This is a genomic window from Pseudomonas sp. GW822-FHT01E03 (assembly GCF_058802985.1).
On record NZ_JBXAOQ010000001.1, the window covers coordinates 374,550 to 432,220 of the forward strand.

Below are 57,671 nucleotides of genomic sequence, written 5' to 3' on the forward strand. Positions count from 1 at the left end.
AAAGGTGTCGGTGTAGGTGGTACCGGCGGCGAACTCGTTGTGGGCGGAGCTGGCGACGTAGGTCCAGGCACCGCCGGTACCGATGGAGAACTGGCCGTAGCTGCCGGCGATGTCGGTCTGCGGGACGAAGGTCGCGGCGCTGTCGACGTCGCTGATGGTCAGGGTGCCGGCGGTGGAAATGTCGACGGCGGCATTGGTCTCGGTGAGGTTGGCGATCTCGGCGGACAGCACGGCCGCATCATTGGTGCCGAGGATATGCACGGTGACCGAAGTGAGGGTGCCGTCGGCACTGCTCACCGCGAAGGTGTCGGTGTAGGTGGTGCCGGCGGCGAACTCGTTGTGGGCGGAGCTGGCGACGTAGGTCCAGGCACCGCCGGTGCCGATGGAGAACTGGCCGTAGCTGCCGGCGATGTCGGTCTGCGGGACGAAGGTCGCGGCGCTGTCGACGTCGCTGATGGTCAGGGTGCCGGCGGTGGAAATGTCGACGGCGGCATTGGTCTCGGTGAGGTTGGCGATCTCGGCGGACAGCACGGCCGCATCATTGGTGCCGAGGATATGCACCGTGACCGAAGTGAGGGTGCCATCGGCACTGCTCACCGCGAAGGTGTCGGTGTAGGTGGTACCGGCGGCGAACTCGTTGTGGGCGGAGCTGGCGACGTAGGTCCAGGCACCGCCGGTGCCGATGGAGAACTGGCCGTAGCTGCCGGCGGTGTTGGACTGCGCCTGGAAGCTTTCCGGGCTGTCGATATCGCTAATGGTCAGGCTGCCGCCGGTGGTCAGCGGAGCATTGGTTTCGCTCAGCGTAACGCTGGCCGAGGACAGCACGGCGGCGTCGTTGCTACCAGTGACGGTGATAGTCACCAGCTGGGTGTCAACGCCGCCGAGGCCATCGCTGACTTGCACCGTAAACACGTCATCATGACTCTCGCCGGCCTTCAGCGACTGCACCGCACTGGCAACGCCATCGGTGCCGTTGGCCAGGGTGTAGGTCCACTGGCCGCTGTTGTCGACGGCGATCGAGCCGTAGGTGCCGGTATTTGACCCGGAAATACTCCAGGTGGCGGTGGCATCGTGGTCGATGTCGACCGAGCTGAATTGGCCGCTGACGCTGAGCGTGCTGTCTTCCTGCACCGCGCCGGCATCATGGCCGGTCGCGAAGCTGAGCACTGGCGCGTCGTTGCTGCCGGTGACGGTGACGGTCACCAGCTGGGTGTCGACGCCGCCGAGGCCATCGCTGACTTGCACGCTGAACACTTCGTTGTGACTCTCGCCCGCCTTCAGCGACTGCACCGCACTGGCGACACCATCGGTGCCATTGGCCAGGGTGTAGGTCCATTGGCCGGAGTTGTCCACCGCAATCGAGCCATAGGTTCCAGTTGGCGAGCCATTGATGCTCCAGGTCGCCGTGGCATCGTGATCGATGTCGGCCGAACTGAACTGGCCACTGACGCTGAGCGTGCTGTCTTCCTGCACCGTGCCTGCATCATGGCCCGTCGCGAAACTGAGCACCGGTGCGTCGTTGTTGCCGGTGACGGTGATAGTCACCAGCTGGGTGTCGACGCCACCGAGGCCATCGCTGACCTGCACGCTGAACACTTCGTTGTGACTCTCGCCCGCCTTCAGCGACTGCACCGCACTGGCGACACCATTGGCGCCATTGGCCAGGGTGTAGGTCCACTGGCCACTGTTGTCCACGGCGATCGAGCCGTAGGTGCCGGTATTTGACCCGGCAATACTCCAGGTGGCGGTGGCATCGTGATCGATGTCGGCCGAACTGAACTGGCCATTCACGCTGAACGTGGTGTCTTCCTGCACTGCGCCCGCATCATGGCCCGTCGCGAAACTGAGCACTGGCGCGTCGTTGGTGCCGGTCAGGGTGATCGTCACCGTCTGCGCTGCCGAAGCCGCATTGCCCGTACCGCTATCGTCAGTGGCTACCACGGTGTAGGAGAAGCTGATGGTTTCACCGGCGCTCAGGAAGTCCAGGTTCTGGCTGCTGCTGTAGTTCCAGCCGGCCTGATCCACCGAGAAACCGGCGACCAGCGCGGCGGCCTGCGCCGCGCCAAGGGTGCCACCGCTCCACACGAGGTCGTTGTTGGCGGTCTGGCTGACCGTCACGACGTCGTTGCTGTCCAGATCGGCGAAGCTCAGCGTTCCGCTTTCGCTCAGCGTGGCCGCGCCGTTGCCTTCGTTCATCGCCCCGGTCGTGTCGTCGATGGTCAGCGTCGGCTGGTCGTTGGTGCCGGTCAGGGTGATCGTCACATCCTTGGTCACCGTCGCCCCGAAGTCGTCGGTCAGCGTCACCGTGAACACTTCGGTCTTGGTCTGGCCCTCGGCCAGGTACTGCGCCGCGTTGTTGTTCAGCGTATAGGTCCAGCCCACGCTACCCGCAGCGTCGCCTGTGCTCTCGTCGCTGACAATGGCCACCAGCGTACCCAGCGCACCGGACGGCGCGCTCACGCTGGCCACATGTGCGTCATCGGCCAGGTCTACGTCGCCGAAGGCGAAGCTGCCGCTGGCCACCGTGGTGCCGTCTTCGGTCACCGCCCCGCTTTCGATTTCTGCCGCCGTCACCGTCGGCGCGTCGTTGGTGCCGGTGATAGTGATGGTCACATTCTGCGTTACCGACGAACCCTGACCATCGCTGATGGTGACCAGGTAAGTTTCGGTTACTGACTGTCCCTGGGCCAGGTACTGCGCCGCCGCATTGTCCAGGTTGTACGTCCATTGCACCGAACCGTTGGCCGCGTTCGCAGCTTCGCTTACCGGCGAGAGCATGAACGTACCAAGATGAGTAGCGTTGCCCCCCGCCGGCGCGAACGTCGCCATGTGCGTGTCATTGAGGTCGACGTCGTTAAAGACAATCGTGCCGCTGGCCGTCAGCGAGTCGGTCGTGCTCGCAGTGGTGTCGGCGTCTTCGGTTACCGTGCCGGCCTGCTCGCCGAGGCTGATCGTCACACCATCATTCACGCCCGAAAACTGCACCGTCGCGGTGGCCCAACTGAGCGTTCCGTTGCCGAGGCGCATCGCATAGGTAAAGCTGTCCGTCAGGAGCTCGCCAACAGCAAGCGCCTGGAGTTGTGCCTTGAAAGCAGAGGAGAAAGTAGCGGCGTCGTAGCCGACCTTCCCGTCCGAGGTGATCCAGATCTTTGCACCATTCTTACTGGTGTCAGAACTCGTCGCCTCAGCCCTCGCCGTATCCTGGGTCAGGAGGTCGGCCGGAGCATAAGCCTTGGTGGCAGTAGAAAAACTGTCCGCGTTGTCGAGTGACCAGAGTGTCTTCGCGTTGCCGCCAAGGTCATTGGACATGACGTCCCAATACATGACCCCCAGCAGATTTTCAGTGGTGTTAAGGACATCATCCTTCGCCTGCGGCGTGTTGGAAAACGAGGTAACGGTTCCGCCGCTTGTAGTTGTAGTGCTAGCCATGTCTTTCTCCCAAGAATGTCACCCTGAGCAAAAAACCGCTGTGGGCCACCAACAGCCGCAAGCCGATTCTTCCTCAACCCACGAACACTTCACTCCACCGGTACCAGCCGGCTGGCCAGTAGCTTCACGCCCACCCCGGCCCTGCCGCCCAGCGGTTCAATGCGCACGATTTGTCCTTGCGCCTTGAACTTCATGGGGCCGCCGGGCGTGTCGAGTTCGATCTCGAAGTCAATCAAGCTACCCACCTGCTGCTCGCTATCGGTTTCGAAATACAAACCGGAGGCGCTGATGTCACGGATGACACCCTGGCCCCCGCCGATCAGTTGCAGCGACAGGGTGACTTGTTCACGGGGCTCAATTCGGTGTGCGTCTTTCATGACTGCAGTCTAAAAACGGCCGCTGTTTATTACATGAGTGCGCTATCCCTTTTTTCTGGGAGTCAATCACCCATAAAAACAGTGTTTTATGGGGCAAATGTCATGGGAGGGGGGCACTGAAGCGCTATAGAAAAAAGCTACAGGCTGCAACGATTGCTATCATGATCAGCTAACACAACCCGCCTAAAGAGGCAGCGACCCGAATGCCAATTCAAGTCCTGTTAGTCGCTCTACCGCTCGTGGCCTGGGGCCTTGAGCGTCTGGTGGAAAGCGCTCAACCAAGGTTGGCGCTGGCGGGTTCGGTGGCGTCGGTGGCGCAATACCTGCTTTCGCTGCACCAATACGCGCCGGATGTGGTGGTGCTGGACCTGGACAGCGAGGACTGTATCGAGTCACTGGCCGAATTGCACAGACAGACCAAAGCCAGGATTCTGGTCGTGACAGGGTCGAGCGACGTGACGCTGCATGACAGTGCGGTGCTGGCGGGCGCACGTGGCGTGGTGGATAAGCGGGAGTCGGCATCCGCATCGACATTGCTCAAAGCCATAGAAAAAGTGCATGACGGCGAGCTCTGGATTGACCGCAATGCGACCAGCCGTATCTTCCTTGAACTGGCGCGCAAGAAAGTCGAGCGCGATATAGACCCGGAGCAACAAAAAATCGCCAAGCTAACGCGCCGCGAGCAGCAAACCATTGCATCGCTGGCCCGCGACCCCTCTGCCCCTGGCAAGTTGGTGGCCGAGAAACTGCACATCAGCGAACACACGCTGCGCAACCATTTGACATCGATCTACAGCAAGCTGGGCCTGACGAATCGCGTAGATCTGTACGCCTACGCACACAAGCATGGGCTTTCCACAGGCGACTGAGCCGATTCCTTCCAGATTGATCGAAAACCCGATCTACCCCACCCATCTCCTGCGAGACCGGCAAGATTCGCCATCAATCTGCGTGACAGACCACTGCCGCAGTGGATCTTCACGGAACCCAGCCTTTATCCTTGACGCCCCCCGCTGTCCCGAGTCCTGGAGTTTCGCCCATGCCCCATGAAGGCAACCTGCTACAAGCCGCTGTCGTATTTCTGATGGCGGCCGTACTCATCGTTCCATTAGCCAAGCGCCTGCAACTGGGGGCGGTTCTGGGTTATCTGTTTGCCGGGGTGATCATCGGCCCGTCGGTGCTGGGCCTGATCGACAACCCGCAAAGCGTCGCGAACATTTCCGAACTCGGCGTGGTGTTACTGCTGTTCATCATCGGCCTGGAGCTGTCACCGCGACGCTTGTGGGTGATGCGCAAATCAGTGTTCGGCGTAGGCTTGGCCCAAGTGCTGCTGACGGGTTCGGTGATCGGCGTGGTGGCGCTGTGGCTGTTTGGCCAGCCATTGAACACCGCGATCGTCCTGGGCCTGGGTCTGGCGCTGTCGTCCACGGCGTTCGGCCTGCAAAGCCTGGCTGAACGCAAGGAACTGACCAGCCCCCACGGGCGGCTGGCGTTCGCGATCCTGTTGTTTCAGGACATCGCCGCGATCCCCTTGATCGCCATGGTGCCGTTGCTGGCCGGTGGCGATCACAGCACCACCGCCAGCGAAAATCTGAACCACGGCCTGCAAGTGCTGGCCAGCATCGCCGTCGTGGTGATCGGTGGGCGCTATCTGCTGCGACCGGTGTTTCGCGTGGTGACCAAAACCGCGTTGCCAGAGGTCTCCACCGCCACGGCGTTGCTGGTGGTGATTGGCACAGCATGGCTGATGGAACTGGTCGGGATTTCCATGGCCCTGGGCGCCTTCCTCGCCGGCCTGTTGCTGGCGGACTCCGAGTATCGCCATGAACTGGAAGCCCAGATCGAACCGTTCAAGGGCCTGTTACTCGGGCTGTTTTTCATCAGTGTCGGCATGGGGGCGAACCTGAGTCTGCTGCTGAGCATGCCGGTGGCGGTGCTGGGCCTGACCCTGTTGCTGATCGCGATCAAACTGCCGCTGCTGTTTATTGTCGGTCGATTGGCCGGTGGCTTGAAGAACGTCAGCGCGATCCGCCTGGGTATCGTGCTGGCGGCCGGTGGTGAATTTGCCTTTGTGGTGTTCAAGATCGGGCGAGATCACGGGCTGTTCGCGGCAGAACTGTATGACTTGCTGGTGCTGACCATCACCCTGTCCATGGCCGTGACACCCTTGTTGCTGCTGCTCTGCGCACGGTTGGTCAGCCCGAAAGTGCAACCGGTGGAAGTGCCGGAGAAGTTCCGCGAAATCGACGCCGACGCGCCACGGGTGGTGATCGCCGGCATGGGGCGCATGGGCCAGATCGTTGCGCGGATTCTGCGCGCGCAGAACATCAAGTTCGTGGCCCTCGACACCTCGGTGGAAACCATCGAACTGTCCCGCAGTTTTGGTGGCGTGCCGGTGTTCTACGGCGACCCGATGCGCCCGGAAATCCTCAACGCGGCCAAGGTCGGGGAAGCCGAGTACTTCGTGATCGCCACCGACGACCCGGACACCAACATCAAGACCGCCGAGCTGGTGCGCAAGCTCTATCCGCATATGAAAATCATCGCCCGCGCCCGTAACCGTCAGCATGTGCACCGGCTGATGGACGTCGGCGCACACGCCGTGCGCGAAACCTTTTACTCGAGCCTGGAAATGAGCCGGCAAACCCTGATCGGGCTGGGATTGACCCAGGCTCAGGCGGATGCGCGGATCAAGCGCTTCAAGCAGCACGACGAAGTGGTGCTCGAAGCCCAGCATGCGGTGTATGACGACGCGGTGAAAGTGATGCAGACGGCGCAGGAAGCGCGGGCGGAACTGGCCAGGCTATTCGAGTCGGATCACCTGCAAGAGCAAGCGGGCAAGAATTGAGGTGGATTTGAGGGCCCCTTCGTCGGAACGCCGCCCGGAGCAAGCCCGCTCCCACATTGGATCTTGGGTGTTCACAAATATTGAGCCTGACAGAGCCCCCTTGTGGGAGCGGGCTTGCTCGCGAAGAACGATAACGCGGTGTGATGGATCAACAACAATTGCCAAGGAGCCACCATGACTGACCAACCTGCCCCCGCCCTCAAGGAAATCTTCAACAGCGAGCGTCTCCAGCACATCGCCACCGAAATAACGGCGGTGTATCCGGAATTCGAGGCCAGACGTTTCCTGAAGCTGGCCCGATCCGGGCTGGCAGACCTCAGTGTCATGCAGCGCATGGCCCGGGTCAGCGAATGCCTGCACGCGGTGTTGCCGCTGGACTATGAAGCGTCGCTGCAGGTGCTGCGCGCCCTCGCCCCGCGCCTGAACAGCGGCTTCGTCAGCATGTGCCTGCCGCACTTTGTCGCCAGCTACGGCGCCCATGCGTTCGATCAGTCGATGGACGCACTGAAGTACTTCACCGCTTTTGGCTCTTCGGAGTTCGCAATCCGTCACTTTCTGCGCAGTGACCTCGAGCGCTCGCTCAAGCTGATGCATGCCTGGTCGCTGGATGACAACGAGCATGTGCGGCGCCTGGCCAGCGAAGGATGCCGGCCACGCCTGCCCTGGTCATTCCGGCTGGAGCCCATCCAGGCCGATCCGACACTGGCCGCGAACATCCTCGACAACCTCAAGGCCGACACGAGCCTGTACGTACGCAAATCCGTGGCCAACCACCTCAACGACATCACCAAGGATCATCCCGACTGGGTGCTGGACCTGATCGAAGGCTGGTCGCTGGACAACCGGCACACCGCATGGATCACCAAACACGCCTTGCGCAGCCTGATCAAACAGGGCAACCGGCGGGCACTGGCGATCATCGGCGCGGGCGGCAAGCCTGAAGTCGAGATCGTTGATGTAAAAGTCGAACCGCCGGTGATTGGCCTCGGAGAAAAAATCACCCTGTCGTTTGCCGTCAAATCCACCGTTCAAAGCAGCCAGCGCCTGGTGATCGACTACGCCATCGATTACGTCAAGGCCAACGGCAGCACCTCGGCGAAGGTGTTCAAGCTCAAGGCGCTGACGCTGCCGGGCAACGCCGTCGAAGCCGTCAGCCGTGGTCAGCAGATCAAGGAACTCACCACCCGCCGGCATTATGCGGGGCGCCATGCGGTGCACATCATGGTCAATGGTGAACGGCTGGCCAGCACGGCGTTCGAGATTCTTGCTTGAGCCCCAAGATGGATATTGGATGTGCTGCCGCCATCGCGAGCAAGCTCGCTCCCACATTGGTTTAGCTTCGTTCGCAAAATGTGTGACAACACAGCACCCTGTGGGAGCGAACTTGCTCGCGATGGCGTCCGTTCAGGCGCCGTAGGAGGTTGGCCCGAGCAACAACCCTTGCTCCCGCTCACACAACTCCACCACATAATCCCAAAGCACCCGCAGCCGCACCGATTTGTGCAGTTCACGACGAGTGCTGATCCAGTAGCTGCGCTGGATGCTTTCGTCCGGCAACAGCGGCACCAGGTCCGGGTCGGCGCTGGCCATATAGCACGGCAGCACGGCGATCCCCAGGCCTGAGCGCGCCGCCTGTTGCTGGGCGATCACGCTGGTGCTGTGAAACACCACCCGAGGGTTGCGGCAGAAGCTGTTGAGGAACATCAGTTCCTGGCTGAACAGCAAATCATCGACATAGCCAATCCACGCATGACGCCCCAGGTCCTCCCGACTGCGTAACGGCGGCGAACGATCGAGATAGTCCTGGCTGGCATACAACGCCAGGCGATAGTCGGTGAGTTTGCGGGTGACCAGCATGTCGGCGGCCGGGCGTTCGAGGTGGATGCTGATTTCCGCCTCGCGGTTGAGGATGCTGACAAAACGCGGCACCGCCACCAGTTCCACCTCCAGCCCCGGATAGCGTTCGAACAAGCCGTTCATGCGACTGGCCAGGAACATGATGCCCAGCCCCTCCGTCACGCCGACGCGGATCTTGCCCAGCGGCGCGGTGGATTGGGTGATTTCCTCCTGTGCCAGCAGCGCCACGTTCTCCATCGCCTCGGCGTGTTTAAGCAACGCCTCGCCGGCCGGGGTCATCTCGTAACCCTGGGCATGCTGGACGAACAACGCCGTACCGAGGCTTTTTTCGATGGCCTCGATGTGCCGCGCCACGGTGGCATGGGTGGTGTTCAAGCGACGGGCAGCCGTGAGCAAACGCCCGCTGCGCTGCAATTCGAGAAAAAACCGCAGGTCATTCCAGTCGAACATGAATCGTCCTTGTTCGTTGCCGTTCGGAACGCTGTTTAAAAACGCACAGCAGCTGCGCAAAAACTAACATTCTTTTGACGAAAGCTAACAACTAGGATGACAGACAACAAGAACAACAACACGAGGTCAGGGATGCAGGCTTCCCTAGATGAATTCGATTACATCGTGGTCGGGGCCGGGCCGGCCGGGTGTCTGCTGGCCAATCGACTGTCGGCCGATGCGCAACATCGCGTGTTGCTGCTCGAGGCCGGTGGTCGCGACAACTATGCGTGGATTCACATCCCCGTGGGTTACCTGTTCTGCATCGGCAACCCGCGCACCGACTGGTGCTTCAAGATCGAAGCGCAACCGGGCCTGCAAGGTCGCGCCCTGAGCTACCCGCGCGGCAAGGTGCTTGGGGGCTGCTCCTCGATCAACGGCATGATCTACATGCGCGGCCAGGCCGGCGACTACGACGGCTGGGCCGCCGACGGCAATCCCGGCTGGAGCTGGCGAGACGTATTGCCACTGTTCAAGCAGAGTGAAAATCACTTTGCCGGCGCCGCCGAGTTTCACGGCGCCGCGGGCGAATGGCGGGTCGAACGCCAGCGCCTGTCATGGCCGATTCTCGATGCGTTCCGCAGTGCCGCCGAGCAAAGCGGCATCGCCAGCATCGATGACTTCAACCAGGGCGATAACGAAGGTTGCGGTTATTTCCAGGTCAATCAGAAGGCCGGCATCCGCTGGAACGCGTCCAAGGCCTTTCTCAAACCCATTGGCCAACGTCCCAATCTCACCGTGCTGACCGGTGTCGAAGTCGACCGCGTGTTGCTGGACAATGGCCGTGCCTCGGCGGTCAGCGCCCGCTGGCAAGGCCAGACAAAAACCTTCAAGGCGCGCAAGGAGATCGTCCTGTGTGCCGGCTCGATCGGTTCGCCCAGCATCCTGCAACGCTCCGGCATCGGCCCGCGTCCACTGCTTGAGCGGCTGGGCATTGGCGTCGCCCATGAGTTACCCGGCGTCGGTGGCAACCTGCAAGATCACCTGCAACTACGGTTGATCTACAAGCTGGAAAATGCCCGCACCCTGAACCAGATCGCCGGCAGCCTGTGGGGCAAGATGGGCATGGGCCTGCGCTACCTGTATGACCGCAGCGGCCCGCTGTCCATGGCGCCGAGCCAGTTGGGCGCCTTTGCCCGCTCGGGGCCGGAGCAGACTTCAGCCAACCTCGAATACCACGTGCAGCCGCTGTCGCTGGAACGCTTTGGCGAACCGCTGCATGCCTTCCCGGCGTTCACCGCGTCGGTCTGCGATCTACGTCCGCAAAGCCGTGGCCGGGTGGAAATCCGCTCGGCCGATCCGCAAGAAGCCCCACTGATCCAACCCAATTACCTGAGCCACCCGCAAGATCTGCGGGTCGCCGCCGACGCCATTCGCCTGACCCGGCGCATCGTCGCCGCCCCGGCCCTGCGTGCCTTCAATCCGGTGGAGTACCTGCCCGGCGACAGCCTGCAAAGCGAAGAACAGTTGCACGAAGCCGCCGCGCGGATCGGCACCACGATTTTCCATCCGGTGGGCACCTGCCGCATGGGCAATGACGCCGACGCCGTGGTCGATGCGCAACTCAAGGTCCATGGCATCCCCGGCCTGCGCATTGCCGATGCCTCGATCATGCCGCGCATCACCTCCGGCAACACCTGCTCGCCGACGCTGATGATTGCCGAGAAGGCTGCACAATTGATCCTCAACCCTGCCACAAGGAGCATCACACCGACAATGGAACTGATCGCACACCCCTGAATCCCTACGCGCCCCCCTGTAGGAGCGAGCTCGCTCGCGATGAACCTGAGAGCGCACGTGGGTGTCAGGTTTGCAGCGTTATCGTTGACGACCATCGCGAGCAGGCGCGCTCCTACAAGTAGCGGATACACCCGATACATCGCAGTAGCGGCACCCGCCCACAAGGCCGGTGCCGGCAGTGGAACAACAAAAACAATCACTGTGAGGGATACCGGTATGTCAGAGAACGTTCAAACCCTGGAAGCCGTGCGTAGCGCGGGCACCAGTCAGGAAACCCAGAAAGTCATCTTTGCCTCGTCCCTCGGGACAGTCTTCGAGTGGTATGACTTTTTCCTCTATGGCGCCCTCGCGGCGGTGATCAGCAAGCAGTTTTTCGCCGGGGTCAACGACACCACGGCGTTTATCTTTGCGCTGATGGCCTTCGCCGCCGGCTTTATCGTGCGGCCGTTCGGCGCGCTGGTGTTCGGTCGGTTGGGGGACATGATCGGGCGCAAGTACACCTTCCTCGCCACCATCGTCCTCATGGGCCTGGCGACGTTCTGCGTCGGGCTGCTGCCGACCTACGCCAGCATCGGCATCGCCGCGCCGATCATCCTGGTGGTGCTGCGCATGCTCCAGGGCCTGGCCCTGGGTGGTGAATACGGCGGCGCCGCGACCTACGTCGCCGAGCACGCGCCCATCGGCAAGCGCGGCTTCCACACCAGCTGGATTCAATCCACCGCGACCCTGGGCCTGCTGCTGTCGCTGCTGGTGGTGCTGGGCTGCCGTTACTTCACCGGCGATCAGTTCGAAGTCTGGGGCTGGCGCATTCCGTTCCTGTTTTCCATCGTGCTACTGGGCATCTCGACCTGGATTCGCCTGAGCCTGCATGAATCGCCGGCCTTCGTGAAAATGAAAGAAGAAGGCAAGTTGTGCAAACAGCCGATTCGCGACTCCTTCGGCAAGTGGGAAAACCTCAAGGTGGTGTTGATCGCCCTGTTCAGCATCAATGCCGGGCAAGCGGTGACCTTCTACGCCGCGCAATTCTATGTGCTGTTCTTCCTCACCCAGTTCCTGAAAATGGACCCGGCCGTGGCCAACGGTTTGTTGATCGTCAGCGTGACCATCGGCGCCCCCTTCTTCATTTTCTTTGGCTGGCTGTCGGACAAGGTCGGGCGTAAACCGGTACTCATGATCGGCCTGCTGCTGGCCACCGCCCTGTACTTCCCGATCTTCAAGACCCTGGCCCACTACGCCAACCCGGCCATCGACCAGGCCAGCCGCCAGGCACCGATCACCGTGATGGCCGACCCGGCCACCTGCACATTCCAGTTCGACCCGGTGGGCAAGGCGAAATTCGACAGCCCGTGCGACAAGGTCAAGACCTTCCTGGTCAAGCAGGGCCTGCCGTACCAGAGTGCAGTCGCACCGGCCGGCAGTGACGTGCAGGTGAGCGTCGGTGACGTGAAGATCGACGGGTTCGACGAAGCCGCCCTGCGCGGTGCCGTGACCCTCGCCGGTTACCCGCAACAGGCGGACATGCAGCAGATCAACAAGCCGATGATCGTGGCGCTGATCGTCGCGCTGATCATCATCTCCGCGATGTGCTACGGCCCGCTGGCGGCGTTGATGGTCGAACTGTTCCCGACCCGCATCCGCTACACCTCGATGTCCCTGCCCTACCACATCGGCAACGGCTGGTTCGGCGGCTTCCTGCCGACCGTGTCGTTCGCGTTGGTGGTGTACACCGGGGATATCTTCTACGGGCTGTGGTATCCGGTGGTGATCACCGGGGTGAGCCTGGTGGTGGGGATGATTTGCCTGCGTGAGACGCGCAACGTCGATCTCGATAAAAACTGACCTGACCTGTCATTGTAGGAGCGAGCCTGCTCGCGATGGACTCGAAAGCGCCGCGTTTAACCACTAAACACGCGTTTTCGTTAACGACCATCGCGGGCAGGTTCGCTCCTGCAGGGGTTTTGCAGCGTCAGAAACGGGCCTTGACCGATACCATGAAGTTGCGTGGATCACCGTAGTAATTGCCAAACGTCTCGGTACCAATGGTGGCGTAGTAACGCTTGTCGAACAGGTTGTTGCCGTTGAGCGCCACAGACCAGGTGTCGTCGATGCGATAGCCTATGCGACCGTTCCAGACGGCATAACCCGACTGGCTGATCTTTTTTGCACTGTTGGGTGAAACCCGAAAGTTATCGCTCTGCGCGTTGACGCCGGCACCAATGCTGAACCTTTCCAGAGACCCGCTCAGGGTGTAGTCACCCCACATGCGCAATACATGCCGAGGCACATAGCTGTTGAACGCAGCGCCGTTCAGACTCGTGTCGATGTCATCCAGGGTCTTGGTCTGGGTGTAGGTGTAACCCGCCAGCAATTGCAATCGCTCAATGACTTCACCGCTGATTTCCGCCTCGAAGCCCTGGGCCCTGACCTTGCCGGCATTGACGTAGCAATAGCCGTCAGAGGATGGACAAGACGAGTTGTAGTCGGTTTGCGCCTGGTCTTTCTGGATCGTGCGAAACAGATTGAAAGAGCTGTTCAAGCGACCGTCGAACCACGCCCCCTTGATCCCCAGTTCATAACTCTGGCCCACCAGAGGCTTGAGGGTCGAGCCGTCTTCGGCCCGCAAGTTACCCTGGGGCGTGAAGATTTCCGCATAGCTGGTATAGGCCGTGAGGTTTTCATTGAGGTCAAGCAACAGCCCGGCAAAAGGTGTGACCTGCCCCGTTTCCTTGGTGCTGGCGTGTTCGGACGTACCCGAACTGATGAACACCGAATCGGTATCGGAGCTGTACCAGCTGACGCGGCTGCCAACGACGAAGGTCAACGGTTCCGCCAGTTTCAGGCGCAAGGTCGAGTAAGCCCCCTTCTGTTTGGTCACGCTATCGACCGGACCGCCACGGGACGAGTTGTCGATGAAGAAACTGTCGTCCGGCTCCGGAATATGTTTGTCGGGATTGAACACATTTTGCCGTTGCGGCAGAAACGCCACCGAGTAGAAGTCGTCCTTGTTCGAACGACTGGCATTGAAACCCACCACCAGTTCGTGTTGCAGGCCGAACCCATCGAACTTGCCATCCACGTAGGCATCGAGGCCGTAGTCGACTTGATCGTAGTCGTACATGCTGCCCAGCACACCGGTGGTATCCACGCCAGGCGTTACCGCCCCGGAGGCGAACGCGTATTTGATGTCCTGGGTGTTTTTTGTGTAAACGCTGGCGACTTTCAATGCCCAGTCTTCGTTGAACTGGTGTTTGAGATCGCTGAAGACCGTGGTGCGTTTACTGCGCCAGGTGTTCCACGACGGATCGAGGCAGGTTGAACGACTGAGCTTGAGGTCGCTGCCATCCTTGTAGCGCGGCAACCCGCCCCAGCACGGGTTGGCGTCGACATCTTCATAGGCCAGGCCCAGTCCGAGCGTGGTGTCCGGGCTCAAGTCGACATCGAGCGCGCCGTAATACACCTGGTCCTTGCGACTGGCATCGTCGATAAAGTAATGCCGGCTCTGCTCCGCAATCACGGCGCGGCCGCGCAGGGTGCCCGAATCGTTCAGTGGGCCGCCGGTGTCGACCTGTGCGCGATAGTTGTCGTAACTGCCGCCCGACAAGGTGATCTCGGAGTGAGGCGTCGCTTGCCCGCGTTTGCGCACGAAGTTCACCCCGCCCGCCGTGCCGCCCGCGCCTTTCATCATGCCGGCGGCACCGCGCAGGATTTCTACCCGGTCGTAATACGCCATGTCCCCGCTGAAACTGTCGGCCTGAACGTAGAGGTTGCCCATGTCCAGTGGCACGCCGTCGTACTGGTACTGGCCGGACATGCGGAAACCGCGCGAGTAAAAGTATTTGCCGCCCATGGTCGAGTCGTAGACGGTGATACCCGGGGTCTTCTCCATCACTTGATCGATGGTGTTGAGGTTCTGGTCATCGAGCATCTTGCGGGTCATCACCGTCACCGATTGCGGTGTTTCCCGCAGGGAGTGTTCGCCTTTGCCGATAGTGATCGCCCCGGTGGTGTACGACCCGCTGTTCTCGGTCGTCGCGCCCAGCTCCTGCCCATTGATGTTGGTGGCGCCCAGTTCCAGCGCCGAACCGGACACAGGCGCTGCCCGCAGCATGTAAGTACCGTTGCCCTGGGGCTCGGCTTGCAGGCCGCTGCCACCGAGTATGCGTGCAAAGCCTTCACTGACACCGAAAGAGCCTTTCAGCCCGGGGGAACTGAAACCGTCGGTCTGCCGCGCATCGAACGAAATGGCCGCGCCTGCCGCGCTGGCAAAACGACTGAGGACTTCAGTCAGGCTGCCGCCGGCGATATCGAAGGATTGAACCGAACGCTGTTGTTGCGCCGGCACCGGCGCGGCGTACGTTGCAGCAGACCATGAACCGGTTGTCGTAGCCGCCAATAATCCGAACTTCACCGCGGTCGCCAGACGACCAGACTGGTACACCCGAAACATGCTTACCCTCCCCCAAACGATCAATAAAAACTCATTGGGGGATGAGCCGAACGATGCGCATGAATAGTGCAATGGTGCAGAAATTATTTTTATCGGCGTCGCGGATTAGCCCGTAGCACCACCGGAAACATTGACCCAATAGCGGCTGTAGCGGGTGACACGCAACGACAAACCACTCTCCAGCGCTGCCAGCGCCACGTCTGTGTCGTCAATCGGAAAAGAACCGGAAACCTTCAGGTCGGCGATGCTCGAATCGCAGCGCAGAACACCCCTGCGATAGCGCGAAAGATCGGCCAGCAACTCGGCCAAGGGGCGGTTGATCGCGATAATGCTGCCCTGGCGCCACGCCCCGACCGAGGCATCGCTCGATTGCATTGCACCCAACCCGGCAGGACCGAAGGCCATGCGTTGACCAGCCTCCAGCCGTGCCTTCGATGGTGACACGCTCACCTCTACGGCCTTTTCCAGCACCGCCACTTCGCTGCCGCGTCCTTGGGAGCGGACGATAAACCGCGTGCCCAACGCCCGGACCTCGCCATCTCGAGTGACAACCTTGAACGGCCGCTGCGCAGGGTCGACGGCGGTCGAAACGAGAATTTCCCCTGCCAGCAACTCCAGCACCCGCTGCCGGCCATCGAAACGCAAGTTGACCGACGTCTGGGTGTTGAGCAGCAGCGAGCTGCCATCGGCCAGGCGAAATTCCCGACGCTCGCCGACGGCCGTGCGGTAGTCGGCGAAAAGGTCCCGGGTTACCTCACTGCGCCAGCCCAACCACCCGAGGGAGCCCGCCGACGCCAGCACCAGTACGCTGCGCAGCACCTGGCGACGGGACCGATCGGCTCCGCGCAAGGCCGGCGCAGCCAGTGCGCCCGGAACCCGAGCCATCTGCTCACCGACCTCGGTCATGCGCTGCCAGGCCTGGTGATGCCCAGGATCAGCCGCCAGCCAGGCGCGCCAGGCCACCTGATCGGCATCCGTTGCAACACCGGAGTGAAGCCGCGCATACCACTGCGCGGCGCTGCTGATCGCTTTCAGTTCGGCGGGCGACAGGCTCATGCGAGCTGCAACTGGATTTGCATCAGACAGCAATGCTCCATGGCCTTGGCCATGTGGTTGTTTACCGTACGCACGCTGACGCCCAGGCGCTCGGCGATTTGTGGGTAGGTCAGGCCATCGAACTGCGAGAGGATGAAACTCTGCTTGATCTTCGGCCCCAGTCCTTGCAGCAACCGATCAATCTCCATCAGTGCTTGCAGCAAAATCGCCTGTTCCTCCAGCGATGGCTGTTGCCGTTCGGGAGTGGCGGCCAACGCTTCAAGATAGGATTGCTCCAGCGAGCGGCGGCGAAACAGATCAATCAACAACCCCTTGGCGATCATCGACAGATAAGGCCGCGGCTCGCGGATCTCCAGTGCGCTGCGTGCCTTGATCACCCGGACAAAGGTGTCCTGCGCCAGGTCCGCGGCATCGAACGCGTTCCCCAGACGCTTGCGCAGCCAGCCATGGAGCCAACCGTGATGGTCGCAATACAGGTCATTGACGGCGCTGCGCAGGGATAAATCGTTGGCGGACATGAGAGTGGAATAATTCGCGAGTGATAATGACTCGCATTGTCATATTTGTACGAGCTGATTGGCAATAGCCATGGGGGGCAATCCAGAATGTCCAAGTGAGCAGAAGGACATTCCGGAATTTGCCGATCTGGGGGATAACCGTTGAATCGTGACTGTCTTATCGCTTGAAAACGACAATCAAACCTCGGCATCAAGCAGCTCGAACTTCACTTGATCCGGGTAGAACGCCACGTACTCTCGAATCTGTTCGACAGATATCTTGGGGTTTTCGTAACTCCACACCGCGTTGGCGCTTTCATGCCCCGGCACCTGCAGGCTGAAATAGCTGGCATCGCCCTTGTAGGGGCAATAGCTGGTGTGGTCGGTGCGGGCGAAATACTTCTCGTCGATGTCCTCTCGCGGCACGTAGTACACCGGCGGGTAGTTGGCCTCCAGCAACACCAGGGCCCGCGCCGAGGCGGCCACTTGAATGCCGTGAAATTTTACCAACAGACAGCCAGGCTGCTCGGCGATGGTGATGACAGGGCTAGGACCGGAGCTTTTCATGGAAAACGTTCCTCATGACGGTAATGGACCTGCAAATCGATGTGGCAGCGTGGCTTGCCCGCGATGGGCTGCGCAGCAGCCCCAAAACCTGAAACCACGATTTATCAGGTATAACCCAAGTTTTACCCTCGCGACTGCTTCGCAGCCGAACGGGAGCGACACACAAACCTGTACATCCATACAGATAAAGATTGCTCCATCATTCATCAAGCGCCATTCTGTGCATCTCTGGCACATTGATCGACGATGGTGGTTATGCGGCTGTACCTCTGTGAAAAACCTTCCCAGGCCAAAGACATTGCAGCAGTCCTCGGCGCCCGGCGCCGGGGCGATGGCTGTTGGCTGGGAACGGACGTCACGGTGACCTGGTGCATCGGCCACTTGCTGGAAACCGCACCGCCGGATGCCTACGACGCGCGCTACAAGCGCTGGGTGCTGGCCGACCTGCCGATCATTCCCGAAAAATGGAAAATGACCGTCAAGCCGCGCACCGCCAGCCAGTACAAGGCGGTCAAGCGCCTGCTCGGTGAAGCGTCCGAACTGATCATTGCCACGGACGCCGACCGCGAGGGCGAGATGATCGCCCGGGAACTGGTGGAGCATTGCCGCTATCGCGGGCCGATCCGCCGGCTCTGGTTGTCGGCGCTGGACGATGCGTCCATCCGCAAGGCCCTCGCGGCCCTCAAACCGGGGAACGAGACCTTCAGCCTCTATCACTCGGCCCTGGGGCGTTCCCGGGCCGACTGGCTGATCGGCATGAACATGAGTCGGCTGTTCACCCTGCTGGGGCGCCAGTCTGGCTATCAAGGCGTGTTGCCGGTCGGCCGGGTGCAAACGCCGACCTTGCGCCTGGTGGTGGATCGCGATCGCAGCATCGCCGACTTTGTGCCCGTCCCCTATTGGGCCATCGACGTGCAACTGCTGCACAACGGCACCGCGTTCACGGCGCAATGGCGCGCGGCATCCGAGCTTTGCGACGACCAGGACCGCTGTCTGAATCAGGCATTGGCGCAACAAGCTGCGGCCGCCATGAGCGGCGCGGCCAGTGCGCGGGTGATCAAACTGCGCACCGAACGGATGCGCGAAGTGGCCCCACTGCCGTTCGACCTGGGTACCCTGCAGGAGGTCTGCTCAAAGAAACTCGGCCTCGGCGCCCAGGAAACCCTCGACATTGCCCAGGCGCTGTACGAGACCCACAAAGTCATTACCTATCCGCGCAGTGATTGCGGCTACTTGCCCCTGAGTCAGCACAGCGAGGCAACGGCCATTCTGGCGGCGTTGCGCCAGGCCGATCCGGCGTTGAACGCCTTGCACGATCACCTTGATCCGCAGCGGCGCTCACGGGCCTGGAACGATGCCAAGGTCAGCGCGCACCACGGCATCATCCCCACGGCTGCGGCGAAGAACCTCGAACGTCTGGCGGGCAAACAGCGTGCGGTCTACACCCTGATCCGCGCCCGATACCTGGCGCAGTTCCTGCCCAATCACGAATACGACCGCACCCAGGCCGATTTCGACTGCGCCGGCGAGGCCTTGCGCGCTGTCGGAAAGCAGATCATCGAGCCGGGCTGGAAACGCGCCCTGCCCGAAGCACTGGCTCCGGCCAAGGGGCGCGAAGCCCCGGCACCGCAGACTCTGCCCAACCTGGCCGAAGGCATCGACTGCGCAGTGGCCGGCGTGCAATTCAAGGACCTCTGGACGCAACCGCCAAAGCCGTTTACGGAAGGCGACCTGATCAAGGCCATGAAGAATGTCGCCAAACTGGTGCAAGACCCGCTGCTCAAGCAAAAGCTCAAGGACACCACCGGCATCGGCACCGAAGCGACGCGTGCGTCGATCATTCAGGGCCTGCTCGACCGTGGTTATCTGGTCAAGAACGGCAAGGCCCTGGCCGCCACGCCGGCCGCGTTCAGCCTGATCGACGCCGTACCCCGGGCCATCGCCGATCCGGGCACCACGGCGATCTGGGAGCAGGCCCTGGACATGGTGCAAAGCGGGGAAATGAGCCTGGAGGAGTTCGTCACCAAACAGGCGGCGTGGATGAGCAAGCAGGTCAGTCGCTGTGCCGGCCTGAGCCTGACCATCAGCGGTCCACCGCCCGGCGGGCGCGCCGCAACTCCATGGAAGAAAAAGCGCAAGAGCGCCCCGCGCAAACCATCGAGTGGCACCAGGCGCGGGGCAAAGCCGGCAAGCAAAACCTGAACCCGACACCGAACCTTGCGGCCAACCATAATCAAGGGTGTACCTGCCCCGGCGTAACTGGAGCCAACCCGTATGCCTTCGATAGAACTGCACGCCGCCCAACGCGATGAACTGGAAACCATCGAGAACCTGATGCAGTTCTATACCTACGACTTCAGCGAATGGTTACCGCTGAAACTCGGCGAATACGGTTTCTTCAACATCCTGCCCATGCCCGACTACTGGCGAAACCCGGCCACCCGCCCCTTCCTGATCAAGGTCGACGGTGAACTGGCCGGCTTCGTGACCGTGGATAACCAGGTCCATCTATCCGGTGCCGACTACAACATCGGCTATCTGTTTGTCAGTCGACGCTTTCGTGGCCGGGGTGTCGCGCGATTTGTCGTTTCCACCCTCTTGAGTCGGTTCCCCGGTCAATGGCAGATTTTCCACATCGAGGCGAATCAGCCGGCACGCCTGTTCTGGGCCGCCGTGATGCCGGGGCTCAACGTTGCCGGGCTCACCTTGCATCAGCAGGTGGTTGACCGCTATCCCTGCACTTTTTACCGCTTTGAGTGTCCGCCTTTGTCGTCCTGACCGACACACCTTCGACTCCACCCGCTAATTCCCAACAGCTTTGTCCGACAATATGTAGTGACTAAAAATATTCACTACAAAACCGTTGACGCCTCCGATTTGCCCTTGCATGATGCAGACGTCTCCCCGATCGGGAGTACAGGCAACACGTTTGAGCAAGCTCGTCTGACCGCCGAGCTGTTTTTCCCGGATACACGCTGCCCACAAGGCAGATTGAAGAAGCTGACCTGGCCTGAACGTCCAGTACAAGGGCGAGAAGTCTTGGCGAGCAATCCTCATGAAGCTTGTGGCCGACCCTGAAAATGTCGGCAGTGGCCTTAAGGTTTTCGCCGCTTCTCTTCGTTGTGACGCTATTGCGTAGCAGTTATTCAACACGACTACATGCAACAGACGCAGGACCCCGCCCGATAAGGCGGTCGAACGCTGACGTCCTGGTTTCGGTGCCAGGGATCAACTAACCGATGGGCTACCTGTATTAGCGAATCAACTTTGAAAGATCACCAATTGGTCAAGGGGCTTTATGATGAATCTGAACAATCAACCAACTATCGATGAACTGGCTCGTATCTTCGCTGCAAAGAAAGACAGCCACGACAACCATATTCTCTGGATCAGCAAGTGTGGCCAGGTTCATATCGACTGCCTGTCGCCGCACGCCCATGAAGCAGAGTTCGACCAGAACAACCAGAACCTGCTCGCCCGACTGAAGATGTACCGTCGCGGCCAGGGCTATGTCGGCAAGAAGGCCGCGGCCGACAAGGACTTCATCGGTAATGTTCTGCAAACCCTGAAACAGGCCTGGGCCTCGATGCAGAACCAGAACGAAGTTCGGGTGATTGACCGGTTCTACTGATTAAGATGAGTCATTACTGACTTATTGATAAACAAGGCCTGCTCCCGATAAGGAGCAGGCTTTTTTATGTTGGAATAAAAATAAACTGTGGGAGCGGGCTTGCAGCGGTCACAAGTTCCGCCATCTCAGCGTTTGACGCCCAGATCGAACTGGGTCATGCGACTACGAATGGTAAACACTCCATCACCCGAGAGAATCGCACTGCGAGCAAACAGGCGCCCGCTCTCCCAGTTCGAAAGCCCCAGTTCCGGCTTGTTCAACGCGTACTGGCCGTCGACCCAACGGGTGATGCCGTTGCCGACAAAAGGCGCGTTGACCGCGTTGTAGAAACGCTCCTGAGCCTCGGCACTTTCACTGATCAATGACACGGTGAATTGCGGGCTGTAGCGATTGAACAAGGTAATGGCATCGTCCAGGTTGTCGACGATCTTCAAGCTGATTTCCGGGGTTTCTTCCCACTCCCATTCACGGCCCAATTGATCTTCCGGCAACGGCTCGGCCTGCGCCTCGCTCTGATAGCCTTCGGCACGGTATACCTGGACCGTTGCAGCCAGCCAGTCTTGCGGCAGGTGCGACTCGCTGCCTTCAACGATATGCAGCTTGCAGCCCTGGCCCCGTGCGGTGCCGGCCTGCTTGAGTGCGTCGAGGAACAGCGGCACCAGTTCAGCGGCGCGGTCGCGGTGAATCAGGCAGACGTTCAGGGTGTTGCAGACCTTGCGGTCCAGGGAGTTGCGCACCACGGCGGCAAAGCGCGGGGCGTCGGCATCGGTGTTGGCGATCAACCAGGCGCCACCGGTGCCGTGCAGGCTGACCGCCGTGCCAGCCTGCTGCGCGATGCTCCCCAACTGGCTGACGGCGCGACCCGAACCACGGGCCACTGCCAATGACAGGCGCCGGTCAGCGAACATCGCCCAACCGGCGGCGTGGTTGACACTTTCCACCAGCGACACGGCACCGGCCGGCAAACCGGCGTCGCTCAGCGCAGGGTTCAGTGCATGGGTGACGATCGCCTGGGCGGTGCCCAACGCATCACTGCCAATGCGCAGCACGGCGGTGTTGCCGGTGCGCAACACACCGGCCGCGTCGGCAAACACATTCGGCCGGCCTTCGAAGACGAACGCGACGATGCCCAGCGGCGAGACCACTTGCTCGACTTTCCAGCCATCGTGTTTGACGCAACTGATCACCTTGCCACGACTGGCCGGTGCATCGCGCCAGGCGCGCAGGCCGGCGATCATGTCGCGACGCATACGCTCATCGGCCAGCAACCGGGTGGTCGAGCGACCGCGCGCCTTGGCCCGCTCGATGTCGGCCAGGTTGGCAGCTTCGATCAAGGCCCAGCACTGCGCGGTTTCCAGGCGTTGGGCAAACAGGTCGAAGAAGGCGCTGATGGCTTGATCGGACACTGCCGACAGCGCGGTGAATGCCGCCTGGGCGCGCTCGATCGCGACGTTGGCCGCTTGCTGGTCCGCCACGGGGATCAGCAGCAACTCGCCGCTGACCTGCTCCACCAGCAGGTGGTCACCGGGCTGGAAGCGTTGCGCCAGTTCGGGGCTGACGACAGTGACACGATTACTGGCGAAAGGGATTGGCGTGCCAGCGACTAGACGTTCGAGCGCAAGAGACATGAAGCGGTTTCACCATGCAGGGGGCGGCCAGAAAATGTATAGCAATTTCCCTGTGGGAGCGAGCCTGCTCGCTCCCACAGGGGGTAAGCGATGGCCGTTTACGTATCTCAGTGTATACAGCCCCACCCCAGACACACCCCGCACTCAAAACCCCGCCACAACGACACACCGCAGATACACCCCATTGATGAAATACGCCTGTCGATTGGCCAAGCCGATCAAAGCGCTCAACTCTCGGGGGTATGCCGTTGCCCCGCCGCCCTGACCTGAAAGAGAACTACGCCCATGAACACCTCCGTTTCTTCGGCCGTCAAAGGCCTGCACCTGAACCTCGACCGTGCCGGCGACTGGGTTGCCCCCCTCGCGCTGCGGGTGTTTCTCGCCTGGGAATTCTTCGAGTCCGGCCTGGAAAAATTCAACGGCCAGAACTGGTTCGCCGATATCCAGGAGCGCTTCCCGTTTCCGTTCGACCACCTTCCAGCGACGCTGAACTGGGAACTGTCGATGTGGGCCGAACTGATCTTCGCCCTGACCTTGCTGGTGGGCCTGGGCACACGTTTTTCGGCGCTGAGCCTGATGGTGGTGACCCTCGTCGCAACCGCCGCCGTCCATTGGCCCGCCGACTGGCACACTCTCAGTGAACTTGCCCAAGGCTATGCCATCAGCAACAAGGGTTACGGCAACTTCAAGCTGCCTTTGATCTATCTTGTGGCCCTCACGCCGCTGTTGCTGTCGGGTGGCGGTAAGCTCGGCATCGATGCGCTGCTGGCGCGTTGCTTCTGGCGACGCTGAAACGACAGCTGCAACGCCGACAAACAAAAAGGGGACTTCCATGAAGTCCCCTGTTTTTTTCCCCGGAACTAACCCATCACCTCTTCCAGCCCGGTCTGTTCGGTCAGTTTCGGATGCGCGCTGCGCTCATGCACATGGGATTGCGGCGTGCGGTCAATCAGCAGGCTCAGCAGTTCCGGGCGGCTGTAGTGGCCACGGGAATCCATCATGCGCTTGCGCTTGTCGATCAGGCCCATGTCGAGGTCGGCGATCACCTCGCCCTCACCTTCATGCAACGAACCCAGCACCGAGCCATCCGGGCTGATGATCGCGGTGTAGCAACCGCCGGAGATCGGACCGATGGCGCAACCGGTGTCGGCCATGATCTGCGCCTGTTGCTCGGGGTACAGCCACGCCGTGGAGTTGACCACAAAGCACGCGGCCTCCAGAGCATGCTGACGAATGCTGACTTCCATTTGCGAGGCGAACAGCGGACCTGCAAACGACCCCGGGTACATGGCCGCATGGATCTGTTCGCCATCGGCCATCAAGGCATAACGGGCCAGCGGGTTGAAATGCTCCCAGCAGGCCAGTTGCCCGATGCGCCCTACCGCGCTGTCGACGGCCCGCAGGCCTGAGCCGTCGCCCATGCCCCAGATCATGCGCTCGTGGTAGGTCGGGGAAATCTTGCGGCGACGCTGGATCAGCGAGCCGTCGGCATCGAACAGCAACTGCGTGTTGTACAACGTGCCGCCATCGCGCTCGTTGACGCCGATGGACACGACAATCCCCGCTTGCCTGGCCGCAGCGCCGATGGCATCGGTGGCATGCGAAGGCACGGTGACTGCCTGGTCCAGCAGCTTGAGGTGTTCGGCGGCCATTTCGAATGGCGACTGCACGTAGGAAAAGTACGGGTAGTACGGCACCACGGTTTCCGGGAATACGGCGAATTGCACACCCTGCTCGCCGAGTTCGAGAATCTTCTGCACCACTTTGTCGACGGTGCCTTCTCGGCTGTAAAGAACAGGGCTGATTTGTACGGCGGCGGCTTTGACGAGGGTCATGGCGGTGATCTCATTGAGGAAAAGGTTTCAACGAGATAAATATTACGCAAATAATATTAAGACCTGAATGTCGTATACACCACCTTTCAGGACATCACGATTCAGCCCCGACTGGCACGCTGAATCACCTGCGGCGGCTGCCCGAACGCACGAATAAAAGCGCGGCGCATCCGCTCCCGGTCACCAAAGCCGGTGTCCGTCGCTACCGCATCGATAGAGTGCCGTCCGGTTTCCATCATCAACCGGGCCGACTCCACCCTCAGGTTTTCGATGGCCTTGGCCGGAGACTGGCCGGTTTCGGCATGAAACACCCGGCTGAATTGCCGAGGGCTGAGATTGGCAGCACTGGCCAGCTCCTCGACCGACAGCGCGGACTTGAGATTCTGCCTGGCGTAATTCAGCGCGGCCTGTATGCGATCGGTCTTGGGGGCCAGCTCCAGCATCACCGAAAACTGCGACTGCCCGCCGGAACGCCGGTGATACACCACCAATTGCCGCGCTACCTTGCGTGCAACGTCGACGCCCAGATCGCTCTCCACCAGGGCCAGCGCCAGATCGACGCATGCGCTCATGCCGGCAGCCGTCCAGACGTTGCCGTCGTTGATGAAGATCCGGTCTTCCTCGACCTTCACGTTCGGGTACGCCTTGCGAAACGCCGACACATGCGCCCAGTGGGTGGTCGCCCGCCGACCATCAAGCAAACCGGCCTGGGCCAAGGCAATCGCCCCCGTGCAAATCGAACCCAGACGCCGGGTGCCGTGGCTGGCGCGGCGCAGAAACTCCAACATGCCCGGCGTGGTCGGGCGGATCAGATTGTCGCCCAGGACCAGCAGCGTATCGAACGCGCGCTGGTCGAACGCTTCGGTCTGCACTGCAAAACCGGCGGACGTTTGCACCAGGCCACCCGGCTCGGACAGCAATGCAATGCGGTACAACGGCTCGTCGCCGGCGCTATTGGCCAACTCGAAGGCGGCACACATGGCCAGGCCCAGAACCTGGAAGCCGGGGTAAACAATGAGTCCGATCTGGTGCATGGCGATATGACCCTAAACGTGGCATGCCTGATGTTCAGGCCAGAAGACTTGTACTCTAACCCGAACAGCAGGCGCCGGACATCAGGGTGGAGCACCTCGCGCATCGGCCGATAGCGACGGATAATCAGGTGGTTTGCATCTCACCGAGGAATTGCAGGATGTCACTGACTCTTTATTTCCATCCGCTCTCGTCGTTCTGCCACAAAGCGCTGATCGCTCTCTATGAACTGGGAATCGAGTTTGAAAAAAGGGTCATAGACCTGGGTAACGAGGCTGACCGGGCCGAGCTTCAAGCGCTGTGGCCGATCGGCAAGTTTCCGGTGCTGCGCGATCACGCCCGGCAAAAGGATGTGCCGGAGTCGAGTGTGATCATTGAGTACCTGGACCGGCTTCATCCCGGCCAGGTGCATCTGGTTCCGGACGACTGGGAAACCGCGCTGGAGGTGCGTCTGTGGGATCGTTTTTTCGACCTGCACATCCAGGTGCCGATGCAGAAGATCGTCGCTGACAGAATCAATGCCGCAAACGGCGACCTGACCCGCGAACGCGCCGCGCTAATGACGGCGTACGGCATGCTTGAACGTCAGCTGGCGGCAAGAACCTGGGTCGCCAGCCCCGCGTTCAGCATGGCCGACTGTGCCGCCGCCCCGGCACTGTTCTACGCCAGCACCCTCGTACCCTTTCCCGGCGATCATCGCCACTTGAGTGCTTATTTCGACAGGTTGACCCAAAGGTCCTCGGTCAAGCGGGTCATCGACGAGGCAAGGCCGTATTTTTCCTGGTACCCGTTTGCCGAGGCCATCCCGGAGCGCTTTCGGTAGTAGCGCCAGCGCGACCGGGGAACGGGAGGCAAAAACCAACGAATCGACGAGTCGACGAATAATAACCGTCGGTCGAGTGTTATCTGATTATGCAGGAATAAAAAAATGGCAGGGGCGGCTGGATTCGAACCAACGCATGGCAGGATCAAAACCTGCTGCCTTACCGCTTGGCGACGCCCCTGTATCTGTTGCGATGAGTGCCTGGCACTCGCTTTCTTGAGTGGCAACAAGACCTGTTGCCTGCTCTCGCGGCTGGTTCCCTGAGGGCCGCTGCAAGAGTGGGCGCAAATTTACCAACTTTTTCCTCGTCTGGGAAGCCCAAACAAAAAAAATTGTTCATTAAAACAGGCGCTTAGTGTTGAGCCGGATCTCGGGGATTTATCGGCGCACATTCAGCCCGAACAGCTCTGCTACGCTTTTCTTTACTCGAATTGAATCGGGAATCGTTTATGCAACACCCTTCCCTTGCCATTTGAGGGCGCCAAAAGTGAAAGGCAAATTAATGGGGGCCGCTGCAACCCTTCTGGTACTCGGGACCGCGGTTTATGGGTTGAACACCTGGGAACACATCCAGAACCAGCGACAGGAAGCGGTCTGCAAGGCCGCTCGGGAGCACCTGAATGACCTGGAAACCCAAGCGCGAGCCTTGGCCTCCGGGTTGACGGTCGAAGCCTATGCCGAAGCCGAAAAAGCCGAGGCCGGCCAGTTGGTCCTGGCGCTCGATACCGCCAGGAATGAAGCCGAGGTCGATGCCGTCATCGACAAGCACGCCGCTGCCATCGAGGCGCAGATAACGGCCGAGGAGGCTGAGGTCCAGTCCCGAGGCGAACAACCCTTCCTCGGTCAGGAACTGAAAAGGCAACGCATCCCGACCGACGTCAAACAGGAATTCAAACGTGCTGAAAAGGCCGTCGCCGATACCTGTAAATAGTGTCGACCGCCAGCTCCAGGTTTATCGTCAGCGTCTGGACTTCAGCAAAAGAGGTTTCAGGCTGGAACAGGTGAGCGCGCCGTTGCGGCGCACTCACCGGTCACTCAGTGCGGTGCGCGCGGGATGGTCTTGAGCAGGTCTTCGGGGCTGATGTGTCCCACCACGCTGCCCGGTTGCGGCAGGTTGAGGATGTGGCCTTTCATCTTGCCGATGATGTGCATTTCACAAGGCTTGCAGTCGAACTTCAACGTCAGTACTTCATCGCCGTGTATCAGCTGCATCGGTGCAACCTTGGTGCGCACGCCAGTCACGCCCTTGGCCTGTTTCGGGCACAGGTTGAAGGAGAAACGCAGGCAGTGCTTGGTGATCATCACCGGCACCTCGCCGGTTTCCTCGTGGGCCTCGTAGGCCGCGTCGATCAGCTTGACGCCGTGGCGGTGATAGAAGTCGCGGGCCTTCTGGTTGTAGACGTTGGCCAGGAAGGACAGGTGCGACTCCGGGTACACCGGCGGCGGCGTGGTCTCGGCCTTACGGCTGCCACGCGGGTGGGCGACGATCCGCGCTTCGGTCAAGGCGTCGATCACTTCACGGCGCAGGGCCTTGAGCTGCGAGTTGGGGATGAAGTACGCCTGCGGCGCGTCCAGCTTGATGTCGATGGCGTGGTACTGCGTGGTACCCAGTTGGCCGAGCAGATCCTGCAATTGCTCCAGCGCCTGTTCCGGTTTGTTGGCGGCGCCGAACGGGCCGGCCAGGGTGACGCTGGCGCTGATGCCCTCTTCGCTGGTAGCGGTCAGTTCCAACTGCTCTTCACGCAGGCGAGCGACCCAATTCAGGGCAATGCGACGCTCGGCGGAGGTCTTTTGCAGCGCCTGTTGCCAGTTGTGATCAAGGTTGCGATTCAGCGGATGATTGGGGCGCAGCTTGTACATCCCCTCCGGCATCTCGTTGGGCTCGACGCGATAGCGATAACGCTTCTCGCCGTCCTCCTCGAATTCGCCTTTGGGTTCGGCGATGTTGGCGCGGAAACCCACCACTTCCCGCTTGACCAGCACATTGAGGCCGTCGCCGTTGGACAGCGGCTCGTGCGTCACGACCTGCATGTCACGCTTGGCGACTTTTTCGACCACACCCACCGGCAGACCGGTGAAGGTCGGCGAATCAAAGGCGCCAATGTCGATCTTGCGGTCAGTGACGAAGTAATCGGTGCTGCCACGGTGGAAGGTTTTTTCCGGGTCGGGCAGGAAGAAGTGCGCGGTGCGGCCGCTGGAGGCACGGGCCAGGTCCGGACGGTCTTCGAGCACGGCGTCGAGGCGCTGACGATAGTAGGCAGTGATGTTTTTCACATAGCCCATGTCCTTGTAGCGGCCTTCAATCTTGAACGAGCGCACGCCGGCCTCGACCAGGGCGCGGATGTTGGCGCTCTGGTTGTTGTCCTTCATCGACAGCAGGTGCTTTTCGTAGGCGATCACCCCACCTTTTTCGTCCTTGAGGGTGTACGGCAGACGGCAGGCCTGGGAGCAGTCGCCACGGTTGGCGCTGCGCCCGGTTTGCGCGTGGGAAATGTTGCACTGGCCGGAAAACGCCACGCACAACGCACCATGGATAAAGAACTCGATGGCTGCGTCGGTTTCGTCGGCGATGGCGCGGATCTCCTGGAGATTCAGCTCACGGGCCAGCACCAGTTGCGAGAAACCGGCCTGATCGAGGAACTTCGCCCGCTCCAGGGTGCGGATGTCAGTCTGGGTACTGGCGTGCAGCTCGATCGGCGGAATGTCCAGCTCCATCACCCCCAGGTCCTGGACGATCAGTGCATCGACGCCGGCGTCGTACAACTGATGGATCAGCTTGCGGGCCGGTTCCAGTTCGTTGTCGTGCAGGATGGTATTGATGGTGGTGAACACCCGGGCGTGGTAGCGACGGGCGAACTCCACCAATTGGGCGATATCACTCACTTCGTTGCAGGCATTGTGGCGGGCGCCGAAGCTCGGGCCACCGATGTAGATGGCATCGGCGCCATGCAGGATGGCCTCGCGGGCGATGGCGACATCGCGGGCAGGGCTGAGCAATTCCAGGTGATGTTTGGGCAAAGACATAGTTTTTTTAGTCAGGCTTGTCACGGTCGAGGCGTGCATTGTAGCGGCGAAACGCCTGAGCGGCACCCGTGCGCTGCCAGGTGGTGCTTCGAGCAGGCCTCAATCCCTGTAGGAGCGAGCTTGCTCGCGATGGACGTTAACGATGACGCGGGCATTCTGTATGCACGCGTCGCCCTTATGTTCATCGCGAGCAAGCTCGCTCCTACAATCAGGCCTTGGCCGCCATCGCGGTCACTTCCACGCGCATGCCTTCAACCGCCAACGAGGCAACCCCGACAGCAGCGCGCACTGGCCATGGTTTGGCGAAGTAGCGCTTGTAGACCTCGTTGAACGCGGCGCGGTCGGCCATGTCGGTGAGGTAGATGGTCAGGTGCATCACGCGGTCCATGGAACTGCCGGCTCGCTCCAGCGCGACCTTCAGCGCTTGCAGGGTGCACTCGCTTTGCAGGGTGATGTCGCCCAGTTCCAGGCTGCCGTCGGCGCGGGTGGGGATCTGGGTGGAGACCAGCACACCGCCGAAACCGACAACGTCGGAGGAAATCGAATCCGCATCAGGATCAGGGGTGAAGGTCAGGTCGTGGTTTGCCATGAGGACTCTCTTGCTTGAGGTGGTGAGGCAGGCGCCTTTTGCGCGGCCAGTTTACAGGGCCATTGGCGGCGCGTCGCTAATCCAGACCGGACGGCTGCTGATGACCGGTGGCCTGCCGGTACTGGCGCGGGGTGAAACCGGTCAATGCCTTGAACTGCCGGGTGAACGCACTGTGGTCGGTATAGCCGCATTGCAGGGCGACCTCGGTGATCGGCATATCGGTGTGGAGCAGTCGATGCGCGTGTTCCAGGCGAACCTTCTGGATCATCTGCCGTGGCGTCAGGTGAAACACGCGCTTGCAGTAGCGTTCCAGTTGCGCCACGGAAATACCGGCGATGCGCGTCAACTCGCCCAGGGTGACGCGACGGTTGAAATGCGCGCGAATGTGCTCGTCCACTGCCGCCAGGCGCTGGTACGCCGGGTGCGTGTCACTGGCCGATTGCAGGTCGACCGAAATGCCCGCCAGACCGATGATTTCATTGCGGTGGTTATACAACGGTCGTTTATGGGTCAGGCACCAGCCGGGTTCCCGGCTGCCGTACAGATGCAACTCCAACTGGTCTTCCAGCACCAGCCCCTGCTCCAGCACCCGCCGGTCCTGCTCGGTGTAACCAGGCCCCAGTTGCTCCGGGAACACCTCGGCGCTGGTTTTCCCCAGCAGCGGTTTTAGCTGCTTCAAACCACAGCGCTGCACCAGCGTGCGGTTGGCCATGACATAGCGCGCCTGGACATCCTTGATGAAGATCGCCGCATTCGGAATGACATCCAGCATGGGCAGCAGAAGCGCAACGCCCGCCAGCAGTTGCTCGATGGATTCGGGGCGATTCGAGTCGTCGCCCTGGCACAACAGCGCAAACGCACCCTGAGTCATCTACCCGTCTCTCCCAATGATCGGTATCTGCCCATTGTGCTGATTTCGTCATCGACACCCAAGGAAAACATCAATCGCGGGCACGCCGCCAAGTTCACTCTATGGCCACCGCCCTCCTCGGCAAAACCGACCCGGGCGTCTTGAAGTGCACACCTGCCTATCCAATAACTCACAAGAAGGCGATGCCATGTCAGGCCAAGGCAAGTTCAAAAAACAACTTTCGTTGATAGACCTTACGTTTATCGGACTGGGGGCCATCTTCGGTTCCGGCTGGTTGTTCGCAGCCAGTCACGTGTCCGCCATCGCGGGGCCGGCGGGGATCTTTTCCTGGCTGCTGGGCGGTTTTGCGGTGCTGCTGCTGGGCATCGTCTACTGTGAACTCGGCGCAGCGCTGCCCCGTGCCGGCGGTGTGGTTCGCTACCCGGTTTACTCCCACGGCCCGTTGCTGGGTTACCTGATGGGCTTCATCACGCTGATCGCGTTTTCCAGCCTGGTGGCCATCGAGGTGGTCGCCGCGCGCCAGTATGCCGCTGCGTGGTTTCCCGCATTGACCCAGGCCGGTTCCAGCAATCCAACGGCGATTGGCTGGCTGGTTCAGTTCGGCCTGCTGTGCCTGTTCTTCATGCTCAACTACTACAGCGTGAAAACGTTCGCCAAGGCCAACAACTTGATCAGCATGTTCAAGTTCATCGTGCCGCTGCTGGTGATCGGCGTGCTGTTCACCTTCTTCAAACCAGAGAACTTCCAGTCCCAGGGCTTCATGCCGTTCGGGCTGTCAGGTGTCGAGATGGCTGTGTCCGCCGGCGGCATTATCTTCGCCTACCTGGGGCTGACACCGATCATCTCGGTAGCCAGCGAAGTGAAGAATCCACAACGCACCATCCCGATTGCACTGATCCTCTCCGTACTGCTGTCCACCGCCATCTACGTATTGTTGCAAGTGGCGTTCCTCGGCGGCGTGCCCACCGAAATGCTCGCCAACGGTTGGGCCGGCGTGGCCAAGGAACTGGCCCTGCCCTACCGCGACATCGCCCTGGCATTGGGTGTGGGCTGGTTGGCTTATCTGGTGGTGGCCGACGCGGTGATCTCTCCCAGCGGTTGCGGCAACATCTACATGAACGCGACACCGCGAGTGATCTACGGCTGGGCGCAGACCGGCACCTTCTTCAAGGTCTTCACCCGCATTGACGAAAAGTCCGGCATCCCGCGTCCGGCGCTATGGCTGACCTTCGCCCTGTCGGTGTTCTGGACCCTGCCCTTCCCCTCCTGGGAAGCGCTGATCAATGTGGTCTCCGCCGCGCTGGTGTTGAGCTACGCCGTGGCCCCGGTGTCGGTGGCTGCCCTGCGCCGCAATGCGCCGGACATGCCGCGGCCGTTCAAGGTCAAGCGCATGGGCGTCCTGGGCCCGGTGTCATTCATCATCGCCGCGCTGATCGTCTACTGGTCCGGCTGGAGCACCGTGTCCTGGTTGCTCGGCCTGCAAATCCTGATGTTCGTGGTGTACCTGCTGTGCGGACGTTTCGTGCCGACCCAACACCTGAGCCTGGCCCAACAAGTGCGCTCTTCGGCATGGCTGATCGGCTTCTACGCCGTGACTATCGTGCTGTCCTGGCTCGGCAGCTTCGGCGGCATGGGCGTACTCACCCATCCCTTCGACACAGTGGTCGTGGCGGCCTGCGCGATGGGCATCTACTACTGGGGCGCGGCCACCGGCGTGCCGGCGCATCTGGTTCGCCTGGAAGACGAGGACGGTGAAAGCCAAGCCGATCCTGTTCACACCGGCACGACCGCAGGCCAGCGTCCGATCGGTGTATCCGCCCAGACCTCTCGCTGAAATTCAGGCCAGCAAAGCCTGCGTGTTCCTCAAATGGAAAGGTTTATGAAAAAAGTACATGTCATTGATTCCCACACCGGCGGCGAGCCGACTCGCCTGGTGATGTCGGGCCTGCCCCAGTTGCCCGGCCGGACCATGGCCGAGAAGCGCGATGCCCTGCGCGAGCAACATGACCAATGGCGTCGCGCCTGCCTGCTGGAGCCCCGTGGCAACGATGTGCTGGTGGGGGCGCTGTATTGCGAACCGGTGTCGCCGGATGCCACTTGCGGCGTGATCTTCTTCAACAACGCCGGCTACCTCGGCATGTGCGGTCACGGCACCATCGGCCTGGTCAACTCGCTGCATTACCTGGGGCATATCCAGCCCGGCGAGCACAAGATCGATACGCCGGTCGGCCCGGTCAGCGCCACGCTGCATGAGGACGGCAACGTCACCCTGCGCAACGTGCCCGCCTACCGCTACCGCCAACAGGTGCCGGTCGAAGTACCAGGACATGGCCGCGTGTACGGCGACATCGCCTGGGGCGGCAACTGGTTTTTCCTGGTGTCCGACCACGACCAGTCCTTGCAGATGGACAACGTCGAGTTCCTCACCGAGTACACCTGGGCAATGCTCAAGGCCCTCGAGGCCCAGGGCATCCACGGTGAAGACGGCGCGCTGATCGACCACATCGAACTGTTTGCCGACGACGATCACGCCGACAGCCGCAACTTCGTCATGTGCCCGGGCAAGGCCTACGACCGCTCGCCCTGCGGGACCGGTACCAGCGCAAAACTGGCGTGCCTGGCGGCTGACGGAAAACTGGCCGCCGGTGAACGCTGGGTCCAGGCCAGCATCACCGCCAGCCAATTTGTCGGCAGCTACGAATGGGAAGGCGAACACATCATCCCTTTCATCACCGGCCGCGCCTACATGACCGCCGACAGCACCTTGCTGATCGACGAACAGGATCCCTTTGCGTGGGGCATTTGAGCCCCACGCCTTTTCCCTGACCAAATCTGAATGAACGCCTCAAGGAGTGACAACAAAATGAGCGACAACATTTTCACTGGCTGCATCCCTGCACTGATGACCCCATGCACCGCCGAGCGCAAGCCGGACTTCGACGCGCTGGTGGCCAAGGGTCGCGAGCTGATCGACATTGGCATGAGCGCAGTGGTGTATTGCGGTTCCATGGGCGACTGGCCGCTGCTGACCGAAGCCGAGCGTCAGGAAGGCGTGGCGCGCCTGGTGGCCGCCGGTGTTCCGACCATCGTCGGCACCGGTGCCGTCAACAGCCGCGAAGCGGTGTCCCATGCGGCACACGCGGCCAAAGTCGGTGCCCATGGCTTGATGGTCATCCCTCGCGTGCTGTCTCGCGGCGCTTCGGCCACCGCGCAAAAAGCCCACTTCGCCGCGATCCTCAAAGCTGCTCCAGGCCTGCCGGCGGTGATCTACAACAGCCCTTACTATGGCTTCGCCACCCGCGCCGACCTGTTCTTCGAACTGCGCCGCGAGTACCCGAACCTGATCGGCTTCAAGGAGTTCGGCGGTGCCGCCGACCTGCGCTACGCCGCCGAACACATCACCTCCAAGGACGATGACGTGACCCTGATGGTCGGTGTCGACACCCAGGTGGTCCATGGCTTCGTCAACTGCAACGCCACCGGCGCCATCACCGGCATCGGCAACGCGCTGCCACGCGAAGTGTTGCGCCTGGTGGCCTTGAGCAAACAAGCGGCCAAGGGCGATGCCAAGGCGCGTCGTCAGGCGCGGGAACTGGAATCGGCACTGGCGGTGCTGTCGTCCTTCGATGAGGGTTGCGACCTGGTGCTCTACTACAAGCACCTGATGGTGCTCAATGGCGACAAGGAATACACCCTGCACTTCAACGAGACCGATGCGCTCAGCGATGCCCAGCGTCGTTATGCCGAGAACCAGTACGCGCTGTTCCGCCAGTGGTACGAGCAGTGGTCGGCCGAGCAGGACTTCGCCTGATATTCAGCCTGTACAGCGGCGTGCCAAGGTGCGCCGCCTTTATTTTCGCCCACGGCGGTACGGCGTTTTTTTCGCAACGCCCCCCTCTTTGTTTCAGGAAAGACCATGACTCTGACAGGCAACATGTTGATCGGCCAGCAGGCCATCGCCGGCAACCGCGAAGCGATCCGCGGCATCGATCCCACCACGGATCTACCTCTTGAACCGGCCTATCACGGTGGCAGCAGCGAACACGTCGAACAAGCCTGCGCCCTGGCGTGGAATGCCCTGGACAGCTATCGCGCGACATCCCTGGACGCCCGCGCCGAACTCCTCGAAACCATCGCCAGCGAAATCGAAGCCCTGGGCGATGAATTGATCGACCGCGCCGTGGCCGAGACCGGCCTGCCACGCCCGCGCATCCAGGGTGAACGGGGCCGCACTTGCCAGCAGTTGCGAACCTTTGCCCGCACCGTGCGTGCCGGTGAGTGGCTGGATGTACGGGTCGACAACGCGCTGCCGGAGCGTCAGCCCCTGCCCCGCCCGGACCTGCGTCAGCGTCAGGTGCCGCTCGGCCCGGTGGCGGTGTTCGGCGCCAGCAACTTTCCCCTGGCCTTCTCCGTCGCCGGCGGTGACACCGCGTCGGCGCTGGCCGCCGGTTGCCCGGTAATCGTCAAGGCCCATGGCGCGCACCCCGGCACCAGCGAGCTGGTGGGCCGAGCCCTGGCCCGTGCGGTCAAACTGTGCGGGCTGCACGAAGGCGTGTTTTCGCTGTTGTTCGGCTCCGGCCGCGAAGTAGGCATCGCTCTGGTCACCGATCCGCGCATCAAGGCCGTGGGCTTCACCGGCTCGCGCAGCGGTGGCATCGCCTTGTGCAGCGCGGCCCAGGCGCGTCCCGAGCCGATCCCGGTGTATGCGGAAATGAGCTCGATCAACCCGGTCTTGCTGTTCCCGGCAGCCCTGAAATCGCGAGCCGAAGCACTGGCGCAAGGCTTCGTCGCGTCCCTCACCCAAGGCGCCGGCCAGTTCTGCACCAACCCAGGTCTGGTGATTGCCCGCCAGGGCCCGGACCTTGAGCGTTTCATCCAGTCGGCCGCGCAACTGCTACAGCGCAGCCCGGCGCAGACCATGCTCACCCCCGGCATTTTCAAGGCCTACGAGGCCGGTATCGGTGCGCTGGCCGAGCATGCCCACACGAAAACAGTGGCCGTCGGCCTGAAGGGCGAAACCCCGAACCAGTGCCAGGCCCACCTGTTCGTCACCCGGGCCAATGAGTTTCTCGCCGACCCGGCGTTGCAGGCAGAAATGTTCGGCGCCGCCTCGCTGATCGTGCAATGCGCCAACGACGAGCAAATCCGCCAGGTCATCGAACACCTGGAAGGCCAGTTGACCGCCACCCTGCACCTGGACGATGCCGACGTGGAGAGCGCCAGGGCGTTGCTGCCGATCCTCGAGCGCAAGGCCGGACGCCTGTTGGTCAATGGCTGGCCGACCGGGGTCGAGGTGTGCGATGCCATGGTCCATGGCGGCCCGTTCCCGGCGACTTCCGATGCGCGCAGCACTTCGGTCGGCACCGCCGCCATCCTGCGGTTCCTGCGCCCGGTCTGCTATCAGGACTTCCCCGACGCCTTGTTGCCGGCAGCGCTCAAGCACGGCAACCCATTGCAGTTGCGTCGCCTGCTCGACGGCCAGAGAGAAGCCTAGGCCATGTCCAACGACTCCCTTTTCAACAGCCCCAATGCAGTGTCGGACGTTGCCGTGATCGGCGCCGGGATCATCGGCGTCGCCTGCGCCCTGCGCCTGGCGCGCCAGGGCCGGCGGGTGGTGGTCATCGATCAGCAGGAGCCCGGTCGTGGCGCCTCGTTCGGCAATGCCGGGCACCTGGCCACCGAGCAGGTGTTCCCCATCGCCGACCTGTCGATCCTCAAGCGCCTGCCCGCCATGCTCATGGACCCGATGGGCCCGCTGCGCCTGGATTGGAAATACATGCCCCGGGCCCTGCCCTGGTTCGCACGCCTGTTGCTCAACCTGCGACCGGCGCAGTTCCAGCGCACCGTGGCCGGCATCCGCGCGCTCAATGAAAGCAGCCTGGGGGCCTGGCACCGGTTGCTGGAGACCATCGAACGTCCCCAGTTGCTGAAGGAAGACGGCTCGTTGCTGGTGTTCGAGCGCGCCGACTCGCAACAGGCCATCGAAGCGCTACAGGCGCGCATGCGCCAGCAACAAGTGCCGGTGGATTTCTGGCGGGCCAAGGCGGTACGCGATGCGGCGCCGCAACTCAGCGAGCAGCTCCGGGGCGGATTGTTCTTCCCGCGCACCGGGCATTTTCTCGATCCCTTCCAGGTGGTTGGCGAACTGGTGCACGCGGCCAAAAGCAGCGGCGTGCAGTTCCTCAAGCAGCGGGTCGAGGGCGGGCAATTGAATGAAAGCGGCGTGTCGTTGATCACCAATCAAGGACGCGTCAGCAGTCGACACGTGCTGGTTGCCTGTGGCGCCCATTCCGCCAAGCTCACCGCTGCATTGACCGGCAAGAAGGTGCCGCTGGACACCGAGCGCGGCTATCACCTGATGCTGCCCCACGAACACGGGCGCTTGCCGTTCGCCGTCACCTCGCTGGAGCGCAAGTTCATCATGACGCCGATGGCTGACGGGCTGCGCCTGGCCGGCACCGTCGAGTTCGCCGGTCTCGACTGCCCACCGACCATGGAACGCGCCTGGCAGTTGCACCGCCTGAGCAAAGGCCTGTTCAAACGCGACCTGAGTGCTGAAGCCGCCACGCCGTGGATGGGTTTCCGGCCGTCCTTGCCCGACTCCCTGCCGATCATCGACCGGGTGTGCGACGGCAGGGTCCTGCTCGCCTTCGGTCATCAGCATCTGGGGTTGACCCAGGCGGCGGTCACGGCGGAAATGATCGCGCAAATGGCCTCGCCCTTGACTGGAGCCCTGCCCTACAGCCTGCCGGCGACTGCGCCGTACAGGCTGGATCGTTTCTGAGGGCCCCGGTCGCGCCGAGCCCGGGTCATTGCAAGGGCGAGAACTTCGCGGGCAGGTAGATCGTCGAGCGCATGTCACGCAGTTGCGGGCCGGAGTTTTCCGGCGGCCAGACGCCGTCGGCAACCGCTTGGGTGCGTACTTGCAGGCGCTGTTCCAAAGTGGTCCACGGCCAGATGTGCAGATAGCGCGGCAGCGAACCGTCAGTGGCATAAAACGCCGCGTACACCGGCGAATACTGTTCGGCAGTTCGCGCTTCGATGGCTTTGCTCCAGCCGTCGAGGGTGGGTTGCAATCCGCTGCTGACCAGGTCGTAGACGCGCAGTTCATAGAACGGACCGTGCTGGCCTGCGCTCAAGGGTTCGAGGAAGGGAAACAGCGTGTAGTTTTCGATGCGCAGATCGCAGATGAATTCGTTGATGCCAAACGCCCCACCCCCCAGCAGGAAACGCTCGCGCTCGGCTTGCCGCAGGTTTTCGTCGGCGTAGCCACGCAACACGGCGATCTGGTTCAACTGGCCGATCTCCGAAGCCCAGCAGCCCATTAACACCCCGCCGACTTCCGGCTTCGCCAACTCAGCCTCGATGCGTACCAGCGCATCGACCATCGTGCGCACTCGCACGGTAAAAGTGATCAGTTCAAACAAACGCATAACAACTCCGCCCACCGGTTTGCCAAAACCACACAGCCTAGGGCAGCCCCCACCAGCGGGATATTGAGACGAACCCCATCGGTAACGGCATTTGCCGCAGTGTTCTAGGTAGTTTCTTTACGTTGAGCAGCGCCCGGTAATTCACAGATCGTGTTCAATGCCTTCACTTAATGGCGCTTGATGCAGGAATGGCGACGAATATGCTGTGGGTACATTTCCGTGATCTCGCATGACAACAAGAGCCCACTCCATGCACAGCCCCAGAACGCTCTACCAAAAACACATCGACAGCCACACCGTATGCGCCCTCGACGATCAGGGCCACGTGCTTTTGTACATCGACCGCCAGGTCGCCAACGAATACACCAGCCCGCAAGCCTTCAGTGGCATGCGCGAAGCCGGTCGCAAAGCCTGGCGCCCGGGCGCGACCCTGGCGGTCGTCGACCACGTCAATCCCACGGCACCGACACGCACTGCCGCCATGCCGGACGCTGGCGGCGCTCGTCAGGTGTCTTACTTCGAAGAAAACTGCCGCGACTTCGGTATCGAACTGTTCGACGTGCTGGACAAGCGGCAGGGCATCGAGCACGTCGTGGCCCCCGAACAAGGCTTTATCCTGCCCGGCATGGTCGTTGCCGCCGGCGACAGCCACACCACCACCTACGGTGCCCTCGGTGCCTTCGGTTTCGGCATTGGCACTTCGGAAATCGAACACCTGCTGGCCTCGCAAACCTTGGTCTACAAGCGCCTGAAGACAATGCGCGTGACGGTTAACGGTGTACTCGGTACGGGCGTGACGTCCAAGGACATCATCATGGCCCTGATCGAAAAAATCGGCGCTTCCGGTGCCACCGGCTATGCCATCGAGTTCGCCGGCCCGGCGATCAGCGACCTCAGCGTCGAAGCGCGCATGACCATCTGCAACATGGCCGTCGAAGCGGGCGCCCGAGGCGCGTTCATGGCCCCGAATGACAAGGTCTTTGCTTATCTGCAACACAAACCCCGTGCCCCCCAAGGCCAACTGTGGGAACAGGCCGTCGCAAAATGGCGCGGCCTGCACAGCGACGAAGGTGCGGTGTTCGATCGCGAAGTCACCCTGGATGTCGCGGCGCTCGAACCCATGGTCACCTGGGGCACCAGCCCCGATCAGGCCGCATCGGTGGGCGGGCATGTGCCGGACCCGGCCGCGCAACCTGACTTGATCCTGCGTCAGGGCATGCAACGCGCCCTGAACTACATGGGCCTGACACCGGGCATGCCGCTCAGCGACGTGGTGATCAGCCACGCCTTCATCGGCTCATGCACCAACGCGCGCATCGAAGACCTGCGCGACGTCGCCCGCGTCGTGCGCGGCAAACGGGTGGCGTCGCACGTGCGGGCGATGATCGTGCCCGGTTCGACACTGGTACGTGATCAGGCCGAAGACGAAGGACTGGCGCAGATCTTCCTCGACGCCGGGTTTGAATGGCGCCAGTCGGGTTGCTCGATGTGCCTGGCCATGAATGACGATGTGCTAGCCCCCGGTGATCGCTGCGCCTCAAGCACCAACCGCAACTTCGAAGGCCGCCAAGGCGCCGGTGCGCGCACCCATTTGATGAGCCCGGCCATGGTCGCCGCCGCAGCGATTACCGGGCACCTGACCGACGTGCGCACCTTCGCGCTGGAGGCTTGAACCATGCAACCTTTCGATTTCGTCAGCGGCAGCGCCGCCCCGCTCCTGGCCTCCAACATCGACACCGACGTGATCATGCCCAAGCAGTTCCTCAAAGGGATTGATCGCAAGGGGCTGGACAAGGGGCTGTTCTTTGACTTGAGGTTCCTTGAGTCCGGCGAACCCGATCCCGGGTTCATCCTCAACCAGCCGGCCTGGAACGATGCTGCGTTCCTGGTGGTGGGTCCCAATTTCGGCTGTGGTTCGAGCCGTGAACATGCGGTCTGGGGGCTGAAACAGGTCGGCATACGCGCCCTGATCGGCACCAGCTTCGCCGGTATTTTCTACGACAATTGCCAACGCAATGGCGTGTTGGCGATCCAGCTGACCGAGGTTCAACTCAATCAGATTGCCGCGTTGACCAGCAACCCGGCAACGGCTCGAATCAGCGTCAATCTGCCGGAACAAACCATCGAACTGGCAGACGGCAACGTGATCCCGTTCGAGATCGATGAACTGCGCAAGCAATCATTGCTGCTGGGGCTGGATGCCATTGGCACCACGTTGCAACGCGCCGAACAGATTCGCAGCTTCGAGGCCCGGCATCTGGCGGAAAATCCCTGGTTGGGCTGATGAGGACTTTGTAGGAGCGAGCTTGCTCGCGATGGACTCAACGGCACCGCGTTTAACCAGTAAACACGCGTTATCGTTAACGACCATCGCGAGCGAGCTCGCTCCTACAAAAATGCAGATGCCGGTGGTTCATTCAACCGAAAGATGACGAAAGTATTCCTCGAGAAACTCGACGCAAACCCGCAGCTTGGCCGACTGGCTCAACCGCGTCGGGTACACCGCCCAGACGTTGGCGCTCTGGGTGTAATCGTGCAGCACCTGCACCAGTCGCCCCTGCTCCAGCATCGGCTTCACATCCCACATCGAGCGCAACAGGATCCCGCCGCCACTCAGGGCCCACTGCAACACGATCTCACCGTTGTTGGACGATAACGGCCCGCTGACGCGTACCGATTCTTCCTGCCCGTCCTTCGTCAGGCTCCACACGCCGAACGCGTTGTTGCGTTCCTTGAGCACCAGGCAATCGTGGTCTTTCAAGTCCGCCAGCGATTGCGGCACACCGCGCCGTTCCAGATACTCGGGCGTCGCACACAGCACCCGCCGGTTGCTCACCAGTTTGCGCCCCAGGTGCTGGCCCGGCAGGTCATCCCCCACGCGAATTTCCAGATCGAAGCCCTCGCCGACGATATCGACCACACGATCGAACACGTCCAGCCGCAGCTCGAGTTTTGGATAGGTTTGCGACAGTTCGCAGATGGCCGGCGCCACATGATTACGCCCGAAACCGAAGCTGCTGCAAATGTGCAGCGAGCCCATCGGCTGTTGCCGCGCCTGGGATATTTCGCCGACAAAGTCGTCGAAGTCACCGAGCAACTTCTCCGCCCACACCCGTACCCGCTCGCCGTCGTCAGTCAGCGCGATGCGCCTTGTCGTGCGGTGCAGCAGGCGCGTCGAGAGCGTGGTTTCCAGCACGGAAATACGCTTGCTGATGTAGGCCGGTGAATACCCCAGCTCCTCGGCGGCGCTGGCGAAGCCGTTTTTGCGCACGACGGTGAGGAACACCTTGAGGTCTTCCGGCAACGGAAATTGATCACGATTCGTGTTCATACGCCTCATACTTTCGCTGTTTATTGCGTTATTAGCGAAGGATACCATCGATCTACCGAGTGGCAATCCATCCCCGGCCAACCGTGGTTTCTGAATCCTCGATAAAAACAACATGAGGAAAGCGCGACATGAACAAGCCCTATGAACAATCCCTGAAAATCGAAACCGCCTCCGACGGCGGATTTGTGCAACGCCTGCGCAGCCTGTGCGCCTACGAAATCGGCGTCATCCCGCTGCCGATCTTTCTCGGCATCGCGGTCATCGTTTATCTCTCGGCCCATCTGGGCTTCCTGCCCAAGAACATAATCGGCGGGCTCGCCGTCATCATGACCATGGGCGTGTTTTTCGGCCAAATGGGCTCGCGCCTGCCGATCCTCAAGGAAATCGGCGGCGGTGCCATCCTGTGCCTGATGCTGCCATCGATCCTGGTGTTCTACGGCTTCTTCGGACCGGCGACGATCGACGCCACCAAAATGCTGATGAAAGAAGCCAACTTCCTTTACTTCGTGATCGCCAGCCTGGTGGTCGGCAGCATTCTGGGCATGAGCCGTTTCATTCTGGTCCAGGGCATGCTGCGGATGTTCATTCCCTTGCTCGTCGGCACCCTGGCCGCCGTTGCCAGCGGGTTGATCGTTGGCAAGTTGGTCGGCTACAGCTTCCACCACACGTTCTTTTTCATCATCGTGCCGATCATTGGCGGCGGGATCGGCGAAGGGATACTGCCCCTGTCGCTGGCCTACTCGGCAATCCTCGGCGGCACGCCGGATATCTACGTGGCTCAACTGGCGCCCGCCGCCGTGGTCGGCAACATCGTGGCGATCATCTGTGCCGGTTACCTGGCGCGCCTGGCCCTCAAGCGCCCGACCATCAATGGCGAAGGCTCGCTGATTCGCGCCAAGGACGAGAATGACCAATTCCTGGTCAAGGAAGACACAGGCACTATTGTCGACTTCCGCGTCATGGGTGCAGGGGTGCTGGTAATCTGCGCGTTCTTCGTCCTCGGCGGCCTGCTGGAAAAAGTCGTGGGCATTCCCGGCCCGGTGATGATGATCCTCGCGGCGGTGCTGTTTAAGTACCTTCGGGTGCTGCCGGAAAAACTCGAGAAAGGCGCCAACAGCTTTTACAAACTGGTGTCATCGGCGTTCATCTGGCCGGTGATGATCGGCCTGGGCATGCTCTACGTGCCGCTGGACAGTGTGGTGAAAGTGTTCTCGGTCGGCTACGTGCTGGTATGCATCTCGGTGGTGGTGTCTATGACCGTAGCCGGCTTCTTCATCGGCAACCTGATGAAGATGTACCCCATCGAGTCGGCCATCGTGACCTGCTGCCACAGCGGCCTGGGCGGCACCGGAGACGTGGCGATCCTCTCGGCTTCCAACCGCATGTCGCTGATGCCGTTCGCGCAAATCTCCACGCGCATTGGCGGGGCTTCGACGGTGATTCTGGCGACGATATTGTTGCGGCTTTTTGTTTGACGCGGTGCCGGTGACCCAAGGGTGTTCTCTTGTGCAAGAGAACACCCTTTCCATCACTTGAAAAAATCGCTCGGCGTCTTGCCGAACTGCTTCTTGAACATGGTCGTGAATGCGCTTGGGCTGTCGTATCCCAGCTCCCCGGCGATGTCGATGATCTTCTCCCCGACGGCTATCCGTTCCAGCGCCAACAGCAGTCGCGCTTGCTGGCGCCATTGGCCGAAAGTCATGCCGGTTTCCTTGCGAAACCTGCGCTGGATGGTTTTGGCGTCGAGGCTCAACCGGGCACTCCAATCCGACAACGTCGAGCCATCCCCAGGGTCACGCTGCAACGCACTACAAATCAGGTTGATACGTTGGTCGGCGGGCTGCGGCAGGTTCAACGGCAAGGTCGGCAGGATCGTCAGTTCATCCAGGATCAGCCGCAGCACCCGGGCCTCCCGCGAGTCCGGATTGCAGGCGAAGTCGAAATCGACCGAGACCTTGATCAGCTCGCTCAGCAACGCGGAAACACTCACCGCCCGGGTTTCGGCGGGCAGATCCAGGCTCGGGTCTGGGCGCACGAAAACACTGCGCATCTTGATCGCCCCCACACAGCGAATCGAATGCACTTCACCGCTCGGCATCCAGATGCCACGGCTCGGCGGCACCGTCCATTGGCTGGTGGCGGCGTGCACCACCATCACGCCTTCGATGGCATAGATCAGTTGATGCTTTTCATGGGAGTGCGGCGGGATGAACCAGTTTTCCGGGTAGTCGGTCGCACTGCTGCGTACGCTCCAGCCGCCCTGGTCGATCTCCGCGAGAAATGTCTGCAATGGTTTGATCATGACGCCCTTTTTGCGATGGTCCATGCCCGAGTTGCGCGAGACGGGCGCCGTTGAGGCCCCTAGGATAACGCCGAACCCTGAAATTGGCTGCGCCTTGCGTTCGCAGTTCGCGTTTTTATCCGGAAACTCGCCTATGTCGACCACTACCCTGAGCTCTCCCCCACCCACCGCTTCGGTGGCCAGCCAGGCCAGCCCCCTGGTCATGCGCGTCATCGGCGCCTGTGCGCTGGCGCACCTGATCAACGACCTGATCCAGGCCGTGCTGCCGTCGATCTACCCGATGCTCAAGGCCAGTTATGGCCTGAGTTTCACCCAGGTCGGCCTGATCACCCTGACCTTCCAGCTCACCGCCTCGCTGCTGCAACCGTGGATCGGTTTCTACACCGACCGTCATCCCAAACCGTGGCTGTTGCCGGCCGGCATGGTCTGCACCCTGATCGGTATTCTCATGCTGTCGATGGTCGGCAGCTTCCCGGCCATTCTCGTGGCCTCGGCACTGGTGGGGGTTGGTTCGTCGACCTTTCACCCGGAGACCTCGCGGGTGGCGCGCCTGGCCTCGGGCGGTCGCTACGGCCTGGCGCAGTCGACCTTCCAGGTTGGTGGCAACGCCGGTAGCGCCTTCGGTCCGCTGTTGGCCGCCGCGATCATCATTCCCTATGGCCAGGGCAACGTCGCCTGGTTCGGCCTGTTCGCAGTGTTTGCCATCCTCGTGCAGTACGGCCTGAGCCGTTGGTATCGCAATCACCTGAACCTGTTCAAGCTCAAGCAAGGCAGCAAGGCCACCCACGGCCTGTCGAAACGGCGGGTGACATTCGCCCTGGTGGTGTTGGCGCTGCTGGTGTTTTCCAAATACTTCTACATGGCCAGCTTCACCAGTTACTTCACCTTCTACCTGATCGAGAAGTTCGACCTGTCGGTGGCCAGTTCGCAGCTGTACCTGTTCCTGTTTCTTGGCGCCGTCGCGGCGGGCACGTTCTTTGGTGGCCCGATCGGCGACCGGATCGGCCGCAAGCAGGTGATCTGGTTTTCCATCCTCGGCGCCGCGCCCTTCACCCTCGCCCTGCCCTACGTCGACCTGTTCTGGACGGGTGTGCTGAGTATGATCATCGGCTTCATCCTCGCCTCGGCGTTCTCGGCCATCGTGGTCTTCGCCCAGGAACTGGTGCCCGGTAACGTCGGCATGATCGCCGGGGTGTTCTTCGGCCTGATGTTCGGTTTCGGCGGGATCGGTGCCGCGCTGCTGGGGCACCTGGCGGATATCCATGGCATCGAGTACGTGTACACGCTGTGTTCGTTCCTGCCTTTGCTGGGGATTCTGACGATCCTGTTGCCTTCGACCCGGAGTGCTCGTTAAAGGATTCAGCCGATCATTTTTGATACCTGCCCTGTAGCACTCGGTAACACCAAGCCCTGTTGCGGTGCGTCTTTGCCACGACGCACCGCCAACCGCCGCGCTTCACACGGGCAATACCGCCATGGCGTACTTTGTGCATCCAAAGGCCATCCTCTTCTGCCTGTAGCCGCCATGCGCCCCAAGGAACTGAAACTCTGGACCACCGGTGTCGCCCACCTGCTCGACCTGCCTGCCGGGCATGGGCGGTTGTCGGGGCTGAGCCATTGGCTTCGGCAAATCTGCCCGGTCGATCATTTCGTGTTGTTTGTCTACGAAGGCAATCACCGGCCACTGGCGTTGTTCGATACGTTCTCGGCGGACAAGCGGGCGGTGTATGTCGACGACTATCAGTGCGGGCCTTACCTGCTCGATCCCTTCTACCTGGCCTGTACACGCGGGCAGGCGCCGGGGCTATGGCGTCTGCGCCAGTTCGCCCCCGACCACTTCTACCTCGGCGAGTACTTCCTGACCTATTACCAGCAAACCGGACTGGCCGAGGAAGTGGCGTTCTTCGTTGATCTCGGTGGTGGCGCCATGGCGGTGCTGTCGTTGATGCGCTCCAGCGCCAGCTGTGCATTCAGCCGGGACGAAATGCAACTGGTCGAGTGCGCGCAAGCGGTGGTCGAGCAGGTCATCAATGAGGCTTGGCGCTTGCGTCAGGCTCAGGAACCGCGACCGGCGCAGGACCTGGACTTCAAGATCCGCGAAGCCTTCGACCAGTTCGGTGCGCACATCCTTACCGGGCGCGAGCAGGAAATCGTTCAACTGTTGCTGCGCGGCCACTCCAGCGCCTCGGTGGCCGAACAACTGAACATCAGCCCCGGCACGGTAAAGATTCACCGCAAGAACATCTACGCCAAGCTGGGCATCGGCAGCCAGTCGGAGTTGCTGGGGTTGTTTATTCGAGAGCTGACGGAGGATCCGTTGCAGGCCCCCGGCCTCAAGCTGCAAGCCTGATCCCTGTCGGCTAGCAGCCCCCCCTGTGGGAGCGAGCTTGCTCGCGATTGCGGCCTTACATTCAACATCCATGTGTCTGACACACCGCCATCGCGAGCAAGCTCGCTCCCACAATGGTCGGCGGTGTAAACAAAATTTGTATTCACCTCAAATCCCTGTAGGAGCGAGCCCGCTCGCGATGGTCGTTAACGATTACGCGTGATGACTGGCTCAACACAGTGCTCTTGGGTCCATCGCGAGCGAGCTCGCTCCTACGACAATCCGCTTCTATCCCCCAAGGGATATATACACCGCAAAACCCCGATTGCTAGTTTGGCCCCCGACGCACTGATTCATCACTGCAAGGGAGCCCGTCTCGTGAACAACACCCCGCCAAGCGATATCGAATTCTGCAATGTGGTCAAACGCTATGGCGAGGTGCAGGCCGTCGGCGGTCTGAATTTCGCGGTGCGCCGTGGCTCGTTTCATTCCTTCCTCGGCGGCTCGGGCTGCGGCAAGACCACCACCCTGCGCATGATCGCCGGCTTCGAACAGCCCACCAGCGGCGAGGTTCGTCTGGCCGGCAAGAGCGTTGCCGGCGTGCCGGCCTTCGAGCGGCCGGTGAACATGGTGTTCCAGCATTACGCGCTGTTTCCGCACCTGACCGTGGCACAGAACATTGCCTATGGCCTGCGCTATCGCACCCCGCGCCCTGACAAAAAACAGCAACTGCGCATGGCCGACGAAGCCCTGGAGATGGTACGCCTGAGCGGCTTCGGTCAGCGCAAGCCGAGCGAACTGTCTGGCGGTCAGCAACAGCGTGTCGCCCTCGCCCGTGCGCTGGTGAACAAGCCGACGGTGTTGCTGCTCGACGAACCACTGGCTGCGCTGGACCGCAAGCTGCGCAAGGAGATGCAATCGGAATTGCTGCGTTTGCAGCGCGAGGTCGGCATCACCTTCGTGCTGGTCACCCACGACCAGGAAGAAGCCCTGTCGATGAGTGACAGCATCAGCGTGATGCACAACGGTTCGATCATCCAGACCGCCACTCCGGAACAACTCTATGAAGCCCCGGCCAGCCGCTATGTGGCCGACTTTATCGGTGAGTCCAATCTGTTCGACGGCACCGTGCGCCAGCTCAACGGCAACTCCGTGGTGCTGCGCACCGAGCAAGGGCTGGAACTGACCAGCCCCCTCACCCCCACCGGCAAAGCCCTGAGCGCCAACGCCGCCGGTTGCATTGCGGTGCGGCCTGAGCTGATCAGCATCGCCGGGGCCAACGCCGAGATGACCCGGGAAGTGAAGCTGCCGGGCTGCGTCGAAGATCGCATTTATCTGGGCAATTCCACCGAGTACCGCGTGCGCACCCAGGCCTTTGGCGTGGTTTGCGTGCGGGTGCCGCGCCAGCAGGATCACGGCGCCAATGCATTCGAACACGGCGCGGCAGTGCGCGTCGGCTGGGATCACGCCAATGGCCTGGCCATGGCGTTGTAAATCATCGATTCGTTTCATCAACCGGATGTGGAGCGTGCTATGGACCAGAAGACTTTTATAAAAACCCTGCGCAGCTGGCAGAATGGCTCGATCAGTCGCCGTGAGTTCCTTGGCCGCACGGGCCTTGGGATCGCCGCCGCCGTGGTCGCGACCAACATGCCCGGCCTGCTGACCTCCACCGCAGAAGCCGCCGAGCAAACCAGACTCGGTGATCGCCTGTCGCTGGCGACCTGGCCGAACTACCACAGCCAGGAAAACCTCGACGCCTTCGGCAAGACCACAGGCGCCCGGGTGTCGATGAGCGTGTTTGGTTCCAACGAGGAAATGCTCGCCAAATTGCAGGCCGGCGGCAGTGGCTGGGACGTGCTGGTGCCGACCAACTACACCATCAGCACCTACGTCGGCCTGGGGCTGATCGAGCCGCTGGACCTGTCGCGCATCCCCAACTTCGACGCCTCGGCGTTCCAGCAAAAGTTCATGGCCCAGGGCACGGTGGACGGCAAGGTCTACGCGGTACCGAAAAACTGGGGCACCACCGGCATGCTCTACGACGCCGGCAAACTGAAAAACGGCCCAGCCAGCTGGAAGGAATTCTGGGCCGCCGCCCAAGGCCCGGCCAGTGGCCGGACAATGGTCCACGACTACCAGTTGACCGCCATCGGCAACGCGCTGAAAAGCTTTGGCTACAGCTTCAACTCCCTGGACCCGAAAGAACTGGCCGATGCCGAAAAGCTGCTGATCGAGGTCAAGCCACACCTGTTCGCGATCAACTCCGACATCCAGCCGTCGATGCGCAGCGGCGATGCCTGGCTGGCCATGTCGTGGACCGGCGACGCCTCGCAACTGCACCGCGACAACGCGCAAATGCAGTTCGAACTAGGTAAGGAAGGTGGCGAACTGTGGAGCGACTTCTTCGCGATTCCGAAAAGTTCGGAACACAAGGACGCCGCCTATGCCTTCATCAACTACCTGCTCGACCCGCAGCACAACAAGCTGGAAGTGCTGAGCCACGGCTACCCGAGCGGCGACAAGCGTGTCGACGCGCTGCTGCCTGTGGCGATGCTCGACGATCCGATCATGTACCCGGCCGCCGAGGCCCTGAGCCCGCTGGAGTTCGGTGCCGCCGCGACGCTGACCAGCCCGGCGCGCGCCGAACTGATGGCGCGTTTCAAGTCCGCCTGATCGCTTGACCATGGCCAATGAGGAGTCACCCATGAATGCCGCCGCCCACCCGCAAACGGTGCAGCCGGGCCATGCCCTGTCGGTCGAGGTTCGCCAACGGCGCAGCCTCGGCCGGCGCATTACCCTGCTGATGCTCTTGCCTTCGACCCTGTGGTTCCTGCTGCTGTTGTTGATGCCGCTGGTGATCATCCTGGTCTTCAGTTTCGGCGAGCGCAGCGCCGTGGGCGGTTACGCCGGTGGCTTCACACTGGCCAACTACCTGAACCTCGGTTCTCGCGGCGCGGCCTTCAGCAACACGCTGATGTTGGCGCCGCTGGGCACTCTGGTGTGCCTGGTGGCGGCTTATCCATTGGCGTACTTCCTTGCGGTCAAGGTCACAAGGAACCGCTCGCTGTTGCTGACCCTGGTGATCGTGCCGTTCTGGACCAGTTTCCTGATCCGCACCTACGCGTGGATTTTCATCCTCAGCGGCAAGGGCATCCCGGCGCTGTTGGCCAGCCTGGGTCTTGAGGATGTACGGCTGATCAACACGCCGTGGGCGGTGCTGATCGGCATCGTCTACGGCTACCTGCCGCTGATGGTGTTCCCGATCTACGTCAGCCTGGAAAAACTCGACAAACGCCTGCTCGAAGCCTCGGCGGACCTCGGTGCCAGCGCCTTCGAAAGCTTCCGCCGGATCACTCTGCCGCTGTCCGCGCCGGGGATCATCACCGGGGTGATGCTGGTGTTCATCCTGTTGATGGGCGAGTTCCTGATCCCGGCCATTCTCGGCGGTGGCAAAGTGTTCTTTGTCGGCAACGCGCTGGTCGACCTGTTCCTGCAATCGCGCAACTGGCCGTTCGGCAGTGCGCTGGCCATGACGTTGGTGGCGATGATGCTGCTGATCATCGGCGTGTATCTGAAACTGGTGGCGCGCTACGGCGGCCGCCCTGCCGACGGAGGCCTGTGACATGTGGCTGCGCAGCTATTCAACCTCGCTGTACCTGTTTCTCTACGCGCCGATTGCCTTGATCGTCCTGTTCAGCTTCAACGCCGGGCGCAGTGGCCTGGCGTTCCAGTGCTGCTCGGTGCAATGGTTCGGCACCGCGTTCGGCAACCCGTTCATCATGGAAGCTCTGGGCAACAGCGCGCTGATCGCCTTCAGTTCGGCGGTGATCGCCACGCTGTTCGGCACCCTGGCGGTGTTCGGCCTGCAGCGTTGCGGCGCCAAGGTGCGGATGCTGTTCGATGCCCTGACCTATTGCGCGATCATCGTGCCGGGCATCGTCATCGGCATCTCGACGCTGATTGCCTTCATCAGCCTGTTCGACCTGATCAACCCGTTGCTGGCGAGCTGGTTGCCGACGGTACCGAAGTTGAACATGGGGTTCTTCACCGTGATCGCCGCGCATTCGTTGTTCACCATGGCACTGGTGATGGTGATCGTGCGCAGCCGCGTCGATTCCCTGGACAAGGCCTTGCTGGAAGCCTCGGCGGACCTGTACGCGCCACCGATGGACACCTTCTGGCGGGTGACCCTGCCGCAGATCAGCCCCGCGATCATGGCCGGGTTCCTGTTGGCGTTCACCTTCAGCTTCGACGATTTCATCATCGCGTTCTTCGTTGCCGGTTCCGAAACGACGTTGCCGATCTACATCTTTTCCTCCATCCGCCGTGGCGTGACGCCGGAGATCAACGCAATTTCCACGGTAATCATCTGCGTGTCGCTGGCCCTGCTGTTCACTTCCCGCCATCTGCAAAACCGCCGCACCGGCGTCCAGGAGTCGCACCATGCGTGATCAGCTCTATATCAACGGCGAATGGGTCAGCCCGGACCTGGGCGGCTATCTGGACGTGATTGATCCGGCTACCGAACAGGCCTTCCACCGCGTGGCGGCGGGCACCGAAGAAGACGTCGATCATGCCGTGCGTGCGGCCCGGCGTGCCTTCGACAATGGCTGGGGCCAGACCAGCGGCGCCGAGCGCGGGCAATGGCTGGAGGCGCTGGCCGATGAACTGGAAAGTGGCCAGCAGGCGCTGGCGGAACTGGAAGTGCGCGACAACGGCAAACCCTTGCCCGAAGCGCAGTGGGACATTGGTGACGCCATCGCCTGTTTTCGCTACTACGCCGGGTTGGCCCGCGAACTGGATCAGCAACAGGATCAGCCGCTGGCCTTGCCGGACGCGCGTTTCTGCTGCCGCATCCGCCACGAGCCGATTGGCGTGGCCGGGCAGATCATTCCCTGGAACTACCCGCTGCTGATGGCCGCGTGGAAGGTTGCGCCGGCTTTGGCAGCCGGGGCCACTGTGGTGTTGAAGCCGTCGGAACTGACGCCGCTGACCGCCCTGGAACTGGCCGCTGCCGCCGATCGTATCGGCTTGCCCGCCGGGGTCTTGAACCTGGTCACCGGCCTAGGCGCCGATGCCGGCAGCCCGCTCACCGAGCATCCGGGGGTGGACAAACTGGCCTTCACCGGCAGCGTGCCCACCGGCGCGAAAATCATGTCGGCGGCGGCCCGCGACATCAAGAACATCAGCCTGGAACTGGGCGGCAAGTCTGCCTTTATCGTGTTCGATGACGCCGATGTCGAAGCCGCCGTGGAGTGGATTTTGTTCGGGATTTTCTGGAACCAGGGCCAGGTGTGCAGCGCCACGTCTCGTCTGCTGGTGCAGGAAACCATCGCTGCGCGCCTGATCGAACGGCTGGTGGAGGAAACCCGCAAGATCAGCATTGGCCCAGGCATGCAGCCCGGCGTGCTGCTCGGTCCGCTGGTCAGCCAGGGCCAGTACGACAAGGTGCTCGGCTTCATCGACCAGGGACTGGCCAGTGGCGCCCGTTTGCTCACGGGCGGACGGCGACCGGCGCACTTGCGCGAAGGTTACTTCGTCGAGCCAGCGATTTTCGACGAGCCTGGCCACAGCAGCATTTTGTGGCGCGAAGAAGTGTTCGGCCCGGTGCTGTGCATCAAGCGCTTCAAGACCGAAGAGCAAGCGCTGCAAATGGCCAACGCCAGTCGTTTCGGCCTGGCCGCCGCCGTGATGAGCACGGACTTGCAGCGCACCGCCCGGGTCGCCAACCAGTTGCGTGCAGGGATCGTCTGGGTCAACTGCTCGCAACCGACCTTCGTCGAAGCCCCCTGGGGCGGCATGAAACACAGCGGCATCGGCCGCGAACTGGGCCAATGGGGGCTACACAATTACCTGGAGGTCAAACAGGTGACCGAGTACGTCAGCGACCAGCCTTGGGGGTGGTACTTGAAGTAATCAGGTCAAACTGTGGGAGCGAGCTTGCTCGCGATAGCGGTGGGTCAGCCAGTATCTCTGTTGAATAATGTGCCGGCCTCTTCGCGGGCAAGCCCGCTCCCACAGGGATGGTGGCCAACCGCAGGATTGGCGTTCACTGAAGATCAAAACTGCGGAAGCGAGCTTGCTCGCGATAGCGGTGGGTCAGCCAGTATCTCTGTTGAATGTGCCGGCCTCTTCGCGGGCAAGCCCGCGCCCACAGGGATGGTGGCCAACCGCAGGATTGGCGTTCACTGAAGATCAAAACTGTGGGAGCGAGCTTGCTCGCGATAGCGGTGGGTCAGCCAGTATCTCTGTTGGATGTGCCGGCCTCTTCGCGGGCAAGCCCGCTCCCACAGTGTCCCGGGATTAGCTGACTGGCATTAGCCTCTGGAGAGCCGCTTTTTTTTCAGGACTGTCCCGCCCTAAACACCTTTATCAAAGCGGAATGAGGCGCCGTAAGCAGAATCCGGTAAATGGCTGGCGCCATCGTCCCGTAACCGCGAACGGAAAGTACCGCTCTGTGGCTGGGTACGATACAAGCCGCGTTTTTGCAGTTCAGGAATGATCAGTTCAACGAAGTCCTCAAGGCTGCCCGGGCTGATCAGCGGGTTGAGCATGTAGCCGCTGGTGCCGGAAATACGGGCGTGCTCTTCGATCCGATCGGCCACTTGTTGCGGCGTTCCCACCAGAATCAGATCACTGCCCCGGGTGACATTGGCAAAGCGCTGTTTGACATCGCCGGCGGTCAAGGGCTTGCCACTGCCATCAGGACGCATCACATAGGAAGTCATGCCTTCGGTGTGAGTGGACAACGCGTCGCTGTCCGCGTAGCGGCTGATGTCGATACCGGTATCACCGGCATAACTCACCAGTTGCGCCTGCAAGTGATAGTTGCTTTGCAGTTCGTCATATTTGCGTTGGGCTTCGATCTCGGTCCTGGCCGTGACGATGCGAAGTACCGTCAGTGATTTGACATCCCCGGCGTGACGCCCCCATGCCCTGGCCTGCGTCCATATATCTTCCAATCCCTGGCGAATCTCCAGCGGGTTGGACTTGGCGATGAAAATCAGTTCGGCGTGCTTGGCTGCAAACTCGCGGCCACGGCCTGACCAACCGGCCTGGATCAGCAAGGGTGTGCGTTGCGGTGACGGGGACGTCAAATGCGGCCCGGCCACCCGATAATGCTCGCCAACATGATTGATCGGTCGCACGCGATCGCCCTTGGCATAGACCTGGCGAGACTTGTCGGCAACCACGGCATCGTTTGCCCAGCTGCCTTCCCAGAGTTTGTAGACCACATCGAGAAATTCGTCTGCGCGTTCATAGCGATCATCGTGCTTGATCATCTGCTCCAGGCCGAAGTTGCGAGCGGCGCTGGTCAGGTAGGAGGTGACGATGTTCCAGCCGACCCGGCCATTGGTCAGGTGGTCCAGCGTGCTGAAGCGCCGGGCGTGGGTGAAAGGATGCTCGTAACTGGTGGTGACAGTGACGCCGAAGGCGAGGTTTTCCGTCACGGCGGCCAATGCCGGGATGATCATCAACGGGTCGTTGGCCGGTGCTTCCACCGCCCACTTCATGGCCGCGTCGGCATTACCGCCAAACACATCGTAGAAACCCAGCACATCACCAAAAAACAGCATGTCGAGATGAGCCTGGTCGGCGATGCGTGCCAGGTTCGACCAGTAGCCCAGCGAGTTGATGGTCAGTCGCTCGTCGGCCGGGTGCGTCCAGAGGCTCGGCGCGCCGCCACAGCCAACGCTGGCTTGCTCGTATAACGCAAACAACAGAGGTTTTGGATCGGACATCGTAGTACCTGTAAAAAGTCATTAAACGGACGGGTCAGCGCTGATGCTTGAAACCTTTGCCGTAGTGGCGTTCAAGACGGTTCTGTATCAACTCCAGTCCAATGGACAGGAGCCAATAGATAACGGCTGCGGTGGTGAGCATTTCGATGTAGCGGTAAGACGAGCGACCGTACGACTGCGCCAGGAACATCACTTCCCAGACCCCCATCACCGATATCAACGATGAGTCCTTGAGCATTGAAATGAACTGACTGGTTGTCGGGGGAATGATCGTGCGCATGGCTTGCGGCAGGACGATGTGCAGGAACGTTGCCGCCGGCCCCAGTCCCAGAGCCATCGCCGCTTCGCGCTGTCCGGGTGCTACAGCCATGATGCCGGCACGAAAAATCTCGCTGAGGTAGGCACCGTAATTGAGCGACAGCGCAATGATTCCCGCGCTGATGGCGCCCGGCACGACACCCAACTGCGGCAGCCCCAGGTAGATCAGCAGGATCTGGATCAACAGTGGAGTACCGCGGAAGAAAGACGCATAGAAACTGGCAACGCCGAAGGCCACTGCACTGCGAGACAGGCGCGCCAGTGCCGTCACGAAGCCAAGGAGCAACGAAAGCCAGATCGAACACAAGCACAGGAACAGTGTCAGCGCGGCGCCTTGCAAGAAACCGTCAGGCCCCAAATGCAGGCCGACCAGATTGGGCAGCTTCTGCACAATGATCGAGAACTTCAGATCGAAGCTCATGAAAAACATGACGCACAGGCCAAACAGCACTGCCCAGGTCATATACAGGCGAGTGCGAAAACCAGGTAGCGGGCTGAAACGACGCGTCTCGGTTTCGGGGGCGACAGCCGTCTTGGCCGGGTGTGGATTGAGGGCTGTCATTGGCTGATATCGGCACCGATCCACTTCTGTGAAATCTTGCTTAATGTGCCGTCGGCCTTGAGCTGGGTCACGACCTCAGTGACTTTGGCATTCCATTGCGGATCACCCTTTTCGATCGCTACCACGTTGGGCTCTGCATACAGCGTGTCGCCGGCAATTTTAAAACGAGGATCCTGGGCGATGCGTTCGCGAGCGGTGATGAGGTTAGTGACCATGGCATCCAGGCGCACGCCCGTGCCCAAGGCCAGATCCTGGAAAGCTACCGTTTCGTTGTCGTATGGCGCGATCTGGACGCTTTCGAATGGATAGCTCAACGGCTTGTCCTCGGCGCCCTCGATCACCAGATCCTTGTTCAAATAGGCTTCATAGGTCGACGCACTGATCACACCGACTTTTTTACCTGACAGATCCTTGCCCGTGACAATGTTCTTGTCTTTGGCATTGACCACGATCACCGCCGGTGACTGGTAATACTCCACCGGAAAGTCGAACACTTCGGCCCGTGCCTTGCTCGGGGTCATCGAGCAGACGCAGATGTCATATCGTCCGTTCCAGCGGCCGGCAGCGATGACATCCCAAGACGGAGTCTGCAGCTTCAGCTTCACCCCTAGCCGTTGCGCAACGGCCTTGGCGACATCGACGTCAAACCCGTCCAGTTGGTTCTGTTCATTGAGAAAGGAGAATGGCGGATAGCTTTCCATCAGAACGCCGGTCAGCTCCCCGCTCCTGGTTACGCGATCCAGGGTGGCGCCCGCGAAAGCCGTCGAGCAGGTAGCCAGTAATGCCAAGCCAAAAGGTAAAAGTGCCTTAGTTTTCACAGACAAGTGCTCCAATCGATTCAAAATACTGAATAGATTAAAACGCACTATAAAAATAGTTTGTACTAGCTTTATGGAATATAAGACTGTATTCAAGCTATATTGGATCAAGCGGTTCAGGTGCTTGAACCGCTGACTCTTGGTGGCAAGCAACACCCCGACAGATCCGGTCCGGGCGTTGCCCTTTGCTCAGCGATAGCAATCGAGCAGGCGTGCGGCGACTTCCTTCAATTGCGCTTCGGCCAGATGGTTGATCCCGGCAGCACGCTTGCGCCCGCCCCCCGTGGGAAACTGCCGGCAGAAGGCATCCGCCGCCAGCCCGGCCTCTTCCGGTACCCGCAGGCTGAACGCCCAGTCACCGTCCGCCCTGGCGCTGAGCAAGCCGATCGCCTTGCGCGGCGCACCGGCCGCCAGTTGGTTGGCCAGCACACCGCTGACCCGCCGCGCCCAGGGTTGCGCGGGCAGGCGGTACAGCTGCGCGCCCCGTCCCTCGTGCCAGGGTTCAAGGCCTGCGGCTGCAGCCATGTCGGCGGCGTGGCCGGTGCGCAGGGTGGTGAAGCTTGTGCTGTGGCGGATGAAGTCCAGCGGGTCGTGGTAAGGCAGCAGCTCGGCGGCCAGCGCCAGCGGCTCGAAGTGCAGGTCCGACAGGCTGTCGCCATAGGCGTTGTAGTTGAGCAGCAGGCCCAGTTCCTCCAGGGCGTGCACCTCGTTGCTGGCCAGGCCATGCTGCGCCGCCAGCACCCGGGCCGGGCCGGCCAGGCCGTCACCAAAGGCAGCCGCCACCGCCCAGCGGTGATGACGCCCGTCCAGGTAGGTGTTGACCAGCAGGCTGGTACACACCTGGGCGGCCGTGTCGATGAAGGACTCGAATGCCGGATGCTGCGGCAGTTCACCGGCAAAGTGGTGGTCGAAGTAGCGTACCCGGGTGCCGGCGTCGAGCAGGCGCCGGGTGGCCTCGCGGTTCTGCTCGTGGGCCACGTCCAGCACGGTGACCCGCTCGCCGGGCCCGGCCTGGACCCGGCGCAACAACTCGATGTCGCGCTTGACCCCGCTGACCAGGCGCACCTGCGAACCCAGTTCACCCGCCAGGCGCAACTGCTGCAGGGCGCACAGACCGTCGGCATCGCCATTGAAGGCGCAGTGATCGATTGTGTTCATCTGCCCTGCTCCTCAGTACATGACTTCGCCGCCGTTGGCATCGAGTTGCGCGCCATTGATCGCACTGGCGTAGTCCGATGCCAGAAACAACGCAGCGCGGGCGCACTCCTCGTCGCTGCGCATGCGCCCGCCAGGGATGCCGGCACTGAACTCGGCGCGCACCTGTTCTTCGCTGACACCCCGGGCGGCAGCGCTCTGGCGTACCAGGGCCTGCACCGGCTCGCCCCACATCCAGCCACAGGCCAGAGCGTTGACCCGCAAACCGTGGGCCGCCTGCTCGCTGGCCAGGTAGCGCACGCTGGCTGCCAGGGCGCTTTTCGACGCGGCATAGGCCGCTCCACCCTGATACGGTTTGCGCACGCCCAGGGTGTTGATCATGACGATCGCCCCCGCGCCCTGCGCGCGCATTGGCGCCAGCACCGCGCGGCTCATGTTCAGCGAGCCCAGCAGGTTGACCTCCAGGGCCTCGCGCAGCGGGTCGTTGTCCGCCTCGTCCACCGCCTGGAAACCGCCATGGGAAAAGGCGCTGTTGATCAGCGCATCGATACGGCCGAATTGCTCGAGGGTGGCTTCGGCGAAACGATTGCACGCCTGCACATCGGTGATGTCGGTGGCCACGCACAGCACTTCGCAATGCCCGGCGACCGCCTTGATGCGCTGTTGCGCCTCAAGCAGTCGGCCCTTGTCGCGGGCGCCGATGGCCACGGCCCGCGCCCCTTCGCGCGCGGCCTCCAGGGCCAGTTTGATACCCAGCCCGGGGCCGACGCCCGAGACCATCACGACTTTGTCTTTAAGCAGCATGGGATGAATCCTCTTATTGTTATGGGGCAGGCTCAGGCGCTCAGATGCCGGGCGCGGTACTCGGCGTAGTCACGCTGCAGCAGCGCGTCGCTGAGGCCGAACTGGTCAGGGCTGTAGTGATGGGCAGCGCGTTT

General features: G+C 61.5%; 48 protein-coding genes and 1 tRNA gene (1 of these 49 only partly in view). 26 read left to right on the top strand and 23 right to left on the bottom strand.

Features of this window, described 5'->3' with window-relative positions; genetic code table 11:
- Positions 1-3,429 (bottom strand): beta strand repeat-containing protein (locus AC1RP7_RS01610; protein WP_493183929.1); only part of this gene is annotated, 3,429 nt, incomplete at its 3' end.
- Positions 3,430-3,518: 89 nt separating this feature from the next.
- Positions 3,519-3,806: a PilZ domain-containing protein gene (locus tag AC1RP7_RS01615; RefSeq protein ID WP_218498270.1), complete on the bottom strand. Its 288-nt coding sequence runs from the start codon at positions 3,804-3,806 to the stop codon at positions 3,519-3,521.
- A gap of 203 nt (positions 3,807-4,009) precedes the next feature.
- Between AC1RP7_RS01615 and AC1RP7_RS01620 the strand changes: the two genes are divergently transcribed.
- From AC1RP7_RS01620 to AC1RP7_RS01630, 3 genes are all read left to right on the top strand, one after another.
- A complete protein-coding gene (locus AC1RP7_RS01620; RefSeq protein WP_218498271.1) occupies positions 4,010-4,675 on the top strand; it encodes a LuxR C-terminal-related transcriptional regulator in 666 nt (221 codons plus the stop codon).
- Between the two features lie 170 nt (positions 4,676-4,845).
- The gene (locus tag AC1RP7_RS01625; RefSeq protein ID WP_493182296.1) at positions 4,846-6,654 is read left to right on the top strand and encodes a monovalent cation:proton antiporter-2 (CPA2) family protein; all 1,809 of its coding nucleotides are present in this window, start codon (positions 4,846-4,848) and stop codon (positions 6,652-6,654) included.
- A 174-nt stretch (positions 6,655-6,828) separates the two neighbouring features.
- Entirely contained in the window at positions 6,829-7,926 is a 1,098-nt protein-coding gene (locus AC1RP7_RS01630; RefSeq protein WP_493182297.1) for a DNA alkylation repair protein, read from the top strand.
- A 132-nt stretch (positions 7,927-8,058) separates the two neighbouring features.
- On the opposite strand, the gene AC1RP7_RS01635 is transcribed toward AC1RP7_RS01630, so the two are convergent.
- Positions 8,059-8,961, bottom strand: coding sequence for a LysR family transcriptional regulator (locus AC1RP7_RS01635; protein WP_057715230.1), 903 nt, complete (start codon positions 8,959-8,961; stop codon positions 8,059-8,061).
- A gap of 132 nt (positions 8,962-9,093) precedes the next feature.
- Here AC1RP7_RS01635 and AC1RP7_RS01640 point away from each other — a divergent pair, with 132 nt between their 5' ends.
- Positions 9,094-10,740, top strand: coding sequence for a GMC family oxidoreductase (locus AC1RP7_RS01640; protein ID WP_493182299.1), 1,647 nt, complete (start codon positions 9,094-9,096; stop codon positions 10,738-10,740).
- A 216-nt stretch (positions 10,741-10,956) separates the two neighbouring features.
- A complete protein-coding gene (locus AC1RP7_RS01645) occupies positions 10,957-12,579 on the top strand; it encodes an MFS transporter (RefSeq protein WP_057715232.1) in 1,623 nt (540 codons plus the stop codon).
- Between the two features lie 127 nt (positions 12,580-12,706).
- Here the strand turns inward: AC1RP7_RS01645 and AC1RP7_RS01650 are convergent, their stop codons facing one another.
- The 4 genes from AC1RP7_RS01650 to AC1RP7_RS01665 form a co-directional block, all read right to left on the bottom strand.
- Positions 12,707-15,187 carry a TonB-dependent siderophore receptor gene (locus tag AC1RP7_RS01650; protein WP_493182301.1) on the bottom strand — a complete coding sequence of 827 codons (2,481 nt, stop codon included), beginning with the start codon at positions 15,185-15,187 and terminating at the stop codon, positions 12,707-12,709.
- A 105-nt stretch (positions 15,188-15,292) separates the two neighbouring features.
- Entirely contained in the window at positions 15,293-16,243 is a 951-nt protein-coding gene (locus AC1RP7_RS01655) for a FecR domain-containing protein (protein WP_493182302.1), read from the bottom strand.
- A complete protein-coding gene (locus AC1RP7_RS01660) occupies positions 16,240-16,761 on the bottom strand; it encodes a sigma-70 family RNA polymerase sigma factor (RefSeq protein WP_057715235.1) in 522 nt (173 codons plus the stop codon). Before AC1RP7_RS01660 ends, AC1RP7_RS01655 begins: the two co-directional genes overlap by 4 nt.
- A 177-nt stretch (positions 16,762-16,938) precedes the next feature.
- Positions 16,939-17,307 carry a DUF427 domain-containing protein gene (locus AC1RP7_RS01665; RefSeq protein ID WP_090454941.1) on the bottom strand — a complete coding sequence of 123 codons (369 nt, stop codon included), beginning with the start codon at positions 17,305-17,307 and terminating at the stop codon, positions 16,939-16,941.
- Positions 17,308-17,562: 255 nt separating this feature from the next.
- Between AC1RP7_RS01665 and AC1RP7_RS01670 the strand changes: the two genes are divergently transcribed.
- The 3 genes from AC1RP7_RS01670 to AC1RP7_RS01680 all read left to right on the top strand — a co-directional run bounded on the left by AC1RP7_RS01670 (position 17,563) and on the right by AC1RP7_RS01680 (position 20,938).
- The gene (locus AC1RP7_RS01670; protein WP_057716625.1) at positions 17,563-19,509 is read left to right on the top strand and encodes a DNA topoisomerase III; all 1,947 of its coding nucleotides are present in this window, start codon (positions 17,563-17,565) and stop codon (positions 19,507-19,509) included.
- A gap of 72 nt (positions 19,510-19,581) precedes the next feature.
- Positions 19,582-20,085, top strand: coding sequence for a GNAT family N-acetyltransferase (locus tag AC1RP7_RS01675; protein WP_218498278.1), 504 nt, complete (start codon positions 19,582-19,584; stop codon positions 20,083-20,085).
- Positions 20,086-20,608: 523 nt separating this feature from the next.
- Positions 20,609-20,938 carry a hypothetical protein gene (locus AC1RP7_RS01680; protein ID WP_032829393.1) on the top strand — a complete coding sequence of 110 codons (330 nt, stop codon included), beginning with the start codon at positions 20,609-20,611 and terminating at the stop codon, positions 20,936-20,938.
- Between the two features lie 125 nt (positions 20,939-21,063).
- Here the strand turns inward: AC1RP7_RS01680 and AC1RP7_RS01685 are convergent, their stop codons facing one another.
- Entirely contained in the window at positions 21,064-22,566 is a 1,503-nt protein-coding gene (locus AC1RP7_RS01685) for an aldehyde dehydrogenase family protein (RefSeq protein WP_493182304.1), read from the bottom strand.
- A 285-nt stretch (positions 22,567-22,851) separates the two neighbouring features.
- On the opposite strand from AC1RP7_RS01685, the gene AC1RP7_RS01690 reads away from it, so the two are divergent.
- On the top strand, positions 22,852-23,358 hold the full coding sequence (locus tag AC1RP7_RS01690) for an HvfX family Cu-binding RiPP maturation protein (RefSeq protein ID WP_218498280.1): 507 nt from the start codon (positions 22,852-22,854) through the stop codon (positions 23,356-23,358).
- Positions 23,359-23,426: 68 nt separating this feature from the next.
- Here the strand turns inward: AC1RP7_RS01690 and AC1RP7_RS01695 are convergent, their stop codons facing one another.
- Together AC1RP7_RS01695 and AC1RP7_RS01700 are read right to left on the bottom strand one after the other, a co-directional pair.
- Positions 23,427-24,401 (bottom strand): nitrilase-related carbon-nitrogen hydrolase, encoded by a 975-nt coding sequence (locus AC1RP7_RS01695; RefSeq protein ID WP_493182305.1) that lies wholly within the window; start codon positions 24,399-24,401, stop codon positions 23,427-23,429.
- A gap of 101 nt (positions 24,402-24,502) precedes the next feature.
- Entirely contained in the window at positions 24,503-25,435 is a 933-nt protein-coding gene (locus AC1RP7_RS01700; protein WP_223502108.1) for a GlxA family transcriptional regulator, read from the bottom strand.
- 158 nt (positions 25,436-25,593) lie between these two features.
- Between AC1RP7_RS01700 and AC1RP7_RS01705 the strand changes: the two genes are divergently transcribed.
- Positions 25,594-26,256 carry a glutathione S-transferase family protein gene (locus tag AC1RP7_RS01705; protein ID WP_218498282.1) on the top strand — a complete coding sequence of 221 codons (663 nt, stop codon included), beginning with the start codon at positions 25,594-25,596 and terminating at the stop codon, positions 26,254-26,256.
- 106 nt (positions 26,257-26,362) lie between these two features.
- On the opposite strand, the gene AC1RP7_RS01710 is transcribed toward AC1RP7_RS01705, so the two are convergent.
- Positions 26,363-26,437 (bottom strand) — tRNA-Gln (locus AC1RP7_RS01710).
- Between the two features lie 321 nt (positions 26,438-26,758).
- On the opposite strand from AC1RP7_RS01710, the gene AC1RP7_RS01715 reads away from it, so the two are divergent.
- Complete coding sequence (locus AC1RP7_RS01715) at positions 26,759-27,187, top strand: hypothetical protein (protein WP_057715243.1); 429 nt, start codon at positions 26,759-26,761, stop codon at positions 27,185-27,187.
- Positions 27,188-27,291: 104 nt separating this feature from the next.
- Here the strand turns inward: AC1RP7_RS01715 and AC1RP7_RS01720 are convergent, their stop codons facing one another.
- From AC1RP7_RS01720 to AC1RP7_RS01730, 3 genes are all read right to left on the bottom strand, one after another.
- Entirely contained in the window at positions 27,292-29,280 is a 1,989-nt protein-coding gene (locus tag AC1RP7_RS01720; RefSeq protein WP_493182306.1) for a peptidase U32 family protein, read from the bottom strand.
- A gap of 208 nt (positions 29,281-29,488) precedes the next feature.
- Complete coding sequence (locus AC1RP7_RS01725; protein WP_008021538.1) at positions 29,489-29,869, bottom strand: RidA family protein; 381 nt, start codon at positions 29,867-29,869, stop codon at positions 29,489-29,491.
- Positions 29,870-29,945: 76 nt separating this feature from the next.
- Positions 29,946-30,740, bottom strand: coding sequence for a PAS domain-containing protein (locus AC1RP7_RS01730; protein WP_493182308.1), 795 nt, complete (start codon positions 30,738-30,740; stop codon positions 29,946-29,948).
- A gap of 187 nt (positions 30,741-30,927) precedes the next feature.
- On the opposite strand from AC1RP7_RS01730, the gene AC1RP7_RS01735 reads away from it, so the two are divergent.
- The 5 genes from AC1RP7_RS01735 (at position 30,928) to AC1RP7_RS01755 (ending at position 37,524) form a co-directional block, all read left to right on the top strand.
- The gene (locus tag AC1RP7_RS01735; RefSeq protein WP_057715246.1) at positions 30,928-32,574 is read left to right on the top strand and encodes an APC family permease; all 1,647 of its coding nucleotides are present in this window, start codon (positions 30,928-30,930) and stop codon (positions 32,572-32,574) included.
- A gap of 45 nt (positions 32,575-32,619) precedes the next feature.
- Positions 32,620-33,546: a 4-hydroxyproline epimerase gene (locus AC1RP7_RS01740; protein ID WP_492625532.1), complete on the top strand. Its 927-nt coding sequence runs from the start codon at positions 32,620-32,622 to the stop codon at positions 33,544-33,546.
- Positions 33,547-33,603: 57 nt separating this feature from the next.
- Positions 33,604-34,551 carry a dihydrodipicolinate synthase family protein gene (locus tag AC1RP7_RS01745; protein ID WP_340317648.1) on the top strand — a complete coding sequence of 316 codons (948 nt, stop codon included), beginning with the start codon at positions 33,604-33,606 and terminating at the stop codon, positions 34,549-34,551.
- A gap of 105 nt (positions 34,552-34,656) precedes the next feature.
- Positions 34,657-36,234 carry an aldehyde dehydrogenase (NADP(+)) gene (locus tag AC1RP7_RS01750; protein WP_493182311.1) on the top strand — a complete coding sequence of 526 codons (1,578 nt, stop codon included), beginning with the start codon at positions 34,657-34,659 and terminating at the stop codon, positions 36,232-36,234.
- Positions 36,235-36,237: 3 nt separating this feature from the next.
- Complete coding sequence (locus AC1RP7_RS01755) at positions 36,238-37,524, top strand: NAD(P)/FAD-dependent oxidoreductase (protein ID WP_493182313.1); 1,287 nt, start codon at positions 36,238-36,240, stop codon at positions 37,522-37,524.
- A 25-nt stretch (positions 37,525-37,549) separates the two neighbouring features.
- On the opposite strand, the gene AC1RP7_RS01760 is transcribed toward AC1RP7_RS01755, so the two are convergent.
- A complete protein-coding gene (locus AC1RP7_RS01760) occupies positions 37,550-38,173 on the bottom strand; it encodes an NIPSNAP family protein (protein ID WP_493182314.1) in 624 nt (207 codons plus the stop codon).
- A gap of 250 nt (positions 38,174-38,423) precedes the next feature.
- On the opposite strand from AC1RP7_RS01760, the gene leuC reads away from it, so the two are divergent.
- Complete coding sequence (gene leuC, locus AC1RP7_RS01765) at positions 38,424-39,845, top strand: 3-isopropylmalate dehydratase large subunit (RefSeq protein ID WP_493182315.1); 1,422 nt, start codon at positions 38,424-38,426, stop codon at positions 39,843-39,845.
- Positions 39,846-39,848: 3 nt separating this feature from the next.
- Positions 39,849-40,457 carry a 3-isopropylmalate dehydratase small subunit gene (gene leuD / locus AC1RP7_RS01770; RefSeq protein WP_493182317.1) on the top strand — a complete coding sequence of 203 codons (609 nt, stop codon included), beginning with the start codon at positions 39,849-39,851 and terminating at the stop codon, positions 40,455-40,457.
- Between the two features lie 129 nt (positions 40,458-40,586).
- Here the strand turns inward: leuD and AC1RP7_RS01775 are convergent, their stop codons facing one another.
- Positions 40,587-41,504: a LysR substrate-binding domain-containing protein gene (locus AC1RP7_RS01775; RefSeq protein ID WP_103393758.1), complete on the bottom strand. Its 918-nt coding sequence runs from the start codon at positions 41,502-41,504 to the stop codon at positions 40,587-40,589.
- A 128-nt stretch (positions 41,505-41,632) separates the two neighbouring features.
- Between AC1RP7_RS01775 and AC1RP7_RS01780 the strand changes: the two genes are divergently transcribed.
- The gene (locus AC1RP7_RS01780) at positions 41,633-42,979 is read left to right on the top strand and encodes a 2-hydroxycarboxylate transporter family protein (RefSeq protein ID WP_493182319.1); all 1,347 of its coding nucleotides are present in this window, start codon (positions 41,633-41,635) and stop codon (positions 42,977-42,979) included.
- A 53-nt stretch (positions 42,980-43,032) separates the two neighbouring features.
- Here the strand turns inward: AC1RP7_RS01780 and AC1RP7_RS01785 are convergent, their stop codons facing one another.
- Positions 43,033-43,806: an AraC family transcriptional regulator gene (locus AC1RP7_RS01785; RefSeq protein ID WP_150814501.1), complete on the bottom strand. Its 774-nt coding sequence runs from the start codon at positions 43,804-43,806 to the stop codon at positions 43,033-43,035.
- A gap of 133 nt (positions 43,807-43,939) precedes the next feature.
- On the opposite strand from AC1RP7_RS01785, the gene AC1RP7_RS01790 reads away from it, so the two are divergent.
- The 7 genes from AC1RP7_RS01790 to AC1RP7_RS01820 all read left to right on the top strand — a co-directional run bounded on the left by AC1RP7_RS01790 (position 43,940) and on the right by AC1RP7_RS01820 (position 52,054).
- The gene (locus tag AC1RP7_RS01790) at positions 43,940-45,160 is read left to right on the top strand and encodes an MFS transporter (protein WP_493182321.1); all 1,221 of its coding nucleotides are present in this window, start codon (positions 43,940-43,942) and stop codon (positions 45,158-45,160) included.
- A 171-nt stretch (positions 45,161-45,331) separates the two neighbouring features.
- A complete protein-coding gene (locus AC1RP7_RS01795; RefSeq protein WP_057715261.1) occupies positions 45,332-46,156 on the top strand; it encodes a response regulator transcription factor in 825 nt (274 codons plus the stop codon).
- A gap of 357 nt (positions 46,157-46,513) precedes the next feature.
- A complete protein-coding gene (locus AC1RP7_RS01800) occupies positions 46,514-47,629 on the top strand; it encodes an ABC transporter ATP-binding protein (protein WP_090454925.1) in 1,116 nt (371 codons plus the stop codon).
- Positions 47,630-47,668: 39 nt separating this feature from the next.
- On the top strand, positions 47,669-48,811 hold the full coding sequence (locus AC1RP7_RS01805; RefSeq protein WP_057715263.1) for an ABC transporter substrate-binding protein: 1,143 nt from the start codon (positions 47,669-47,671) through the stop codon (positions 48,809-48,811).
- A gap of 31 nt (positions 48,812-48,842) precedes the next feature.
- Positions 48,843-49,760 (top strand): ABC transporter permease, encoded by a 918-nt coding sequence (locus AC1RP7_RS01810; RefSeq protein ID WP_057715264.1) that lies wholly within the window; start codon positions 48,843-48,845, stop codon positions 49,758-49,760.
- Between the two features lies 1 nt (position 49,761).
- On the top strand, positions 49,762-50,589 hold the full coding sequence (locus AC1RP7_RS01815; RefSeq protein WP_057715265.1) for an ABC transporter permease: 828 nt from the start codon (positions 49,762-49,764) through the stop codon (positions 50,587-50,589).
- On the top strand, positions 50,582-52,054 hold the full coding sequence (locus AC1RP7_RS01820) for an aldehyde dehydrogenase family protein (protein ID WP_493182322.1): 1,473 nt from the start codon (positions 50,582-50,584) through the stop codon (positions 52,052-52,054). The genes AC1RP7_RS01815 and AC1RP7_RS01820 overlap by 8 nt, the downstream gene beginning before the upstream one ends.
- Before the next feature lie 443 nt (positions 52,055-52,497).
- On the opposite strand, the gene AC1RP7_RS01825 is transcribed toward AC1RP7_RS01820, so the two are convergent.
- The 6 genes from AC1RP7_RS01825 to AC1RP7_RS01850 all read right to left on the bottom strand — a co-directional run.
- Positions 52,498-53,880 (bottom strand): LLM class flavin-dependent oxidoreductase, encoded by a 1,383-nt coding sequence (locus AC1RP7_RS01825; protein WP_493182323.1) that lies wholly within the window; start codon positions 53,878-53,880, stop codon positions 52,498-52,500.
- Between the two features lie 34 nt (positions 53,881-53,914).
- Positions 53,915-54,760 (bottom strand): amino acid ABC transporter permease, encoded by an 846-nt coding sequence (locus AC1RP7_RS01830; RefSeq protein WP_493182325.1) that lies wholly within the window; start codon positions 54,758-54,760, stop codon positions 53,915-53,917.
- Entirely contained in the window at positions 54,757-55,578 is an 822-nt protein-coding gene (locus AC1RP7_RS01835) for an ABC transporter substrate-binding protein (protein ID WP_218498313.1), read from the bottom strand. Before AC1RP7_RS01835 ends, AC1RP7_RS01830 begins: the two co-directional genes overlap by 4 nt.
- Before the next feature lie 189 nt (positions 55,579-55,767).
- A complete protein-coding gene (locus tag AC1RP7_RS01840) occupies positions 55,768-56,736 on the bottom strand; it encodes a DHH family phosphoesterase (protein WP_493182327.1) in 969 nt (322 codons plus the stop codon).
- A gap of 12 nt (positions 56,737-56,748) precedes the next feature.
- Positions 56,749-57,537 carry an SDR family oxidoreductase gene (locus AC1RP7_RS01845; RefSeq protein ID WP_223502086.1) on the bottom strand — a complete coding sequence of 263 codons (789 nt, stop codon included), beginning with the start codon at positions 57,535-57,537 and terminating at the stop codon, positions 56,749-56,751.
- Between the two features lie 32 nt (positions 57,538-57,569).
- A protein-coding gene (locus AC1RP7_RS01850) for a sulfotransferase family protein (protein ID WP_493182329.1) crosses the window boundary here: on the bottom strand, positions 57,570-57,671 show its final stretch. 1,068 nt of this gene lie beyond the right edge of the window; only the last 102 of its 1,170 coding nucleotides appear in the window; its start codon lies beyond the right edge, outside the window; it ends in the stop codon at positions 57,570-57,572.

Excerpts from the sequence above, each read along its gene's own strand:
- AC1RP7_RS01615 (WP_218498270.1), bottom strand. The coding sequence starts at position 3,806 with ATGAAAGACGCACACCGAATTGAGCCCCGTGAACAAGTCACCCTGTCG.
- AC1RP7_RS01620 (WP_218498271.1), top strand. The coding sequence starts at position 4,010 with ATGCCAATTCAAGTCCTGTTAGTCGCTCTACCGCTCGTGGCCTGGGGC.
- AC1RP7_RS01625 (WP_493182296.1), top strand. The coding sequence starts at position 4,846 with ATGCCCCATGAAGGCAACCTGCTACAAGCCGCTGTCGTATTTCTGATG.
- AC1RP7_RS01630 (WP_493182297.1), top strand. The coding sequence starts at position 6,829 with ATGACTGACCAACCTGCCCCCGCCCTCAAGGAAATCTTCAACAGCGAG.
- AC1RP7_RS01635 (WP_057715230.1), bottom strand. The coding sequence starts at position 8,961 with ATGTTCGACTGGAATGACCTGCGGTTTTTTCTCGAATTGCAGCGCAGC.
- AC1RP7_RS01640 (WP_493182299.1), top strand. The coding sequence starts at position 9,094 with ATGCAGGCTTCCCTAGATGAATTCGATTACATCGTGGTCGGGGCCGGG.
- AC1RP7_RS01645 (WP_057715232.1), top strand. The coding sequence starts at position 10,957 with ATGTCAGAGAACGTTCAAACCCTGGAAGCCGTGCGTAGCGCGGGCACC.
- AC1RP7_RS01650 (WP_493182301.1), bottom strand. The coding sequence starts at position 15,187 with ATGTTTCGGGTGTACCAGTCTGGTCGTCTGGCGACCGCGGTGAAGTTC.
- AC1RP7_RS01655 (WP_493182302.1), bottom strand. The coding sequence starts at position 16,243 with ATGAGCCTGTCGCCCGCCGAACTGAAAGCGATCAGCAGCGCCGCGCAG.
- AC1RP7_RS01660 (WP_057715235.1), bottom strand. The coding sequence starts at position 16,761 with ATGTCCGCCAACGATTTATCCCTGCGCAGCGCCGTCAATGACCTGTAT.
- AC1RP7_RS01665 (WP_090454941.1), bottom strand. The coding sequence starts at position 17,307 with ATGAAAAGCTCCGGTCCTAGCCCTGTCATCACCATCGCCGAGCAGCCT.
- AC1RP7_RS01670 (WP_057716625.1), top strand. The coding sequence starts at position 17,563 with ATGCGGCTGTACCTCTGTGAAAAACCTTCCCAGGCCAAAGACATTGCA.
- AC1RP7_RS01675 (WP_218498278.1), top strand. The coding sequence starts at position 19,582 with ATGCCTTCGATAGAACTGCACGCCGCCCAACGCGATGAACTGGAAACC.
- AC1RP7_RS01680 (WP_032829393.1), top strand. The coding sequence starts at position 20,609 with ATGAATCTGAACAATCAACCAACTATCGATGAACTGGCTCGTATCTTC.
- AC1RP7_RS01685 (WP_493182304.1), bottom strand. The coding sequence starts at position 22,566 with ATGTCTCTTGCGCTCGAACGTCTAGTCGCTGGCACGCCAATCCCTTTC.
- AC1RP7_RS01690 (WP_218498280.1), top strand. The coding sequence starts at position 22,852 with ATGAACACCTCCGTTTCTTCGGCCGTCAAAGGCCTGCACCTGAACCTC.
- AC1RP7_RS01695 (WP_493182305.1), bottom strand. The coding sequence starts at position 24,401 with ATGACCCTCGTCAAAGCCGCCGCCGTACAAATCAGCCCTGTTCTTTAC.
- AC1RP7_RS01700 (WP_223502108.1), bottom strand. The coding sequence starts at position 25,435 with ATGCACCAGATCGGACTCATTGTTTACCCCGGCTTCCAGGTTCTGGGC.
- AC1RP7_RS01705 (WP_218498282.1), top strand. The coding sequence starts at position 25,594 with ATGTCACTGACTCTTTATTTCCATCCGCTCTCGTCGTTCTGCCACAAA.
- AC1RP7_RS01715 (WP_057715243.1), top strand. The coding sequence starts at position 26,759 with ATGGGGGCCGCTGCAACCCTTCTGGTACTCGGGACCGCGGTTTATGGG.
- AC1RP7_RS01720 (WP_493182306.1), bottom strand. The coding sequence starts at position 29,280 with ATGTCTTTGCCCAAACATCACCTGGAATTGCTCAGCCCTGCCCGCGAT.
- AC1RP7_RS01725 (WP_008021538.1), bottom strand. The coding sequence starts at position 29,869 with ATGGCAAACCACGACCTGACCTTCACCCCTGATCCTGATGCGGATTCG.
- AC1RP7_RS01730 (WP_493182308.1), bottom strand. The coding sequence starts at position 30,740 with ATGACTCAGGGTGCGTTTGCGCTGTTGTGCCAGGGCGACGACTCGAAT.
- AC1RP7_RS01735 (WP_057715246.1), top strand. The coding sequence starts at position 30,928 with ATGTCAGGCCAAGGCAAGTTCAAAAAACAACTTTCGTTGATAGACCTT.
- AC1RP7_RS01740 (WP_492625532.1), top strand. The coding sequence starts at position 32,620 with ATGAAAAAAGTACATGTCATTGATTCCCACACCGGCGGCGAGCCGACT.
- AC1RP7_RS01745 (WP_340317648.1), top strand. The coding sequence starts at position 33,604 with ATGAGCGACAACATTTTCACTGGCTGCATCCCTGCACTGATGACCCCA.
- AC1RP7_RS01750 (WP_493182311.1), top strand. The coding sequence starts at position 34,657 with ATGACTCTGACAGGCAACATGTTGATCGGCCAGCAGGCCATCGCCGGC.
- AC1RP7_RS01755 (WP_493182313.1), top strand. The coding sequence starts at position 36,238 with ATGTCCAACGACTCCCTTTTCAACAGCCCCAATGCAGTGTCGGACGTT.
- AC1RP7_RS01760 (WP_493182314.1), bottom strand. The coding sequence starts at position 38,173 with ATGCGTTTGTTTGAACTGATCACTTTTACCGTGCGAGTGCGCACGATG.
- leuC (WP_493182315.1), top strand. The coding sequence starts at position 38,424 with ATGCACAGCCCCAGAACGCTCTACCAAAAACACATCGACAGCCACACC.
- leuD (WP_493182317.1), top strand. The coding sequence starts at position 39,849 with ATGCAACCTTTCGATTTCGTCAGCGGCAGCGCCGCCCCGCTCCTGGCC.
- AC1RP7_RS01775 (WP_103393758.1), bottom strand. The coding sequence starts at position 41,504 with ATGAACACGAATCGTGATCAATTTCCGTTGCCGGAAGACCTCAAGGTG.
- AC1RP7_RS01780 (WP_493182319.1), top strand. The coding sequence starts at position 41,633 with ATGAACAAGCCCTATGAACAATCCCTGAAAATCGAAACCGCCTCCGAC.
- AC1RP7_RS01785 (WP_150814501.1), bottom strand. The coding sequence starts at position 43,806 with ATGATCAAACCATTGCAGACATTTCTCGCGGAGATCGACCAGGGCGGC.
- AC1RP7_RS01790 (WP_493182321.1), top strand. The coding sequence starts at position 43,940 with ATGTCGACCACTACCCTGAGCTCTCCCCCACCCACCGCTTCGGTGGCC.
- AC1RP7_RS01795 (WP_057715261.1), top strand. The coding sequence starts at position 45,332 with ATGCGCCCCAAGGAACTGAAACTCTGGACCACCGGTGTCGCCCACCTG.
- AC1RP7_RS01805 (WP_057715263.1), top strand. The coding sequence starts at position 47,669 with ATGGACCAGAAGACTTTTATAAAAACCCTGCGCAGCTGGCAGAATGGC.
- AC1RP7_RS01810 (WP_057715264.1), top strand. The coding sequence starts at position 48,843 with ATGAATGCCGCCGCCCACCCGCAAACGGTGCAGCCGGGCCATGCCCTG.
- AC1RP7_RS01815 (WP_057715265.1), top strand. The coding sequence starts at position 49,762 with ATGTGGCTGCGCAGCTATTCAACCTCGCTGTACCTGTTTCTCTACGCG.
- AC1RP7_RS01820 (WP_493182322.1), top strand. The coding sequence starts at position 50,582 with ATGCGTGATCAGCTCTATATCAACGGCGAATGGGTCAGCCCGGACCTG.
- AC1RP7_RS01825 (WP_493182323.1), bottom strand. The coding sequence starts at position 53,880 with ATGTCCGATCCAAAACCTCTGTTGTTTGCGTTATACGAGCAAGCCAGC.
- AC1RP7_RS01830 (WP_493182325.1), bottom strand. The coding sequence starts at position 54,760 with ATGACAGCCCTCAATCCACACCCGGCCAAGACGGCTGTCGCCCCCGAA.
- AC1RP7_RS01840 (WP_493182327.1), bottom strand. The coding sequence starts at position 56,736 with ATGAACACAATCGATCACTGCGCCTTCAATGGCGATGCCGACGGTCTG.
- AC1RP7_RS01845 (WP_223502086.1), bottom strand. The coding sequence starts at position 57,537 with ATGCTGCTTAAAGACAAAGTCGTGATGGTCTCGGGCGTCGGCCCCGGG.